The organism is Streptosporangium sp. NPDC006007 (assembly GCF_040614315.1).
Classification (GTDB): domain Bacteria; phylum Actinomycetota; class Actinomycetes; order Streptosporangiales; family Streptosporangiaceae; genus Streptosporangium.
The window spans coordinates 225,339-275,219 of sequence record NZ_JBEXUG010000002.1 but is presented as its reverse complement, the minus strand read 5'-3'; the positions used below and the strand labels follow the sequence as shown (position 1 = coordinate 275,219).

Sequence of the window (49,881 nt, the reverse complement as noted above, 5' to 3'; positions counted from 1 at the left end):
TGCCCGCAGACTCTCCGCCGGCCCCCCGGACGGTCTCCCCGGATTCTTCGCCGGACTCCGGAGACCTCGCGGAGCCCGGCGCCCAGGAGCCCGACGCCGGGGGGCACGGGTCGCAGCCGACCGGGCCGCCGTTGCGGCTGAGCCCCAAGGTGCTGCTGACCGACCCGATCCGGATGCTGCCCTCCCTCTTCCTGCCGCTGGCCGGTGTCCTGTTCATCGGCGGGTTCTCGCCCGGCTCCTTTGCCTGGGCGGCCTTCGGCGTCATCGGCTCCGTCGCCTACAGCGCGGTCCGCTGGGCCACCTTCACCTACCAGGTCACGGGCGACAGGCTGGAGCTCAGCCGGTCACTGATCAGCAGGTCGGTACGGACGGTCCCGCTGGAGCGGATCCGCGGTGTCGACGTCAGCAACCCGCCGCTGCACCGCCTGCTCGGCATCGCGGTGCTCAGGATCGACACCGGCGCGGGCGGTGAGGACAAGCAGGAGGGTGAGCTCGACGGCGTGACCGTCGCGGAGGCGGAGCGGCTCAAGGCCGTGCTGCTCTGGCACGCGCGCGCCCGGATGGCGCGGCGCGCCCAGGTGAGAGGGGCCGCGGCGGTGCCGGGGAAGGCCGGCCCCGCGATTTCGGCGACCGGCCAGGTCGCCGGGCTCCCGGCGGTCGCCGGTGGGCCCGCGGCGGCCGGGGGTTCCCCGACGGCCCGTCACGAGGTCGGCGAGACGAATCCGGAGCGGGTGTTCTTCGTGATACCGCGCGGGTGGCTCGCTTACGGCCCGCTGTCGGGGGCCTACCTGCTGACCCCGTTCGCGCTGGTGGCCGGTGCCGTGGGCCTGGCGTTCCAGTGGGGCAGGGAACTCAGGATCGACGGACGCGCCGTGGTGGGCGCGGGCGAGTGGCTCTGGGGTCATCCGCTCCTCCTCGCGGGCCTCCTGGCGCTGCTGGTGCTCGCCATGCCGGTCGCCGGTGCGATCATGTACGCGGTGTTCAACTGGGACTTCACCCTGCGCGGCAGGGAGGGGTACCTCGTCGCCGAGCGTGGCCTGATCACACGCCGGAGCGTGTCGCTGGAGCGGCGCAGGGTGCGCGGGTTCGAGCTGGTCGAGGGGGTGGCCGAGCGCTGGGCCGGGGTCGCCCGAGCCTGGGCGATCGTGACCGGCCTCGGCGACTCGCAGACCCGAGGTCAGCTGATGCCGGTGGTGCCGCGCGCCACCCTGCTGGACGTGGTGGGCGAGGCGGTCGGCCCGATCGCCACCGGCCTGCGGGCTCACCCGGTGGCGGCGCGCAGACGCAGGCTGTTTCGCGCGGTCTTCCCATGGCTGCTGGTCGGGGGATGCGCGCTGTTCGCCGCCCTGACGTGGTCCCGGCTCTGGTGGGGGCCGGTGGCGGTGGCTCTGCTGCTGGCGGTGCTGGGTGTCCCGCTCGGCCTGGACCGTTACCGCTCCCTGGGGCACACCTACGACGGGGAGCGTCTGTCGGTCCGGTCGGGTTCGCTGCGCCGCTCCCAGGCCGTGGTGGAGGAGCGGGCGGTGGTCGGCTGGAAACTGACCCAGACCCTGTTCCAGCGTCAGGCGGGCCTGCTGACCGTGACCGCCGGGGTGGGCGCTGGCAGCGGAGGGTACGACGCGGTCGACGTCGGGGCGGCGGCGGGGGTGGCCTTCGCCGCCGAGGTGACCCCCGGCTGGCTCGCTCCGTTCGTCGAATCCCCGTGAGTGCGGAGACCTCCGCCTCGGGTGGGGAGGGGAAAGCCGCGCGGTGACCGGCGGTCCTGCGGGGTGTCCCGTGGGGGTGGCGGTCAGATCGCCGGACGCCTGACCGGCGACATTCCGGCGGCTCCGGGCTCTCGCGGTCCGGGTTCACCGTGCGGCTCCAGGGACGGCGAGGCGGGGGCGACCGGCGTTCCGGTCTCACCCCGCCTCGCGGAGTGTCGTCAGTCCTGGCGGCGGGCGCCGAACATGATCTCGTCCCAGGTCGGTACGGACGCGCGCCGTCCCCGGGCCTTCTTCGCCGGCCGGGCCGGAGCCGGGGCCTGCTTGGGCGGTTCCGCCGGTTTGTCGGGCACCGGTTTGGCGGCCTCCGTCTCCTGCGCCGCGACGGCCGCGGGCGCCTCCTCCCTGGCCGGTTCCGGCTGGGCCGGCTCGTCCACGCTGACGCGCGCCGCGGGCACCGCTATCGGCGTTTCCTGGGCCGGTCCCGGCACGGGAGCGGGGGCCGGGGGTTGCTCGCGGGCGGGCTCCGGCTTCACCTTGGCCGGTTCGGCGGTGCTCGCGGCGGAGGGGGACTCGGAGACACGGGGGACCTCGGCCGTCTCCGCGACGGCCGGTGCGGGCGGGGCGCCGGCCTCGGTCTCCGCGGAGGAGGCGGCCGGTTCGGCGACCGGGGGAGCGGCGGGTCGGGGTTCTCCGGTCGCCTCGACGGGTCCTGCGGGCACGACGGGGGCGGGCACGGCTGACCTCGCGATCACGGCCGGTTCCGGCGCCCTGACCGGCTCTGGGGCCGAGGCCGGCCTCTCCGAGGCGCCGGACTCCGGGGTGGCCACGGGGCCGGCGGGGACGGGAGCCGGTTCTGAGACCCTGATCCGGGTGACGGGCTCGGCCGCCCTGGCCACCTCGGGGGTCCTGATCGGCTGTTCGTAGGGGACGGCGTCCGGGGCGCGCAGCGGTGGCACGGTGGACCTCGGCGGCTCATATCCGGCGGGGAGCGGCGGCATCGGAGGCTGGACGTAGGCCGCGGGCGGCGCGGGTGGCACGGCCTCCGCTTGGGCCGCAGGAGGCTCGGGTTCGACGTGGACGGTCCGGGGCTGGACCGGCTCGTGCCGCAGGACCGAGGGGAACGACACCGGGGGCTGGTTCAGCGGTTCCGGTGCCAGGGGCGGCACCGGCGCGAGCTTGGCCACCCGGGGCACGAACGGGGTGACCGTGGTGTCCTCGACCGGCTCGACGTACTCGCCGGCCGACAGGCGCATGGCCTCGTCGTCGTGTGGCGTGATGTGCCGCCGGCGCGGATCGAAGATCCACTCGGCGTTGCGGCTGTGACCGTTCCACACGAAACCGAGCTTGATCCGCCACAGGTTGTCGTCACGTTTCGCGGAGTCCCAGTCGATCTCGTCGGCGGGCACGCCGCGCCGGGTCAGTCGTTCGGCGACCAGGTCACCGAGGGTGGGACCGGGAGCGGAGTCGCCCGGCAGCCGCACGGCGCACCGCTGCGCCTGCTGAGCCATGTACTCACGTTCCTGGAGCACGGGGCCCTCGAACCATCGCACGCGCTCGACCGGGATACCCGCCGTGGCGGCGATCTCCTCCGCGGTCTCGCCGGCACGGATCCGGGCCTGGATCTCCTTGGGGCGCAACGGACTCTCCACTTCGATCTCGTACTGGCCGAGACGGGAGAAGTTGCCGCGGACGGCAGCACGGAGCCGGTCGTCGACGGGCAGCGTGAACCGGGTACCCCGGCCGGCCGTCGCCAGCACGAGATAGGTCCCGTCCTCACTCACCGCGACGAGTCGGAGCTCCTGCATGCGAGTCCCTTCGTCGTCGTGCTCAATCTTCCCCCGGACCCTTGAGTCTCTCGCGTGTGCCGGTTGCCTGCCAGCACCGTACCCGGCATGTCCGAACATCGCCTTCCTGGATGGGGCTCGCAGCGATGTGACGCCCGTCACATTTACTCCATCCATCTACTTATCGGGCACCGGTGCGGAGCAGTACGTTCGGAGTCCTCGACGGATTCTCCCCAATAACTCTGGGTGCCGTCGCGGACTTGGGACAAGAGCCGGGAGACGGTGACGGGGCCGGCCCGCTGGTCTCGGGGCGAAGTGCCGCCGGCGCGGTGTGCGGCGGCGGGCCTGGACGGCGGGAGAAGGTCATCTCCGGCGGACTCCCTTGGGTTGAGCGGCGCAGGGCGTCTGCGAATCTGCCCGCCGTACCCGCCGTCGTAACGGTGGGACACGCCGATGCGTCATTCTTCGAGGGAGGCTTTACGCACGCCTTTACCGGAAGCCTGTGAGACGGGGCCGATTCGGGGAACGGGCGGCGAGCGCCGGCCCGGCCGGGAAGCCTCCAAAAGTCCGGTGGATCGCGGGCCGCGCCCGGCCGCGAGGGCCTCCCCGTGGCACCCCTCAGCCCAGCACCGTGCCCAGATGGTCGTTGGCGAACACCCGTCCGGGGTCCAGCCGGTCGCGCAGTGCCCGGAAGTCCGCGAACCGGGGGTAGACGGTGGACAGGTAGGACGCGTCACGAGTGTGCAGCTTGCCCCAGTGCGGGCGTCCGCCGTACCCGATCATGATCTCCTCCACGCCCTCGAAGTACGCCGGGTTCGGGGTCGGCCGGTAGACGTGGCAGGCGATGTAGGCCGAGTCCCTGCCGTAGGCGGTGGACAGCCACGCGTCGCTGGGCGGGGTGACCCGCACCTCGATCGGAAACGTGATCTTCCAGCCCCGCCGTTCCATCAGGTCGCGGGTGTCCCGGAGGGCCTGGCCGAGGTGCTCGCGCGCGATGGCGTACTCCATCTCCAGAAACCGTACGTCCCGCACACTGGCGAAGATCTTGTAGGAGGTGTCGGTGTGGGTCGAGGCCGACAGCGCCGCCGCCGAGATCGCGTTCAGCCGGGGGATCGCGCCCGGGAGGCGCTCGCCGATCCCGCACACCGCGCCGAACAGGGTGTTCTCCAGGAATCTGTTGTCCAGCCAGCGCCGGAACGCGCTCGGTGGGTTGGCCGGCCCCGCGCTCCGGTTGTTGCGCTTGGTCAGGCAGGTGCCGGTGTGCGGCAGCCAGAAGAAGTCCAGGTGCTCGTTGTCCGAGGTGATCGTGTCGAGCGAGTCGAGGATCTCGGTCAGCCTCATCGGCTGCCGGGTGCTGCGCAGCAGGAACGACGGCTCCACCCGGAAGGTCACCGCGGTCACCACGCCGAGCGCGCCCAGCCCCACCCGGGCCGCGTCGAACAGGTCCCGCTCGCTCACTCCGTCGCGGATCCTCCCGGTGCCGTCGCCGGACACCGTGACGACCTCGCCGTCGGCGAGCACCAGCTCCAGCCCGAGCACCTGGTCGGCGAGCCCGCCGGCCTCCCTGCCGGTGCCGTGGGTGCCGGTCTGGATGGCCCCGGCCAGGGTCTGGGCGGTGATGTCGCCCATGTTCGCCAGGGCCAGGCCCATCCGGTCGAGTTCCTCGTTGAGCACGCCGAGCGGCGTCCCCGCCGCCGCCGTCACCCAGCCGTCGCCGACCTCGCGGATCCCGGTCAGCGCGTCCGGCCGGAGCAGCAGGCCGTCGGTCAGCGTGATCCCGGTGAAGGAGTGCCCGGTGCCGACCATGCGCACCCGCAGCCCCGCCGCGGCGGCGTCCCGCACGGCCCGCGCCGTCTCCGCCGTGGATGAGGGGGCGCGGACCTGCGCCGGGGTGATGGACTGGTTCCCGGCCCAGTTGCGGAAGGTGTCACGCATGCTTGCTCCCTGACTGTCGGCGTCACGAAGCGCGCATGGTTCGTCCGTGGGGCCGGTTCACACTCACTTCGCGGCAAATATGAACACTACTCATGATTGCTGCTGTGGGACAGGGGGCCGCAGCCAGGCGGAGCCGGCGACTCCGATGATCATGGCCAGCAGGGCGGAGGCGAACGGGAGGGCGTAGGCGTTGGAGGCGCCGAACGTGTCGGTGAGCCGCCCGCCGGCCCAGGCGCCGAGCGCCACGCCGAACCCGACCGAGGTGGAGAGCCACGACATGCCCTCGGTGAGCAGGCGGGCGGGGACCAGCTGCTCGATCAGCGTGTAGCCCGTGATGATCGTCGGAGAGATGGCCAGGCCGGCGAGGAACATCGCCGCCGCCATGATCCTGACGTCCCCGATCAGTGTGATCGGGGTCAGGCCGGCCGCGAACACCCCGAGGGCGCGGACGAACCGGCTGCGCAGGGAGATCCTCCACCGCTGCGCGCCGTACCAGAGCCCGGAGACCAGGCTTCCGCTCGCGATCGCGGCGAGCAGCAGCCCCGCGGCGGCCTTGGCCCCGCGCTCCTCGGCGAACGCCACGGTGATCAGGTCCAGTGAGCCGAACACCGTCCCCATCGCCAGGAAGACGCACGAGAGCAGTGCGATCCCCGGGATGGTGATCGGGCTGCCCGGGTGCCTGCCGTCCGGTTCGGTCGGCGGCTCGGTGCCGCGCTGCATCGCGAAGGCGAGGGTGCCCGCCAGCGTGCACACCAGGGCGACGATCAGGCCGGCGTACGGGTTGACCAAGGTGGCCAGGGCGGTGACCAGCGCCGGTCCGGCGACGAAGATCATCTCGTCGGCGACCGACTCGAAGGAGAAGGCGGCGTGCAGGTCGTCCGATCCCGTCAGCAGATGGGACCAGCGGGCCCGCACCAGTGAGCCGAGCGAGACCGCGCTCACCCCGACCAGGACGCCGGTGGCGAACAGCGTCCATATCGGCGCGCCGAATTCCCCGCAGAGCATCAGCCCCGTCAGTGCGGCGCCGTGCGTCAGGACGAGCGGGACGATTACCCTGGCCTGGCCGAACCTGTCCACCAGGCGTCCGGTCAGGGGGGCGGCGACGGCGTAGGAGACGCTGACGGTGGCCGCGACCGCGCCCGCCACGGCATAGGAGTCGGTGAGCGCCTGGACCAGCAGCACGATGCCGATGCCCAGCATCGACATCGGCATCCGCCCGAAGAACCCCGCGACGACGAATCCCTTGACGCCGGGCCTGCTGAACAGCCTCCGGTAAGGCCCGACCACTGGAAGTCCCCTTTCGCACGGTATGGGCGTGGATCGTATCGACGATTCCGTACCGGTCCGCCACTCGGCAAATCGTTTTTCATGCGACTTATTATGCAATGCCACACATCATGGTCACTTGGGGCTAACGTGGGCGCAGTGTGGCATCTTCCCAGGTTAGGGGTGTTCGTCACGATGCTGGCCGTGATCGCCTTCGTGGCCATCGGGGGCGCGGTGCTCATCGTCACCCGCCCCGCCGACTCCCCCACGGCCACCGTCGCCGATTCCGTCGCCGACCCCGGCGTCCGGGACCTGACGAGGCTCGTCCCGCAGGCCGAGCCGGTACGGGCCGACCCCACACCGGCCGGTACGGCGCCGGCGGAGCCGGCCCCCGAGACCTCGGCGTCCCCGGTCACCGGCGGCCCGGGAGTCACCCCCACCCCGCCCCGGCTGCTCGTGGTCTCCCAGACGACGCTGCCGGAGCGGACCAAGGAGGACATCTCCCGGCTCAGGCACGTCCAGAAGATCGACTCCTTCGACGGCGGGGCGGTCAGGGTGTCGGGGACCGGGCTCAACCTGCTCGCGGTCGATCCGGCGAGGTTCCGGGCCTGGGTCCCTGAGGCCGTCGCCGGCCATCCGGAGGTGTGGAGCGCGCTGGCCAGGGGGGAGTTCGTCGCCGACGGCTCGGCGGTGCGCCGCCTCGGGCTGGTCCTCGGCTCGCGGTACCAGGTCGACGGCGGCCCCCGGCTCCGGCTCGCGGCGTCGGCCTCGTTCGGCCTGCCCGGCGTCGACGGCCTGGTGGGCACCGAGACCGGGCGGCGGCTCGGCCTGCTGCCCGGTGTGGCACTGCTGGTGCACGGTCCCAAGGAGGCGACGGCCGCCCTGAGCGCCGGAGTGCGCAAGCTGCTGAGTTCGGGCGCGCAGGTGGTCACGGTGGGCGGGAGCCGTACCGCGAAGGCCACCGCGGACGGAACGGCGGCCGGGACCGGGGACGGGAGCGGCGCGGGGGAGAAGGCCGGAGACGGGGCGGGGGACACCGCGAAGGGCGGGAGCGCGACGGGGACGGCCGGTGGAGGGGAGGCGCGCCCGGCCCGGCGGGCCACGGTCGGGCGGCCCGGCAGCTATCTGGAGCTGTACCGCAGGTCGGCGGCCGTCTGCCCTGGTCTGTCGTGGACGGTGCTGGCCGCGATCGGGCAGGTGGAGAGCTCACACGGACGCGACAACGGGCCGTCGTCCGCGGGGGCCCTGGGGCCGATGCAGTTCATGCCCGCCACCTGGAAGGCCTACGGCGTCGACGGTGACGGTGACGGCGCCGCCGACATCTGGAGCGCCTACGACGCCGTCCCCTCGGCGGCCGGCTACCTGTGTGCCAACGGCGCGGGCCAGGGCGGGGCGAAGCTGGAGAAGGCCGTCTGGTTCTACAACCACTCCTGGTCGTACGTCGGCAAGGTCATGTCCATCGCCCGGGCCTACGCCTCGGCCTACCCCTGACGCCCGCCTGTGACGCCCGCCCCCGACGCGCGGCCCCTGGCGCCCGCGCGGCGGCTACCTGTGACGGCGGGGCGGGGCCGGGCAGCAGGTGGCCGCGCACGGGACCGGCTCGGGCTCGGCGAGCAGCTCGCCGACCATCGAGACGAACCGGGGGTGTGTGCCGGCGGTCGCGGCCCTGGCCAGCGGCAGGCCGATCCTCGCGGCCAGGTCCGCGGCCTCCACGTCGAGGTCGTAGACGACCTCCATGTGGTCGGAGACGAAACCGATCGGCACCAGCACCACCGCCGGGGCGTCGAGCCCGCGCAGGTGGTCGCAGACGTCGGGCTCCAGCCACGGGATGTGCGGCGGGCCGCTCCGGCTCTGCCAGACCAGGTCCCACTCCCGCCCGCCGCCGAGCCCGGCGGTGACCGCCGAGGCCGCCCGCAGCAGCTGCGCCCTGTAAGCCCCGCCGCGCGGCCCGGCCGTGTCGGCCATCGAGACCGGGATGCTGTGCGCGGTGAAGACGAGCCGCGCGGCGTCCCTGTGCTCGGCGGGCAGCCGCTCCAGGGCCTCTCGGGTGTGGTCGACCATGGCCGCGACGAAGCCGGGGTGGTCGAAGTAGTGACGGAGTTTGACGACCTCGGGGGCGCCCTCGACCGCGGCCCTGGCCAGCGCGATGTCGTCGATGTACTGCCGGCAGGCCGAGTAGGAGCTGTAGGCGGCGGTGACGAGGGCGGCCGCCCGGCGTACGCCGTCGGCGGCCATCCGGCGCAGCGTGTCCTCCAGGTAGGGGGGCCAGTTGCGGTTGCCCCAGTAGACCGGCAGGTCCACGGTCGGCTCGACGGCGGCGATCAGGTCGCGGCACTGCTGGTTGATCGGGCTGTGCCCCCCGAAGCGCTGGTAGTGCGCCTCGACCTCCAGCAACCGTTCGCGGGGGACCTCCCGGCCCCGCACCACGTTCTCCAGAAACGGCATCACGTCGTCCGGCTTCTCAGGTCCCCCGAACGAGACGACGAGCAGTGCGTCGTAAGTCCCCATGACACTCATCAAACCGCATGCCGGGACGTCCTCACGCCCGGTCACTGCGGCTCATTCGAAAAGCGGGCCTTTCCCGAATACGTGATCGGAGAAGACACGCGGGGTAGGTTCGGAGCGTGACGCCATTTAGCGACATCCGCGACTATGTCGGCTTACCGCGGGTGACATCCCTGCGGCTCTCCCCCGATGGCACTCGCCTGGTCGGCGTGGTCCAGGCACTGAACCCCGACGGCAAGTCCTACGGGACGTCCCTGTGGGAGATTCCCCTCGACGGCGGCGCGCCGTACCGGCTCACCAGGTCCGCGCGGGGTGAGGCCGGGGCGGAGTTCACCGCCGACGGTGATCTCCTGTTCTGCTCCCGCCGCCCCGACGCGACCGTCAAGGACCCCGACGACGACGTCTCCACGCTCTGGCTGCTCCCGGGAACCGGGGGCGAGGCCAGGCAGATCGCCTCCCGGCCCGGCGGGGTGACCGGGTTCGCCGTCGGCGGGCCGAGCGTGGTCTTCGGCTCCGACGTGCTTCCCGGTGACGAGGCCACCGAGGCCGAGCGGCGCGCGAACCGCAGGGACGGCGGGGTCGGCGCGATCCTGCACGAGAGCTACCCGGTCCGTCACTGGGACCACGACCTCGGCCCCGGTGAGGCCCGGCTGTTCGCCGGAACCCTCGGGGACGACCGGCTGACCCAGGTCAGGGACCTCACCCCGCAGCCGGGGCAGGCGCTGTTCCAATCCTCCTACGACGTCACGCCGGACGGCGCCACGGTCGTGACCAACTGGGCGGTTCAACTGCCCGCCGGCGAGCTCGGCTGGCGGCTGGTGGCGATCGACACGGCCGACGCCGGCACCCGGCGGATCCTGGGGGAGCCCGACGGTCACGACTTCGAGGGGCCGGTCAGGATCTCTCCCGACGGACGGCTGGTCGCGTGCGTGCGCACCAGCCACGCCGACACCGTCCGGATCCCCGAGGTCACCCTGTGGATCGCGGACCTGGCCACGGGCGAGGGGCACGCCGCCGGCGGCGAACTGTGGCCGGTGGACTTCGCCTGGGCGCCCGACTCCCGGTCGCTGTACCTGGCCGCCGACCACCGGGGCCGCCGCCCGATCTTCCACGTCCCGGCAGACGGCTCGGAGCCGGTCAGGCTCACCCCTGACGACGGTGCCTATCTGTCGCTCAACGTCGCACCCGACGGCGCCGTCTACGCGTTGCGCGGCGCGGTGGACCGTGCTCCCCGGCCGGTCCGCGTCACCGCCGCCGGCACGGTCGAGGAACTGGCCTCCCCGGCCCCCGAGTACGGACTTCCCGGAACCCTGACCGAGGTCACCGCGACCGCCGACGACGGCGCGGCGGTCCGGGCCTGGCTGGTGCTGCCGCGGGACGCCTCGGAGGAGAGCCCGGCCCCGCTCCTGCTCTGGGTTCACGGCGGTCCGCTGTCGAGCTGGAACGACTGGTCCTGGCGGTGGAACCCGTGGATCATGGCCCAGCACGGGTACGCCGTACTGCTGCCCGATCCGTGCCTGTCCACCGGGTACGGCCCCGAGATGATCCGGCGCGGCTGGGGTGACTGGGGGCCCCGCACCCACGCCGACCTGATGTCCGTCACGGACGCCGCGCTGGAGCTGCCCGAGATCGACGCGGCCAGGACCGCGGCCCTGGGCGGCTCGTTCGGCGGCTACATGGCCAACTGGATCGCCGGGCACACCGACCGGTTCAGGGCGATCGTCACCCACGCCTCGCTCTGGAACCTGGATCAGTTCGCCGGCACCACCGACGCGGCCATGTACTGGCAGCGCGAGTTCGGCGTCCCGGGAGGCGAGCTGTACCGCGCGCTCTCCCCGCACCTGTCGCTGGACGACATCCGCACGCCGATGCTGGTCGTTCACGGGGACCGGGACTACCGGGTACCCGTCGGCGAGGGGCTGCGGCTCTGGTGGGACCTGCGGCGTACGGGGGTGGAGTCGAAGTTCCTGTACTTCCCCGACGAGAACCACTGGGTGCTCAAACCCGGCAACGTCGTGGTCTGGTACGAGACCGTGCTCGCCTTCCTGGCCCAGCACGTCCTGGGTCAGGAGTGGAAACGGCCGGAGTCGCTGTCGTGAGGCCGGGTGGGCCGGGGCCGGGGGCCGGTGGGCGGACGGAGACGCGGGCGCGGATCCTCACGCGGGGCGCGCGAGCGAGCGGAGGGAGACGGCCGTGGAGAGCGTCGTGACCCTCGCCCGGCTGGCCGAGGAGATCTCCAGGGAGGCAGGGGAGATGCTCACGGCCAAACGGCCCGCCCGCCCCGAGGTGCTGGCGACCAAGTCCAGCCCCACCGACGTGGTGACCGCGCTCGACCGGGCGTCGGAGCGGCTGATCCGCGACCGGATCAGGGAGATCAGGCCCGGCGACGCGATCCTCGGCGAGGAGGGCGGTCTGACCGGTGACGGCAGGGTCCGCTGGATCGTGGACCCGATCGACGGGACGGTCAACTTCCTGTACGGCCTGCCCGAGTGGGCGGTCAGCATCGCGGTCGAGGTCGACGGCGAGGTCGTCGCGGGCGTGGTCAACGCGGTGCCCCGGGGCGAGGTGTTCACCGCGGCCAGGGGCGAGGGCGCCTGGCTGGCCGGGGAGCGGCTGCGCTGCAACACCGGGGTGCCGCTGGACCGGGCGCTGATCGCCACCGGGTTCGGCTACGGGACCGGCCGGCGGAAGGTCCAGGCCGAGGTGCTCGCCCACGTGCTGCCACGTGTCCGTGACATCCGCCGCGGCGGCTCGGCGGCCCTGGATCTGTGCTCGGTGGCGGCAGGGAGGGTGGACGGCTTCTACGAACGCGGCCCGGAGTACTGGGACTACGCGGCCGGCGGTCTCATCGCCGTCGAGGCCGGGGCGAGGATCGGCGGGTTGCGCGGCAGGCCGTACAGTCCCGAGCTGACGATCTGCGCGGCACCGGGGCTCTTCGCTGAACTGCACGAACTGCTGGTCCCGCTCGACCCCGAACGCGACGCCTGACCCGTGCGGGCGCCCGGCGCGGGGGGACACGCGGTGTGCGGCGGGCGCCCGCCGCACACCGGACCGTGGGCCGGATCGGAGGAGACCGGACGCGAAGGAGCCCCCCGGGGCGCCCCCGGGGGGCTCCTTCGCATCAGCGCTGGATGGGGATGCCGTTGTCTGTGGCCAGACGGTGGAGATCCTCGATCTCGGCGGTGAAGGTGTCGGCGAGGTAGTGATCGCCGGAGGACCGGGCCTCTTGCAGGTTCTTGTATGCCTGGTCGAGGCGGTGTTCGATCGTGGTGGTGAACTCGCCCATCTCACCTTCTTTCTCACGGGGGTTGAAGGCCGGGTCGGCAAGGGGCTGGCTTCGGGCTGTACCCACCGCCGCCGGGCGGCTAAACCTATATGTGCCTTACATCACGCATTGTGGTGATGGAGGTATGGCCTTACCGCCGTCTTACGAGGGTACGGCGACAATGAGTAGCTGTTCCGGCGGCTGTTCGCAGATCTTAAGGGGAGGTGCCAGAGGCCGTGCGAGTGCTTGTGGTGGAGGACGAGCGGGTGCTCGCGGACGCGATCGCGACGGGACTGCGGCGTGAGGCCATGGCGGTGGACGTCGCCTACGACGGTGCCGGCGCGCTGGAACGGACCGCCTACATCGACTACGACGTGATCGTCTTGGACCGGGACCTGCCCAAGGTCCACGGAGACGAGGTCTGCCGCCGCCTGGTGGCCGAGCGGACCGCCTCCCGGATCCTGATGCTCACCGCGTCCGGCGACGTCGACGACAAGGTGGAGGGGCTGGGGCTGGGCGCCGACGACTACCTGGCCAAGCCCTTCGTGTTCATCGAGCTGGTGGCCAGGGTGCGGGCGCTCGGCCGCCGCTCGGCCCCGGCGCTGCCGCCGGTGCTGGAACGTGCCGGGGTCCGCCTGGACCCGGGCAGGCGCCTGGTCACCAGGGACGGCGAGGAGATCGCGCTCACCAAGAAGGAGTTCGCGGTCCTGGAGGAGCTGATGCGCGCCGAGGGCGCGGTCGTCAGCCAGGAGGACCTGCTGGACAAGGCGTGGGACGAGAACATCGATCCGTTCACCAACGTGGTGCGCGTCACCATGATGACCCTGAGGAAGAAGCTGGGTGAGCCTCAGGTGATCGAGACGGTGCCCGGGGTCGGATACAAGTTGTGAGTACGCCGGCGGGCGGGGGAGAGGAACGGCGCGTGGGTTTTCCGACGGGAGAGCCCGGCCAGTCCGTGCCGACCCACCCGATGATCAGCCCGCACTCCGAGCGGCTCCCCCGCAACGGCGGCCGGCCGTCCCCGGCCTTTCCGGTGAAACTCCAGCCGCCGCCGCCCACCGGGCCGCCGGTCTGGGACGGGCCGCCGCCGCCCGGCGCGGTCTCTCCGCGGTCCACCCCCCTGGAGCGGATGGGGGCGATCGTCGGCCGGGTCGGCATCCGGTGGCGGCTCACCATCACCTACGGCGCGATGTTCTTCATGGCCGGGGTCCTCCTCCTGTTCGTGATCTACATCATGGTGGGCTGGGCGATCGACAAGGCGTGGCCGCCGCTCGACCTGGACGGCTTCCCGCCGTCCCTCGCGGCCGACCTCGAACAGCGGTGGAACGTCTACCTGCACCTCGCCATCGACAGGGCGCGCGAGGCCCTGCTCACCCGGTCGCTGCTCGCCCTGGCCGGGGTGGGCGTCCTGGCGACCATCATCGGCTACCTCGTCGCCGACCGCGCGCTCAAGCCGATCCAGCAGATGACCGTGACGGCCCGCAAGCTCTCCGGCAGCACCCTGGCCCACGAGCGGATCGACCTCAAGGGGCCCGACGACGAGCTCAAGGAGCTGGCCGACACCTTCGACGCCATGCTCACCAGGCTGAATGTGGCGTTCGACACACAACGGAGGTTCGTCGCCAACGCCTCGCACGAACTCCGCACCCCCCTGACGATCAACCGGACGGTTCTGGAGATCGCGCTGGGCGACCCGGAGGCGTCGGAGGATCTCAAGGCGCTGGGCCGTACCCTCCTTGAGGTCAACGCCCGCAACGAGCGTCTCATCGAGGGCCTGCTGCTGCTGGCCCGCAGTGAGCGCGAGCTGAGCGTGCGCAAGCCGGTGGAGATGAAGGACGTCGCCCAGGCCGCGGTCGAACAGCTCGCCCCGCGTGCCGAGGAGGCCGGCGTCACCGTGACCACGGAGCTCCAGAACGCCGGTACCGTAGGCGATCCGGTGCTCCTGGAGCGCTGCGTGGCCAACCTGGTGGAGAACGCCATCAAGCACAACCTGCCCGAGTCCGGCCGTCTGTGGGTGCGCACGGGAATGGTGGAGGGCGCACTGGTTGTTCAGGTGGCCAACACCGGACCGCACGTGCCCGCGTATGAGGTGGGCAGTCTGTTCGAGCCTTTCCGGCGGCTCAACGCCGACCGGGTCGACTCGTCCAAGGGGGCCGGTCTCGGGTTGTCGATCGTCCGTGCCGTCGTGCGCGCTCACGGGGGTAATGTGACCGCGGTCCCCAGGGACGGGGGAGGTCTCGTGGTGACGGTGAGACTTCAGTCGCGCTGATCCGGCGGGGGGCGTCTCGTTCACGCCGTACATGTGGTTGGATGTGCCGTCGAACACGGTGGTGCATGTCGCCAATGCTGTGGTTTACGCCATATTTGGCTAACCGTGGCCACTGGCGGTGGGTCCCTCACGTGTGGGGAGGTTCGACGACCATTCCGACGGGGTACCGAAGCAGGAATCTATCTGGCGGATCGGGCACAAGTTGAGCCTCTCGAACGTTACACACGCGCGAACGAGCGCAGACAGATTGACAAGCGCAGACAGATAGACGAGGGGGATGGAGCAGACCGATGGCTACCGACTACGACAGCCCACGCAAGACTGACGACGACCTCAACGAGGACAGTCTTCAAGAATTGCAGGCACGCCGTACCGACAAGTCCTCGGGCAGCATCGACATCGACGAGACGGATCTCGCCGAGTCGCTCGAACTGCCGGGCGCGGACCTGTCCAACGAGGAGCTCTCGCTCCGGGTGATTCCTCGTCAGGCCGACGAGTTCACCTGTGCGCGATGCTTCCTGGTGCATCACCGCAGCCAGTTGGCCGTTGAGAGGAACGGTCAGCAGATCTGCAAGGAGTGCGCGGCCTGACGATGTTCCGACGGCCTGTCCGATGTGTGTCCGTCCATCGACGGGTAGGGCTCCAGGGCAGCCTTGAGGAGGTTCCGCGACATGACGTCAGAGAACAGACAGACCGATGCCGAGCCGGGCGACTCCACGGCCGGGGAGTCGACCGGCGCACCGGATCGGGAGGGCGGCACGCCGGACAGGGAGGTGGCTGAGCTCGTCGGCAGGCTCGTGGAGTCCGATGACATGGGCGGTGCCGAGCGACGGCGGTTGCTCGGCCGTCTGACGGCGGCGCTGGCCAGAGGCTCCACAAAGGCCAAGGCCACGGGGGTGGGCCGGGGCCGGTGGCTGGCTGACGTGTTCACCGCCGTCGCGCCCCGCATCCCCATCCGTGATCTGGCGACCCTCTCCGAGCACCATCACGGGCTCACCTCCGAGGCTCTGGCCGACGACCTCGTACGGACCGCGGCCAAGGCCACCATGACCGTCGGCGCCATCGGCGGCGCCCTCGCGGCGGCGGAGTTCGCAGCCCCGCCCCTGCTCCTCTCCGCCCCCGCCCAGCTCGTGGCCGAGACCCTCGTGGTCGCCGCGATCGAGGTCAAGCTCCTCGCCGAACTGCACGAGGTGTACGGTGTGCGGGTGCCCGGTACCGGTACCCAGCGGGCCATGGTCTTCGTGGCGGCCTGGTCCAGACAGCGTGGTGTCGACCCGATGGCCCCCGCCTCGGTCACCCTCGCGCTCGGCGCGGCCACCAAGACGGCGCTGCGCAACCGTCTCATGCGTACTCTCGGACGTCACCTGAGCACCCTCGGCCCCTTCCTCACCGGAGCCGTGGCCGGCGGAGCCCTCAACCGGGTCGCGACGAGGAAGCTCGCCGGTGTTGTTCGGGATGATTTGAGAATTCATCGGGTACTTCCACCCGGTAAGTCATAGAAACGTCTGAATTGGGTAGTTGTTACCAGTAGACCGACTACCTGGAGGACTTTGTGCAGGGCCGCAGTTCATTTTTGATCGTCGCGAACCGCCTCCCCGTTGACCGCGCGGGTGACGACATGTGGCGGCGCAGCCCCGGCGGCCTGGTCACCGCGATCGCCCCCGTCCTCCAACGCAGAGAAGGTGCCTGGATCGGCTGGCACGGCGCCCCCGGCGAGTATCTCGACCCCTTCGAGCACGACGGCATGCAGCTCATCCCCGTACCTCTGTCGGAGTCGGAGGTCGAGCTCTACTACGAGGGCTTCTCCAACGCCACCCTCTGGCCGCTGTATCACGACGTGGTGGCCCCCCCGGCCTACTCACGCCTCACCTGGGAGGCCTACCGCGCGGTCAACGACCGGTTCGCCCGTGCCGCCGCCGAGGAGGCCGCGGAGAACGCGGTGGTCTGGATCCAGGACTACCAGCTCCAGCTCGTCCCGGCCATGCTGCGCAAACTCCGCCCGGACCTGCGCATCGGCTTCTTCCTGCACATTCCCTTCCCGCCGGTCGAGCTGTTCTCGCAGCTGCCCTGGCGCCGGGAGATAGTGGAGGGCCTGCTCGGCGCCGACCTGGTCGGCTTCCAGCGCCCCGGCGGCGCGTCGAACTTCATCCGGCTCTGCCGCCGCCTCCTCGGCCTTCAGCACCACAAGAACGAGATCCACGTGGGCGACCGGGTGGTGCGGGCCGCGGCGTTCCCCATATCGGTCGACTTCGGCGAGCTGGACTCCCTGGTCCGCGAACCGCACATCATCGAGCGCGCCAAGGAGATCCGCACCGAACTGGGAGACCCCGAGTGCATGCTGCTCGGCGTGGACCGGCTCGACTACACCAAGGGCATCGGCCAGCGGCTCAAGGCGTTCGGGGAACTGCTCTCGGAGGGCTCGATCAAACCCGGGGAGGCGGCGTTCGTGCAGATCGCGACGCCGAGCCGGGAGCGGGTCGAGGAGTACATGCGCCTGCGCGACTCGATCGAGCTCCAGGTCGGCCGGATCAACGGCGAGCAGGGCGAGTTCGGTCAGCAGCCCGTGCAGTACATGCACCAGTCCTACGGCAGGGAGGAGCTGGCCGCGCTCTACCTGGCGGCGGACGTGATGGTGGTGACCCCGCTGCGCGACGGGATGAACCTGGTCGCCAAGGAGTACATCGCCTGCCGCAACGACCTGCGCGGCGCGCTGGTGCTCAGCGAGTTCGCCGGGGCCGCCGACGAGCTGCGGCAGGCGTTCATGGTCAACCCCTACGACGTGGACGGACTCAAGCGCACCATGCTGGCCGCGATGCGGGCCACACCGCACGACCTGTCACGGCGGATGCGCTCGCTCCGCAGGCGGGTCGCGACCTACGACGTGGACCGCTGGGCGAAGGAGTTTCTCGCCGCACTCGAATCCTGACCCCCGTGGTACGGCACGCCCCACCGCCGGAAGGCGTCAGGAGGCGACCTCCCTGGCCGTGCCCTTGACGGCCTTCCACGCGTTGTAGCGCTTCCTGGCGGTGCGGGCGACCACGATCTGCGCGACCTGCATGCCCACCCCCATCACCACGGCGTAGCCGATCGCCTCACCCAGGCCGATGTCCAGCGACTCGCTGTCCGCCGGGGGCTTCCTGCCGGTGGTCTTCTCCCAGGCGAACCCGATGACCTTTCTGGCGCCCCAGGCCGTCACGAGTCCCACCAGGCCACCGATGGCCCGCCATGCCATGTCCTGCTTCTCGGTCTTGTCGGCCATGTGGCTCCCTCCCCTTCGCGCGCTCCACGCGGGTTTTGGCTCCGCAGGAGAAGACTAGTCTCCTCCGATCCGGCGGCACGTGACGCCATGCCCTGGGGTGACCCGCCGGCCGTCCCCGCCCGATCCACACGTGAATCTGTCCTTTCCGTCGGACGCTCCTGCCGTACGGTCGAAAGACGACGTGTGAGGGAGAAGAGCATGACTCCAGGCTGCGGCAACTGCAGTTGCTATCTCGACGACAGGGTGATCGCCCGGCCACCGGGGGAGCGCTGATACCGACCGTGCGCGGAGGGTCCGGCCGCGCAGCCGGGTCCTCCGCTCCGTGTCCGGCCGATAACCATGCGCATTCCAAGCCGGGGCGTGACAGTCTGGATGGTGTGATCTCCGATCGGGAACGTCTGACACAGCTGGTGCCGCGCATCCTGCTCCGCATAGCCGTCTGGAGCCTGTGTCTGATCATTATTGGCTGGGCGGTGTTCTACTTTGCGCAGTTCATCGCGACGTTACACATCGTGATCCTTCCGGTGGCCGTCGCACTGCTGCTGACCGCGTTGCTGTTCCCCATCACCCGCAGGCTCCGGGCGGTCGGCATACGTCCGATCTACGCCACCTGGATCACCATGCTGATCGCGTTCGCGGTGATGGGCGGCACCGGCTGGTTCATCGGGCTGCGGGCCAACGACGAGTTCCCCGGCCTGGTCGACCAGGTGAAGGCGACCTCCAAGACCGTGGAGCAGTGGTTCTACACCGGCCCGCTGCACCTGCAGCCGAACCAGCTCACCAAGTGGATCGACGAGATCGCCACGCAGGTCACCGCGCAGCGCAACCAGATCACCCAGACCGTGCTCACCGGCGCCACGGTGGCGCTGGAGGTGCTCGCCTCCCTGGTGCTGCTGCTTTTTGTCACCTTCTTCCTGCTCAAGGACGGCGATCGCATCTGGTCGTGGTTCCTGAGGGCGTTCGGCTCGGCCGCGCCCCGGGTCGACCGGGCCGGGCGGATCGCTTGGGTGACCCTCTCGCACTACGTGCAGGGCACCGTGGCGGTGGCCGCCGTGCACGGTGTGGTCATGGGCATCGTGCTCGCCGGGATGGGCGTGCCACTCTGGGCGCCGCTCGCCGTGCTGATCTTCCTGGCCAGCTTCATCCCCATCGTCGGAATCTTCTTCGCCGGCGGGGTCGCCACCGTGGTGACCCTCGGCGCGAAGGGCCCGATCTACGCCCTGATCTTCCTGGGCATCCTGCTCGTCGAGCAGCAGCTGGAGAACCACGTCCTCCAGCCGCTGATCGTCGGCAGGGCGCTGAGTTTCCACCCGCTGGCGATCATCCTGGTGCTGGCCGTGGGCGGTATCGTCGCGGGCATCGCCGGCGCCGCGGTGGCGGTGCCGGTCGCGGCTGTGATCTACCGGTCGCTGCCGGCGCTCATGAGCGATCCACCCGTGCCGGATACCGGGCCTCCGGACGCGGAGGTTCCGGAGGCGGGAGCTCCGCCGGCCGATTCGGCGGCGGGGCGGGTGGCGGGTTCGGAGGTGGGCGTGGAGGTGGGCGTGGAATCGCCGGAGAAGCCCGCCGGGTCAGGTGCCGCCGGATCCGCCGGACGGGGAGAGGGCTCCGGACGGGCGGGACGGGGGGACACCGCCGGAGCGGGCGGTCCCGCCGGTCCGCCGAATGAGGAATCCCCCCAGCACAGGGGGTAACGTTCTGCTCCGTGACCCGTTCCACGCTGACAACCCCTCCACCGGGAGCGGCACCGCCGGAGGCGCACCCGGACGCGCCCGCCCCCGGCACCCCGCTCGGCTCCCACTACAGCAACTGCTTCGGCTGCGGATCCCGGCATCCGACCGGTCTCCACCTGAACGCCGTCACCCCCGACGGGCTCACGGTGGTCGCCGAGTTCACCGTGGGGGAGGCGCACCAGGGCGCGCCGGGCCTCGCGCACGGCGGCCTGCTGGCCGCGGCGATGGACGAGATCATCGGTATGTCGATCTGGCTCTTCCAGCGTCCCTACGTCACCGGGCGGCTGGAGACCGACTATCTCGCGCCCGTTCCGGTCGGCACCACCCTGCACCTGCGTGCCTGGTGTACCGGAACCTCGGGCAGGAAGGCGTACCTTGAGGCTGAGGGGCGGATCGGCTCACCGGACGGTCTGGTCGCCGTGCGGGCCGCGGCGCTCTTCATCGAGGTGAGCATGGAGCACTTCGCCAAGCACGGAGATCTTCAGACCATTGTCGACGAACATCACGAGTACGAGGTGAACCCGTGACCAGCAAGGTCGAGGTGCTGATCCACCGGCTCGACGCCGGGCTGCCGATGCCGTCCTACGCCCACCCGGGCGACGCCGGCGCCGACCTCCACGCCGCCGAGGACGTCGAACTGCTGCCCGGCGAACGGGCCGTGGTCGGCACCGGTGTGGCGATCGCCCTGCCCGACGGATACGCCGCGTTCGTTCACCCGCGTTCCGGCCTGGCCACCAGGCACGGTGTGACGCTCGTGAACGCGCCGGGCACCGTGGACGCGGGTTACCGGGGCGAGATCAAAGTGACGTTGCTCAACACCGACGGCAAGGACGCGGTACGGCTGCGCAGAGGGGACCGCGTCGCGCAGCTCGTGATCCAGCGGGTGGAGCGCGCCGTTTTCTACGAGGTGGACCGGTTGCCCGGCTCGACGCGAGGCGTCGGCGGGTTCGGGTCCACCGGCCGCTGACAGGGAGCCGGCCGATGAGCCCCCGTGTAACGGCCGACGAGTCCGCCGCCGGAGCGGTCCGCGGCGCCGTCGTCACCGGTGAGGCGGGGCCGCGGAGAGCGACCAGTGAACCTTCAAGGAGCGTGAGGAAAGTGTTCGGACGTCGTCGTCGTGAGGAGTCTCCGGCCCCGGCCGGGGAGGTCGAGCAGGCCGAAAGGGGTGAGCGGGCCGAACCGGCCCGGACTCGTGAGGCGGGCCCGTGGGACTCCGATGAGCAGCACTCCCAGCGGGAACGGGTGGATCTCGGCGGGCTGCGCCTGCCGGTCGATCCGGGTTTCGAGGTACAGCTCAATCTGGCCGGTGACCAGATCGTGGGCGCGGTCGTCGTGTTCGAGGAGAGCGCCCTGCAGGTGCACGCGTTCGCGGCCCCCAAGCGCAGCGGGATCTGGGAAGAGGTCCGGGCCGAGCTCGCCGAGGGCGTGAAGGGCGCCGGCGGTACGGCGGAGGAGCAGCAAGGCCCCTTCGGGGTCGAGCTGGCCGCGCGGGTTCCGGCCGACGGGGTGGCCCAGCCGGTCCGCTACATCGGCGTCGACGGGCCGCGCTGGTTCCTCCGCGCGGTGATCAGCGGCCGTGCCGCGCTGGACGCCGAGGTCGCCGCCACGCTGGAGGACGTCGTCCGTGACATCGTGGTGGTCCGCGGTGACGAGCCGATGGCACCCAAGGAGCCGATCGAGCTGCGGCTTCCGCCGGAGGCCAGACAGGCCGTGGAGGAGCAGGCCGAGCAGGCCGAGCAGGCTGAGGTGCCCGACCTCAAGCCGTTCGAGCGTGGTCCGGAGATCGCCGAGCTTCGCTGACATGGGGGATCGCGTACGCTGATTCAACACGTATGTGAAGGAGAGGTCGTGGGTTCTCAGGAACCGCATAAACAAGGCGGATTTCGAGGCTTCTTCCGGCGGCTGACGACGAGTCAGGCCGAACTGGAGGCCAGCGAACTCCAGCAGGACCTCGATCGCCACGGCGCGACGCCCATCGCCTCGTGTGGCGGCCGGCGCCGATTCTGCGTCACCGGTACACTACGGACGGTGACGTTGCGCCCTCGCGGGGGTGCGCCCGCGCTCGAAGCGGAGCTCTACGACGGTTCGGATGTGATCGACCTGGTCTGGCTGGGGCGCCGGAGGATCGCCGGCATCGAGCCGGGCCGGATGCTGCTGGCCGAGGGGCTTGTCAGCCTCCAGGACGGGCGCAAGGTGATGTTCAATCCCAGATACGAGCTGCGCCCGGCGGGCGGTGCGTGAGCGATCGACGACCACGGAGCGGTGAGCGAGAAGATGAGCACCACCGAGGGGAACACCGCGCACGCCACGGTGGAGGCGGCGATGCGCAGTCAGCTCGCCAAGGCCTTCGGCGGCGTGCGGGGCGTCATCGAGGCCGCCGTGCCCACGATCGCCTTCACCGTGATGTGGATCGTCACCTCCGAGCTGAAGCCGTCACTGATCGTCAGCGTCTCCACCGCGGTGGCGCTGCTGATCGTCCGGCTGCTGCAACGGTCGACGCCGCAGTTCGTCGTCAACAGCCTGATCGGCATCGGCATCGGCGCGTTCTTCGCCTCCCGCACGGGTGAGGCGAAGGACGTCTTCCTGCCGGGCATCCTCTACAACGCCGGCTACGCCGTGGCGATGCTGCTGTCAATCGTCGTCAGGTGGCCGGTGGTGGGCTTCCTGATCGGGTCCGTCACCGGCGACCCCACGGCCTGGCGCGGGGATCCGGACATCGTGCGGCTCTGCTCCAGGCTCACCTGGATGCTGATGCTCCCATGCGTGATCCGGGTGGCCGTCCAGTTCCCCGTCTACGTCATCGGGGGGAACGACGCGGTCGCCGAGCTGGGCATCCTCAAGATCGTGATGGGCTGGCCGCTCCAGATCGCGGGCCTCGCCGCCATGGTGTGGCTGCTGGCCAGGGGCCGGACCCCGGTCAGGCCCGCCGTCCCCTGACCCGCCGCCGAGACGGTCCCCGGGTGCCGCCGCCTCCCTGACGAGTCCCTGAGGAACCCTCCGGCGCTCCGGGTCTTTCCCGGCCGCCCCCACACCACCGTCCGGCCCTCGCGGCGGGACGGTGGGAGGGCCGGGCCGGCGACTGCTCTTCGGGTGGGGGTCAGTGCGGGGACAGCAACCGCGCCAGCTCCTCCTCGACCTCCTGGTTGGCCACGAACATCAGCTCGTCCCCGGCCTCCAGCGGGTCGTCGTCGGTGGGGACCAGTACCCGGCCCTCACGCAGGATCGCGACCAGGGCGGTGTCGGTCGGCCAGGGCACCGAGCCGGCGCGCTGCCCGACGACCGGCGCGTCCTCGGGCAGGGTGAGCTCGACCAGGTTGGCCTGCCCCTGGCGGAAGGTCATCAGACGGACCAGGTCGCCGACGCTCACCGCCTCCTCCACCAGCGCGCTCAGCAGGCGCGGGGTCGAGACGGCCACGTCCACGCCCCACGACTCGTTGAACAGCCACTCGTTCTTGGGGTGGTTGATCCTGGCGACCACGCGTGGAACGCCGTACTCGGTCTTGGCGAGCAGCGACACGACGAGGTTCACCTTGTCGTCGCCGCTCGCGGCGACGACCACGTGGCAGTCGGCCAGGCCCGCCTCGTCCAGCGAGGAGATCTCGCAGGCGTCGGCGAGCAGCCACTCGGCCCGCGGCACGGTATCGATCTTGATGGCCCTGGGGTCGACGTCGACCAGGAGGACCTCGTGACCGTTCTCCAGGAGTTCGGCGGCGATGGACCGGCCGACGGCTCCCGCACCCGCGATGGTGACGCGCATCAGTGCCTCTCCTCCGGAGCCCCGGAGAGCACCTTGTTGATGCGTTCCATGTCGCTCTCGACCGCCATGACGTGCAGGATGTCGCCCTCCTGCACCACGGAGTCGTTCCGGGGCAGCAGGGTCTCGCCCATCCGGTTGAGGAACGCCAGGCGGGTGCCCGCGGCCTCCTCCAGGTCCCTGGTCCTGACGCCGATCCAGCCGGGGTGGTAGGCCACCTCGGCCAGCACGACGGCTCCGGTCGGATCGCGCCAGAGCGGCTCGGCCCCCTCGGGAAGAACCCGGCGCAGGATCTGGTCGGCGGTCCAGCGGACCGTGGCCACGGTGGGGATGCCCAGCCGCTGGTAGACCTCGGCTCGCCGGGAGTCGTAGATACGGGCCACCACGTTGTCCACGCCGAACGTCTCGCGGGCGACCCGGGCGGAGATGATGTTGGAGTTGTCGCCGCTGCTCACCGCCACATAGGCGCCGGCGGACTCGATACCGGCCTCTTCCAGGACATCGCGGTCAAAGCCAATGCCGGTCACCCGGCGGCCCCGGAAGCCGGCCCGCAATCGGCGGAACGCCTGCGGATCCCGGTCGATGATCGCGACCGAGTGGCCGCTGTCCTCCAGAATGTGCGCCAGAGTCGAACCCACCCGGCCACATCCCATGATCACGATATGCATGCTCCCCCGCCGGTCGCGTTGAGGCGGATCTTGTTCCCGAACGTACTTAGCCAGTATGAACCGTTTCGGGAGTGCCGCGTCAGCGGAGCGTATAGATGGGCACTAGCATCGGCAGACGTGTCAAAGGTCACGGACCTCGTCAAGCGCCTCTTCATCGGGCGTGCGCTGCGTAGCACGCAGTTACATGAGCAGTTGCTCTCCAAACGCATCGCGCTGCCCGTTTTCGCAAGCGACGCGCTCTCCTCGGTGGCCTACGCGCCGCAGGAGATCCTGGTCATCCTCTCCATCGCGGGCCTGTCGTTCTACGGCTTCGCCCCCTGGGTCGCCGCCGGCGTCGTCGTGGTGATGCTCACCGTCGTGGCGTCCTACCGGCAGAACGTGCACGCCTACCCCAGTGGCGGCGGCGACTACGAGGTGGCCACCGTCAACCTGGGGCAGAACGCCGGCCTCACCGTGGCCAGCGCGCTCATGGTCGACTACGTTCTCACCGTCGCCGTGTCGGTGGCCAACGGCGTCGACTACGTGGGCGCCACCATCCCCTACGTCGCCGAGCACAAACCGCTGGTCGCGATCGTCATCGTCGCCGTGCTGACAGTGGTCAACCTCCGCGGCATCCGCGAGTCCGGCGCGGCGTTCGCCATCCCCACCTACGCCTTCATGATCTCGGTCATCGGCCTGGTCGCATGGGGAGGCTTCCGGTTGCTCGTCCTCGGCGACGAGCTGCGCGCGCCCACCGCCGACTACCAGATCGTCGCCGAGCAGACCAACCTGACCTCCTTCGCCGCGGCCTTCCTGATCCTGCGGGCCTTCTCCTCCGGCTGCGCCGCGCTCACCGGTGTCGAGGCGATCAGCAACGGCGTGCCCGCCTTCCGCAAGCCCAAGAGCAAGAACGCCGCGACCACGCTGCTGATGATGGGCCTGATCGCGGTGACCATGTTCGTCGGCATCATCGCGCTCGGCCTGGCCTCCGGCGTCAAGCTCGCCGACCCCGCCGTCGTCGCCCACGACATGCTCATCGACGGCCGGCCCGCCGGCCCCGACTACTACCAGCAGCCGATCATCGCCCAGGTCGCCGACGCCGTCTTCGGCGACGGGTCGGTGTTCTTCTTCGCCATCGCCGCGGTCACCGCGCTGATCCTGTTCCTCGCGGCCAACACCGCCTTCAACGGCTTCCCGGTGCTCGGCTCCATCCTGGCCCAGGACCGCTTCCTGCCCCGGCAGCTGCACACCCGGGGCGACCGGCTGGCCTTCTCCAACGGCATCGTCATCCTGGCCGCCGGCGCCTGCCTGCTGCTCTGGGGGTTCGAGGCCGACGTCAGCCGGCTGCTCAACCTCTACATCGTCGGCGTCTTCGTGTCGTTCACGCTGAGCCAGATCGGCATGGTCCGGCACTGGAGCCGGCACCTGAGAACCGAGACCGACCCCAAGGTCCGGGCTCAGATGCGGCGTTCGCGGGTCATCAACTTCTTCGGCGGCATCATGACCGGGGTCGTGCTGGTGGTCGTGCTGCTCACCAAGTTCACCCACGGCGCGTGGATCGTCTGCGTGGCCATGCCGGTGCTGTTCCTGACCATGAAGGGCATCCACCGCCACTACGAGAACGTGGCGGGTGAACTCGCCGTGGCCGAGGACATCCAGGTGGACGAGACGATGCTGCCCGCCCGCAACCACGCGATCGTCCTGGTCTCCAAGATCCACAAGCCGACCCTGCGCGCCCTCGCCTACGCCCGCGCCACCCGGCCCTCCACACTGGAGGCCGTCACCGTGGGGGTGGAGGGTGAGGAGGCGAGGCTGCTGCAGGAGGAGTGGGAGCGACGGGGCATCCCGGTGCCGTTGAAGATGCTCGACTCCCCCTACCGCGAGATCACCCGGCCGATCCTCGACTACGTCAAGTCGCTGCGCCGCCGCTCACCCCGCGACGTGGTGACCGTCTACATTCCGGAGTACGTCGTCGGCCGCTGGTGGGAGCACCTGCTGCACAACCAGAGCGCGCTCAGGCTCAAGGGCCGCCTGCTCTTCCAGCCCGGTGTCATGGTCACCAGCGTGCCCTGGCAGCTCCACTCCTCGGACCGTCTCAAGGGCCGTCCGGAGCCCTTCGCCCCCGGCGCGGTCCGCCGTCCACGCTCCGAGGCGGCCGGGCAGGACGTGGCTCAGGACCAGGACGCCAAGGCTTAACCTTTCGTATGTACCCCTGACTGCGGGGAGGCTTGACCGACGACGAACCTTGGGGGCATGGCGATGGCGATCGAACTGACTGTGGGGCCCGTCGCACACGGTGGCTGGTGCGTCGCCCGTCATGACGGCCGGGTGGTCTTCGTACGGCACGCGCTCCCCGGTGAGCGCGTCCTCGCCAGGGTCACCGAGGAGACCACCCGGTTCCTCAGGGCCGACGCGGTCGAGATCCTCGACGCCTCCCCGGACCGGGTGACCCCACCCTGCCCGTTCGCCGGTCCAGGCCGCTGCGGGGGCTGCGACTGGCAGCACGCCTCCCTCGACGCCCAGCGCCTGCTGAAGACCGACGTGATCGCCGAGCAGCTCAAGCGGCTGGCCGGGATCGAGTGGAAGGGCGTCGTGGAGGAGGTCCCCGGCGCCCCCGACGGGCTGGGCTGGCGCACCCGCGTCCAGTTCGCCGTCAACCGGGACGGCGTCCTCGGCCTGCGCCGTCACCGCTCCCACGACATCGAGCCGGTGGACGCCTGCCTGATCGCCCACCCCGAGGTGGAGAACGTCGGCGCCGAGGTCATGAACTGGCGCAACGCCTCCTCGGTGGAGGTCATCGCCTCCAACACCGGGGACCAGGCCGTCGTGGTCGCGCCCAAGCCCCGCCGTACGGTGGCGGTGCCCGATCTCGACGCGAGCGTGGCCGTCTTCGTGAACGAGGGCAAGGGGCACACCCGTGTGGTCCACGGCCGCAACCACCTCGTGGAGCGCGTCGGCGACCGGAACTTCCAGGTCACCGGGAGCGGCTTCTGGCAGGTCCATCCCGGGGCCGCGGCCACCCTGCTCGACGCGGTCCTGGAGTTCGCCGCCCCGCGGCCGGGGGAGTGGGCGCTCGACCTCTACTGCGGTGTCGGCCTGTTCGCCGCGGGTCTGGCCGAGGCGGTCGGACCCGAGGGCGCGGTGTTCGGCGTCGAGTCCGAGTCCCCGGCCGTGCGCGACGCCGAGCGCAACCTCCGTGACCTCCCACAGGCCCGCTTCGCCCGGGGCCGGGTGGAGAGCGCCCTGGACCACTTCGGCATCGAGCGCGCGGACCTGGTCGTCGTCGACCCGCCCCGCGCCGGTCTCGGCCGTGAGGTCGTCGACCGTATCGCCACCCTGGAGGCGAGCCGGATCGTCTACGTCTCCTGCGACCCGGCCACCCTCGCCCGCGACCTCGCCTGGTTCGGCGACCGGGGCTACCGCCTCGCCGACCTGCGGGCCTTCGACGCCTTCCCGATGACCCACCACGTGGAGTGCGTGACCCTGCTGGTCAAGGACGCGGTCTAGTCCCTGACCAGCAGGTATGTACACCATGGTGTTTCATCAAACCCCAGGGCACCCCAGGTAAATTCAAGATCTTTGCGCACCAGGTGCGCACGATCATGAAAACGCCTCCGGCCGTATATGGTTCACTCGCCACCGGCCGCCACGGATTCTCACTCCGCAGCGGCTGGTTCGCCCTCAGAGTCCCGGGTAGCGCAGCGCAGCACTAGCTCGCCGGGAGGGCTGCGCAGGCGTTCTGAGGCACCCACGGCCGCCCTCACGGCCCGCAGGAAGCGGTAGTCACCTTTCCCTCCGGCTCGGACAACCGGCCATCAGTGATCAGCGTCTACTTTCCGCCTCGACATCCTCACCAGGAGTCACTTTGCGGAGAATGCTCCCCCTCGCCCTACTCGTCCTCGCGGCTGGATGCTCCGGCACGAAGGCCGACGCGCCAGCCGCCTCGGTCACCGTCCCCTTGGAGCAGCCCAGTTCGGCGGCCTCGGCCACGCCGACGCCGAGCGAAACGGTTCTGACCCCGCAGGAGATGGGGTACCTCAAGGCCCTCGGCAACAAGCCCGATGTCTCCGGGATGATCACCTTCAATCCCGGAGACATCGAGGAAGGACATGCAATCTGCGGGCAGTCCTCCGAGAGCGACGATGAGGACGGCTGGAGCGAGGGCGCCTTTAGCGGCCCGCCGACCGTTGACGCGATCATCGAGAACGAATGGGATGGTGCCGACTACCAGGCAGCGGTCGAGCACCTGTGCCCGAAGTACCTGTCTGTCCTGCGGAAGGCCAAAGGCGGATTCACGGACGGCACATACGAGGTCGGTAAGGACATCAAGGCCGGGACCTACCGGACCACGCCGGGACGGATCACCGACTGCTATTGGGAGCGCTCAACAGCCGGCGGGGCCACCATCGCCAACGACTTTGTGAAGAACGCGCCCGGAGGGGTGACGGTGACGCTGATGAGACGAGGTGAGGGGTTCACGAGTGAGGGGTGCGGCAACTGGATGCGGGGATAGCCCAAACGCAAGGAGAGCCCCGGCCGCTGGGACGGCCGGGGCTCTCTGCTGTCGAAGGGGTCATCCCCACATGCGTGGATGGCGGGCTCAGTCCACCGGGTATCGGTAGCGCAGGTCCCACTGGTAGGTCGGCATGACGTAGAGCGTCACTTTGACTGGTCGGTCGTCGCTGGTCCATCCAGTGTGCGTGATCTCATAGACCCGCTGATCCTCGGTCATCTGGAGGAACGTCGCCTCCTGTGGAGTCGGCGGCCGGACGATGATGCGCTCCTCAATCTCCGCCTGGGCGTGGCCGAGTTCGGCTAGGCGGCTGGAGATGCCACCAACGCCAGAGTCCCTCTCGGCGATCGGCGTGCCATCGGCGATGGCACGTGGAATGTAGCTCGTCGCAATCTGGATAGGAACCTCTCGGGTCCCCTCGGAGGGGATCGCCCGCATGTGACGGGCGCGCACGATAACGCTGTCCGTCTCGGGGTCCACACCGAGAATCTCCGCAACGTGCGTCGGCGGCTGGCCAGGACTGACGGTGTTGTCCGAGCGGAGGGTGTAGCCCAGCTCTGCCAACTCGGTGGCTAAGGCACCTCCTGAGCCGCCGCGCTCGCGGTGCTCCCGACTGTGCCTGACGGCAGCGTGACGAGGAAGCGGCGGGAGCTCGTAGACGAAGGTCCCCATGCCTCGATGGACACGCAAAAGCCCCTCTGCGACGAGGACTCTCAGCGCCCGATTGATCGTTACCCGGTTGGCCCTGAGCTGCACGGCCAGCTCCTCCTCACGGGGCAATCGACTGCCGCGTCGGTAAGTCCCGTCATGGATGCGGGCTCGGATGACGCTGGCGATCTCGCGGTACTGACTGGCAGCGGACATGGCGTCGATCCTATCTATCACCGCACTACGTACTTCATTCTCGTTGACCCAACCTCGAACGGGTAGTATGAAGTACGTAGCACATAGTTCATCTCCAATAGGGAACTCCTTTAGGGGATGGCTTATTCCCGTATGCCTGATTTGGAGGCGCCCCGTGCCTAGTCCCACCCCTGAGCCCCTAATGCATCCGGAGGAGGTGGCCAAGATCTACAGGGTCGATCCCAAGACCGTGAGGCGGTGGGCGAGGAGCGGTCGGATCGCTGCCACCCGCACGCCTGGCGGCCAGTGGAGGATCTACGCCTCCGCCGTGCTCCGCCGCTGCGGCCCCTGAAAGCAATGTGGGCCCGTCCGGTCTCTGACCACCGGAACGGACCCGTGATCCCACCCCGCAAGGAGAAGAATCATGCTCCACACTACTCGGTGCCGCCCGTGGTGCACCGACCACTTCGACGGCTACTGCCTTGCCACTGCGTCCACCCCGGCCGGTGACCTGCTGCTCGGTTTCACTGACGGCGGCCCGCGTGTGTTTCTGTGGCAGCTGCGGGACGTGGACCTCACGCTCGCCGACGCCGCGCGGCTTCACGAAGCGCTGGGGGAGCTGCTCGCCGCTGCCCCGCAGGGTGAGCTGGTCGGGGGCGTCCGATGAGCCAGTGGCCCTCCGGCGCCAACACCGGCCGCCCGACCCGGCCGATCTACACCTGCACCTGCGGCGCTCAGTCCTCCAGCCCCATCACCCACACCCACGGCAGCACCCGGTGAGCCCCGAGCAGATCGCTGAGACGCTGGCCACTCTCAACCAAGCCCTCAGCGAGTGCCGCCCCACGGTCTCCACCAGCAGCTGCACGGCGCCCAACTGCGCCGCCTGCAAGAAGGGCGGTGTGCGGTGACCGAGCTCCCCCCGCCGCCCGCCCCGGACCACGACGGCGACCGCTTCACCATCGCCCTCTTCGTGGACGTCAAGGCGGTCCTGGAGCGGCACGGCTACCAGCTGCCCACCGACCAGGCCGCGCGGGACCAGGCGATCACCGAAACCCTTGCCGTCCTCGGATTCCTCGGCAAAGCCTTCGAAGGCCACCCCCCGGCCGACCCCGCCACCGCCCAGTGGAACGAGGCCATCGACTGGCTACTCAACTCCAGGCACACCGCCGACGAGGACATCCAGGCCGCGTTCTGGGCGCTCGCCGACGGCCGGTGCACCGTCGAGGAAGCCGACCGGGGCTACCTCGCCGACTACACCCCCCTGACGGACCTGCCCCAGGAAGAGGCGTGATGGCCGAGACCCCCTGCCCCTCCTGGTGCACCACCGACGGTGAGCACCATTGGCACCGCGCCCTGGTCGCCGCCCTCGACAGCGACACCATGGTGTCCATCACCACCGCCACCGCAGGCGGAGACGCCCAGGTGCGCTTCAGCGTCTGGCACGGCGACGAGCTCGCGGCCCCCGCGACGTACCTCACCCCTCCCGCCGCCCGATCCCTCGGCCGGGCCCTGGTGGCCCGCGGCCGGGACGTCGAGCTGGGCGAGGCGCTCATCGCCGCCGCCGACCTGATCGGCGGTGAGTGATGACGCCCGCCGAGCGGCTCGCCGCCACCCTCACCGCCCTCAACGCCCTGGACTCGGCGATGACCGAGTCCGCCGACACCACCGACGAGGAGGAGTCGTGACCCCCTACCTGATCGTCGGCGGCATCCTCCTCGTCCTGGCCGTGCTCGCCGCGGCGTCCCGCAGCGACGACGGGGAGTGCTGATGACCCCCGCCGAGCAGCTGGCCGCCGACGTGGCCCGCCTCGACCGGCTCACCCCGGCCGAGCTGCTCCTGGAGACCGGCCTCGCCGAGCTCGCCGCCGCCCGGGAGCAGGAGACGCCCCAGGACCTCGCCTACCGGGCCGAGCTGGAGAAGCGCGCCCACACAAAGGAGACCGAGACGGACACCATCTGCCGCCGCGTCGGGTGCCCGTGCTGCCCGACCGCCGCGTACTGCCAGAGCAACGCCGTCGCCTCCTCGACGATCCGATTCCCCGGCGCGCGCCCCGCGACCAGCCGCGTATGCGCGCGGTGCGCCGAGGACCTCCAGGACCTCCAGGCGTAGCGCACTGTGCGGGTGCCCGCCCGGCCGAAGGGTCGGGCGGGTGCCCGGAGCAGACGCTCCACCACTGAGATCCACCAGTCCGGCCAGCAGGCACACCGGGTGCGAGCCCCGGGCGGACACGCACCACCCACCCAGACCACCAAGGAGAAATCGAGATGACCGTCGACGACCTGCGCGCTGTCCTGGCCGACCTGCCCGGCGACATGCATGTGTACATCGCCAAGGACGACGCCAACGAGCCGGACTCCTACAGCGCCCTGTGGAGCACCGACACCGACCTCTACGAGGAGGACGGCATCCAGTACGACTCCGAGGCCGACGTCCCGGAGGGCGTGGACGTCGAGACGTGCCTGTTCCTGGGGTCGCTGAGCTGAGCTGAGGTTGCGGATCGCGCCCGCCCCGCGCGGGCGCGTGTCCGGAGCAGCAGCTCCACCACCTCGGCACCCACAAGGGAGAACCGCATGAACAAGACCCAGCTCATCGACGCCGTCGCCCAGGCGATCGGCGACCGCCCGGCCGCCGTCCACGCCGTGAACACCGTCCTGGAGTCCATCCAGGACGCCGTGGCCCGCGGGGAGAAGGTCTCGATCACCGGCTTCGGGGCGTTCGAGGCCGTGGACCGGTCGGCGCGGACCGCGAAGAACCCGGTCACGGGCGCGGAGATCCACGTCCCGGCGAAGCGGGCGCCGAAGTTCAGGCCGGGCTCCGGGTTCAAGGACCTCGTCCACCAGGGCGGCCGGGCCGCCGTCTCGGCCTGATGAGCGAGACCTGCCCCACCTGCCAGGGCAAAGGCAAGACCTGGGGCCTGCCCTGCCGGGAGTGCGACGGCGACGCCAACGTCCCCCAGCAGAAGCCGAAGCCCTCCCCGAAGGGCTGAGCCCCGGACCGGGCGGAGGCCGGCGATTCCAGCGCCGACCTCCGCCCTCAATCCCGCACCCCACCGAACAGCCAGCAACCGACCAGCACCAGCAGGAGAAGGACTGTGAAGAACAACCGTACGGAGCGGCGGCACGTCGGCCGCCTGCTGACCAAGGGCCGCCGCATCCCTCCGGCCGCCGCCCGGCCCCGCCCCGTACCGGTCCCCGAGGGGCCCGCCTCGCCCGGCACGAGCATCCGGGCCGACCGGGTCATCCGCGGCGCCGCCATCACCATCCTGCTCGCCGTCGCCGGAGCCGCGGCCTACGTGTCGTACCACCACTTCTACGGCCTGGCCATCGCGCTCGGAGAACGAGCGGACATGGCGATCCTGTACCCGGCGATGTCGGACGGCGTGATCGTCATGGCCTCCCTGGTGATGGTCTACTGCTCCCGCCGCGGCATCCCCGTACCACTCGGCGCCTGGGCCGCGCTCACCCTCGGCTGCGCGGTCACCCTGGTGGCGAACGTGGCACACGGCTGGTCCGGCGGACACGGATCGCGCCTGCTCAGCGCCCTCGCACCGGTGGCATTCGTCGGCGCCTACGAGCTGCTGATGTGGCTGGTGCGCACCGCCCGCCGCGCCGCCGCGGTGACCCAGGAGACGCCCGCCCAGCAGCTCGCCGCCGAGCATGTGTGCCAGCCCGAGACCGTCGTCGAGACCGTGACCGTAGTGGAACGGCTGCTGCCGATCGACCGGTTCGAGGCGGCACGACTCGCCTACGAAGACAGCCTCAAGCCGGGCGGCAAGCGCCTGGGCTGGCGACCCCTGTCGAACCGGTGGGGCATCGAGGTCGGCGAGGCCAAAGAGATCATCGCCGAGGTGGATCGGGAGCGTCAGGAGCAGGCCGCCGCCGAGGCCGAGCAGGGGACCGAACGCCCCGCTCCGCGGACTCCTCCTGTGCCACCGGACGACGCTGCGCTTGATCACATGTTCCCGCCCGTACTCACCGAGCAGAAGGCCGGCGAGCCTCCCGCGGGCACTGGCGAGTGGCTCATGCGCAAGGTCCTGGAGGAGTCGGCGCAGGCGCGGGTCAACGGCTCCCAGGTCGGCGGCGAGGCGTGATGAGTGCCACCGCCGCGCTCGCCGAGCGCACCGGGAAGGGCGACTTCCACCGGCTCGGTGCGCCCCGCCCCGGCACGACGGATGCCCCGCATCTGGGCACCGGCGCCTACGCCCTGGATCAGTCCTGGCACATCGGCTGGCTTTTCGTGTCCGCGCTGATCATCGCCGGGGGTGGGTCATGACCACGCTGACCGTGCTGCCGGCCCTGGTGGCGCTCGCCCTGCTCATGATCCGCCCGCTCGATGCGCAGGCCCGCACCCCAGCCGAGTTGCGCGCCGCCGTCCAGCACGCCGGATGGGCCCGGACCGGCGCCCGCACCGTCCAGGTCGCCGCCGTCGTGCTGCTCCTTCTGCTGGCCGTGGTGTGCCGGATCTGCTGGCACACCGCCTGGGCGGTCGGCACGGTCGTGGCCGCGCTCGCCGTCGGCGTGGCCGCGCTCGGCGCCGGCCCGCAGCTCGGCCAGGCGGGAGGCCGGGCATGAGCCGCCCCTTCCGTATCGTCCGCGATGGCGAGGAGACGCCGATGCTCGAAGTAAAGGCGCCGGTCGAGGAGTTCGACGCCGAGCAGCTCACCGAGCCGCGCGAGATCCAGACCGATCAGCCCGTCGACCGGCCCGACGATCCGGCCGAACTGGTGCCGGCGTACACCGGCACCATCACCGGCCGCCACGACAACCCGCTGAGGCCGATCCTTCCGGCGTGGGCGCGCTCGCGCCGTGACCTGGAGGCCATCACCCGCTGGTGGGCCGGTCGCCTGACCCACCAGGTGCTGTATCACCTGGTGCGCGTGCCGACGTACGCGGCCCGGGTGCTGATGTGGGCGCCGATCGGCGCGGCCCGCCTGATCCGCCGGGGCTGGCGGTGGGTGGTCGACGCCGAGCAGGGACAGCTGCGCGCCCGGCAGGCCAAGGCCGGTGACGTGCACACCTTCATGCAGGTCAAGACCAGCCAGAGGGAGCAGATCCGGTTGCGGGCGCTCGTGGCCGGCGGTGTGCTGCTCGGCGGGGCGCTGGCGGTACGGCTCGGCGTCTACCTGGTGCCGGTCGGCTGGCAGGTCGCCGCCGGGGCCGCCCTGGTGGCCGTGCTGGCCCGGTTCGGCCGGCCTGCGGACCGGCCGCTCGTGCAGGGGGCGACGGTGACCACCACGCGATACCGGCGGCTGACGGCGGAGATCGTACGCGAGGCCCTGTGCGCGCCCGGCGTGAACGCCGCGAAGAACCCTGCGGACATCAAGTTCCCGACCGACATCCACCGGGATGGGCCCGGCCAGCTGGCTCGGGTCAACCTGCCGCCGGGCGTCGTCGCCGGGAAGATCGTCGCCGAGCGTAAGGCCCTGTCGTCGGCTCTACGCCTGCCGGTCGACCAGGTGTGGCCGAGCGTCGGCCCTGATCATGAGGGACAGCTGGACCTGTGGGTCGGCTACGAGCCGGCGTCCAAGATGAAGCCGCCGAAGTGGTCGCTCGCCGCCGCCGACGCCCGTACCAGCGTGTTCGAGCCGATCCCGTTCGGCGCCGACCAGCGGCAGCGGCCTGTGTCGGCGTCGCTGTTCCAGCGGAACTGGCTGATCGGCGGTGTGCCGGGGTCCGGCAAGTCGTTCTTCGCGCGGGCGCTCGCGCTCGGCGCCGCACTGGACGTGAACACCGAATTCAAGATCGCCGAGTTCAAGGGGACCGGTGACTTCACCGACTTCTACGAGGCCGGCCTGTGCTCGGAGTACTACTGCGGTGTCGACGACGAGGCGCTGGAGGGCGGGGCGCGCATCATCGCCTGGGGCCTCGCGGAGGCCGAGAAGCGCGGTAAGCGGATCAAGAAGTTCCGGGAGAAGGGTCTGGCCCCCGAGGGCAAGGTCACGCCGGAGCTCGCCGCGATGCCCGGCTCCGGCCTGCACCCGGTTGTCATCATCATCGACGAGGCGCACGAACTGCTGCCCGACGCCGAGGTCGCCGACGCCGCCGAGCGGCTCATTCGCCGCGGCCGGGCGCTGAACCTCATCGTCATCCTGGCCACGCAGATCCCCGACGCCAAGAGCGTCCCGCCGAACATCACCCGCTGCGTGACCATGCGGGCCTGCCTGGCGGTCCGCGGCCACCAGGAGAACGACATGATCCTGGGCACCGGCTCCTACCGGGCGGGCATCACCGGCACGTCGTTCCGGCCGGAGATCGACGCCGGATGGGCCATGGTCACCGGTCTGCGTGAGCCGATCGCGGTCCGCGCCCAGTACCCGACTCCGGAGACCGCGAGGGGGATCTTGGCCCGCGCGGCGGAGTTGCGCGGCGGCAGGGCGCCCTGGGCCGAGGAGGAAGAGCAGCCGCGCCTGGACATCCTCATCGACGTTGTCCGGGTGTGGCCGGCCGACCGCAGCGGGGTGCCGTGGCAGCGTCTGGCCGACCTGCTGGCCGAGCACCGGCCGGAGGCGTACGGCGACGTGACGGCCGAGTCGGTGAGCTCGCTGCTGCGCGGCCTGGGAGTGCCGAGCGAGAACGTCAAGACGGCCGACGGCCGGGTGCCCAAGGGCTGCAAGCGGACAGCTGTGAACGCCGCGCTGGAGCGGCGGCAGATCGCCGGAGGGTAGCGCGCCCGGCCCCCTCACACCCCCTCCAGCGGGGGGCTGAGCGCCGTCTGCGGGGATGCCCGCTACCCGCTACCTTCACAGGTTTTCCCAGGTCAGGCCGGTAGCGGCGTGAGGTAGCGGTGCCGCTACCTCAGCCGGGGCCGCTACCTCGAAATGAAGATCACACAGCGGAGGTTGCGGGCCCTCTCCCGGCACGGCTGGGAGGGGTCCCGGAGCAGCCGCTCCCTCCAATCCCTCATGCCCTGAAGGAGATCGACATGGCCAGCAAGATGACCCCCGCCCAGATCGCCGCGATGAAGGCCAAGGCCGAGACGGCGAACACGCTCAACACGCTCGCGACGGCGGCGATCGGCGGAGGCGTCACCCGCGCCGCGAAGGAGCGGGCCGACGCCGAGCTGGTGCGGGCGGTCGGCAAGCGCAAGGCCGCCTCGCTGAAGGAGGACGCCCTCCAGCGGGCCGGTGCCCGCCCGAAGGGGCTGCGGCGCTTCTTCGGCTGACCCACCACATCCACGACGAGATCGAGAGGAAACGGACGAGATGGGACTGTTCGGCACCGAGGCGTTCCGGCGGCTCCGCGAGCTGCGCGAGTCGTACGACGGCCCGATCGACCAGGACGGCAACCCCGCCCCCACCGGGCGGGCGGCCGAGATCCTGGCCGCGCTCCGCGAGACCACGCGGGGTGAGCGCGATGTGTGAGCCCGCTCCCCGCGTCGTCTACGTCCACCCCGCCATCACCGGCGCGGGCCTGGTGGCCACCGTGGTGCTCGGCTCCGGCATGGGCCTGTACGCGGTGGCCGGCGGTAGCACCGTCACCGCCTGGGCGCTGCTCGGCCTGACCGGCTACTCGGCGATCACCACGATCGCGCTGCTGGCCCGCCGCGCCTCCCCGGTCCGCCAGACCACGCCGCCGATGCCCGCCCGGACGCCCGCGAGGACCACCACGGCGCGCGTCCTGGCCTCCCGCACCACCCCCGCCCTCCCCGCCGCCGACCGGCTCGCCGTGGACGCCGCGGAGACCACCACCGCCCCGGCGCACCTGAGCGCCTGACCACACGAGAGGAAGACCGAGATGGCGAAGGCGAAGAAGTACACGGTCGTCGACGACGCCGGCCGCCCGGTGGCCGAGGCCGGTCGCCTGGACGCGGCCCTGTGGGCACGCAGCATCCGCCGCTCCGGCACCCCGCTGGAGGTGGAGCGCACCGACCTCTGTGCGGCGTGCGGGCTGCACCGGTGCGGCGGCGGCCCCTGCGCGGAGAGGTAGGGCGGACGCCCCGGGTGCTCGCCCGGCCTCACGGTCGGGCGGGACGCCCAGGGCGCCCACCCCGGGCCCCCGAGAGGAGATCGACATCGACATGGGTCTGTTCAGCAGCAAGGACCGGAGCAAGGACGAAGCGCGCGAGGAGCTGAAGACCGCGCGCGAGGAGCTCCACGCCATGACGCCGCGGGACACGGAGGACGCCGAGTACTGGGAGAAGAACGGCCGGGTCCTGGCGGCCGAGAAGAACGTGCCCTGGTACCGGCGGTAGCGCACTGTGCGGGTGCCCGCCCGGCCACCAGGCCGGGCGGGTGCCCGGAGCAGACGCTCCACCACCCGAGACAAGGAGATCACCATGATCCGAACCGTTGGACGCGAGCTCGGCCTGACCACCGTGCGGTGCACGGTCCTGACGGCACTCGCCGCCGCCGCGTTCACCGCGGCCCTGTTCGCTGGCCTGCCCGCCTTGTACGGGGTCGCCGGGGTGGTCGCGTTCGTCGCCGGGAGCACCTGGGGACGCGAGGTCTGCTGCGACGCCTGCCACACCTCGCTGGAGGGCTGACCAATGGGACACAGACGGCCGACCTACCTGGAGCGCAGCGAGAGGGGCCAGTGCTTCTCCGGAGGCTGCACGCGCCGACCGGTCCGGATGATCACTTTCCGGGGCGATCTCGTCTGGGCCTGCGACAGCCACGAGCACGCGGACGGCCTCTACTCCTGACCCACCACATCCACAACAAGATCGAATCGAGAGGACCCGAGATGGGACTGTTCGGCAAAAAGCAGCACAAGCAGGACAAGCAGCCCGCACCCCCGGTCCGCCGCGACCGGGTCATGAAGCTGATCAAGCTCGGCATGGACCAAACCGACGCCGGAGACAGGGACCTCGACAGCCGCGACTTCGAGGCCGCCCGGGACGCCTTCAACGCCTTGATCTTGCAGAGCACCCAGGCTGAGGTCATCGCCGCATACGACGCGCTCAAGCGCCACGGCTACTAGAAAGGGCACCGAATCATGGCGAAAGAACCGAAGACCAGGCCGAGGATCACGCAGACCGCGCAGAAGATCGTCACCGTCACCGGCCCGGTGAAGATCCGCGGCAGCCACGCCTACGACGCCGCCGGCAACCGCGTCGCCCGGGTCGGCATCGACCAGGACGACGACGAGTAGTCGCGAGGAGGTCGGCCCCGGCGCCCGAGGGTGCCGGGGCCGCTCTTTCCCTACCGGTGTCGGAAAACGATCGTCTGCCGTCGCGTGTGATCGTTTCGCGTCCTGCGAGGTCGAAAACGACGGAAACCCGTGACGGAAATCTATGACGGCAAAGGAGCCTTTCCCATCATGCTCATCGGCTACGGGCGGGTCAGCACCCGCGACCAGCACTCCGAAAGCCAGCACGATCGCCTGACCGCCGCCGGATGCCAGCGCATCTACATCGACAAGGCCAGCGGGACGCTCTCCAGCCGTCCGGAGTTCGACCGCGCCCTCGACGCCCTGCGCGAGGGCGACGTCTTCGTCTTCACCAAGCTCGACCGGATCGGCCGGTCGGTGAAGATGCTCAAGGACACCGCCGACCGCGTCCAGGCCGTCGGCGCCGGCCTGCGCGCCCTCGACCAGAGCGTCGACACCACCACGCCCGAGGGCCGCCTGTTCTTCCACATCCTCGCCGCGTTCGCCGAGTGGGAGCGGGACATGATCGTGGCCCGCACCATGGACGGCCTGGAGGCAGCTCGCGCCCGCGGCCGATCCGGCGGCCGGAAGCCGAAGCTGAAGCCCTACCAGGTCGAGCGGGCCCGCGCGATGTACGCCGAGGTGGGCGAGGACGGGAAGCGGCGGTGGACGGTGCAGCAGATCGCCGACGATCTGGGCGTGAAGCGCACCACCTTGAACGGCTACCTGACCCAGGCCACCCGATAACGCCGATTATGGGGGCATCCCCGTGATCTTGTGTTCTCTAAGAAAAGGAGTGGCATTGATGATCATCACCGGTCTGGCGACCCGGCCGGGCACGACCACCCCCAGCGGTGACACCGCCGCCGTCCACCGCCAGGCCGACGGCACCGTGGCCGTGTCCGTGGTCGACGGAATCGGCCACAGCCCTCGTGTGGCCGCGGTGGCGCACATGCTCGCCGAGGTGGCCGCCCGCGCCGCCGCCCGCCGCGGACCTCTGGCCGGGCTGCTCACCGCCACCGAGCTGGTGGCCGACCCCGGCGCCGCCGACGAGCCGGAGCCGGACGCCGTCGCCGTGGTGGCCGTCGCGGAGCCGGGCGACGACCGGGTCCGGGTCGCCTGGGTGGGCGACGCCCGCGCCTACGCCCTGGAGGACGGCCGGCTCCGGCCCCTCACGGTCGATCACACCCTCGCCGAGCAGCTGGCCATGTGCGGCTACGCCGGCGAGATCACCCGGCGCGCGGCCCAATGGGTGCGCACCACCGTGGCCACCGCTGCGGTGGCCACGGTCGCGGAGGCTTGGACCGACGCCCCGCTGGTGCTGCTCACCAGCGACGGCGTCCACGACCGGGTGCCGCACGACGAGGTGGAGGCACTGGTGCGCGAGCACGCCGACGACCCACAGGCCCTGGCCGATGCCCTCGTGGCCGCCGCCCGGCCCGACGAGGACGGCTACCGCGACGACGCCACCGCAGTCGTCCTCAAGCGGCCGACCCGCTGACAGCCGGCGGGCTGTCACCGGCCCGCCGTACGCTCACCCCACACCCACCCCCAGGAGGACCACATGACCCTTGTCTGTGTCGGCTGCGGCCGGGCCGAGAACCACACGGCCAGCTGTGAGGGCGGCGGCTACGCCCTCCGCGGGCAGCTGGCCGCCGAACGCGACGCGGAGTGGATCCACAACCGCGAGCACCTGATCGCGCGCGCCGACTGCGAGTTCTGCTAGCCGGACACGCAAACAGGCCCGCCGCTCCTTCGAGCGGCGGGCCTTCTTGCTGCGCGGGGGGTCGTCAGCCGACCCATCCCCGGTGGTGCCAGACCTCCGGCGGCCCGCCCGGGTCGGGCTCATACACCGCGCGCGACATCTCACCCGGCACGATCATGCACGCGCCCTTGTCGTCCGCCCCGGGGTCCGGATCGGGGAACTCCATCCCATCCAACGGCCCGCCCACCAACGTCACCTGTCGCCCAGTCATAACGCCCAGCATGACGCGCCCGAGGAGGCGGGGCTACCGGGTCACAGCAGATCCCCGTGCCCGCCCCGGTAGCCGGGCGTCCTGCTGGGCGGGTCCGACCGCACGGCGTTGGGCACCGCCGCGGTGATCCCCAGCGCGGCCAGGCCGACGGTGACCCCCTCGCCGGGCGTGACGATGCCGTCGCCCATCGCGGTGACCAGCGCAGCCGCACCGGCGGACACGGCGGACACGATCGCTTTCGCGTAAGAGCCGATCTTCATGGTTTTCCTCCTCGGTTGGGGTTGGGTTTCTGAAACCCAGGAACATCTGGGCAGGTCATCGGGCCGCTGATCGGCCCGGCCCATCAGGTAGGCGAGGACCGCTCCCTCGATCACGGCGAGGCATAGCGGTGCAGGATCGCCTTGAAGGCTGAGGAGGTCTCCAAGGTCACCGTGCCCGTGCTGGCGTGGCGGATCGTCACCCGGCCGCGGTGAAGAGCCGACAGCTTGAAGTGGCCGCCAAGGTTGGCCTCCACCCGTCCGTCGACGTCGGCGCGGACCGTCATGAGGCGGCCCGTCGGCCAGGCGATGTCCACCGAGCTGCCGTCGGCGAGGTGCCGGGTTAGGCCGACCTCGACCGGCTCGCCGGGCGTCAGGCCGCGCAGCGCGACGTGCGCGACGACGTCGGCCCACACATCCCTCGTCGGCGCGATGCTCTGGCCGCCGGCCGGGTGCCAGCCCGCGGTGTCCCTCCACTCGGCCGTCCACCACGGCTGATAGTCCTGGGCCGACGGGACGACGATCTCGTCCTCCAGGCCCAGCGATACGACTTCGGGCATCTCTTCCTCCTCGGGTGGTTCGACGGGCGGGATGGTGGACGGCCGGGGCGCTCCGGCGCGCACCCAGGCGTACAGCGGGCCGCCGGGACAGCTCGTGGAGTAGCCGTCCCGGTGGCCCTTGATCTCGTCCCCGGCGTCGCCGTGCTCGCGCAGGTACTCGATCGCGTCGGCCACGGCGTGCAGCAGCGCATCGTTCGGCACCGTGAAACCCGAGGACCCGACGAGCGCGAGCACCGCGTAATGCCCGCTGTTGAGGTTCGCGCCGTTCGCGGCCGGCAGCACATGCGGGCCGCGCCCCATCAGCACCCGCCCATGCGGGCAGGCGATCATCGAGTAGCCGATGTCGAGGTAGACCTCGCCGCGGCCACCGGACATGTGCATCCGCTGAATGCCCGCCACGAGCTCCAGGCACTTGCGATGGTTACCGGGCTCGGCGATGTCGGCCGGTACGGGGCCGCCGGTGTAGTGGACCTTCACCCCCCGCGTGCCGCCGACCCTCGTGTACGTCCTGCTGGGCGGCCTGGCCCCCCACGCCCTCCGGCTGACCGGCCTCACCGGGTCACCTCATCCACGCCCACAGCGGGCATACGTCACCTCTTCCACGTCGAAGACAGCTCAGGCGGTTCCCGCCAATGACAGGTAGGTGGTCGGCGTGCCGTAGGTGGCCGGGTTGAAACTGGCGGGCAGGCTGGTGGCGCCCACGTAGAAGGCTCGCCGCTTCGTGACGCCCACCCCGCCGGAGAACCACGCCGCGTTGGCGTCGTTGGCGGCGGCCAGGTAGGGCATCACCACACCCGACATGCCGCCGAAGAGCAGCAGAAGGTAGGCCATCCTGCTGGCCCCCTGGGCCGCGATGGTCCCGCCGACGAGAGCCGCGCCGCGCCACCCGGCGACTGTCCAGAGACTGGAGTCGTCCGGGGTGACGCCCAATGGCTGACCGTTGTCGTCGTAGAGCCCCATCTGATTCGGCGTCGCGGACGATGCGTAGGTGCCTCCCGCACGCACCGCCGCATAGATGGCCGCGACCGGGACGCCTGCGGGGATCTCGAATCGCGCTCCGAAAATCGTGTTGTTGGACGCGGTGGAGCCGAACTGGAAATTTTCAGGGTCACCGGTACACGCCTTCAGGCCGTACGCGGACAGCGGGTAGACCGGGCCGCCCCCCGACGATCCGCCCCCGCTGGGCGTCGCCCACTTCAGGCCGGAGGTCTGCGCGGCGTCCGCGGTGAGCACCTGGCCGTCCGCGCCGGCCGGGAGCCGGGCGACCACGCCGGATCCGGTGGCCGCGAACACGTCACCCTTCGCGGTGAGGAGACTCTGCTGGACGGCGCCGATGAGGCGGGAGTCGTTCCCGGCGGCCACCGTGCCGGCACCGGTGCCGACCGGCAGCCGGGCCGCCGCGACCGTGCCCGTGGTGATGTCCTCACCCGCGTGGGCATGCCCCTGCGCGGCGTAGGCGGCGTTGCCCTCGGCCGGAGTGAGGTACTGCGGGTGCGGGTCGGAGGCTCCTGTGTGCGCACTCACCGCGGCGGCGGCCGTACCCGCCGGGTCGTACACCCCGGCGTGGGTGTGGCCGGCGGTGGCCGCGCCGATCGCGCCCGGGGTGGGCAGGGCCGGGGTGCCGTGGGTGTGGTCGCCGCGGCTGTAGGCGGTGGCCGCCCCGGCCGCGGCGGCCTGCCCGTAAGAGGTCTCGCTGGTGACCGTGCCGGACGGGGTGCCGCCTCCGCCCCCACCGCCGTGGGAGGCCACGTACGCCTCACTGGCCGCCGGGGACGCATCGGCAAGGATCAGCGGCCCGGACAGGGCACCGCCGGTCAGCGGCAGATAGCCGACCAGCTGCTCCGGCGCGGAGCCTGGCAGGGTGACCCGCAGCGCCCCGGCCCACGCCGGGCCGGTCGCCGGGACGCTGATGTAGTACGACGCCGAGACGCCGGTCTGCACGCGCTCGGTCACCTGGTAGAGCGTCGGCCCGCGCGCGCTGGTGATGTCCGCAGACGGGGTGAGGGAGACGCTCCACGACCCGTCCGCCGCGACCGGCACGCTGACGACCCCGAGGACCTCGGTCGTCCCCGCGAACCCCGGCGTCGCGCGCCCGGCCTGGTCGACCAGCGTCACAACCACGCTCGCACCGCGCGGATGCATACCCGCCGCAGTGGTGACGGTGCCGGTCACGGTCGTCATGGATCCTCCTCGGGCACAGTGATGGGCACCAGGCCCGCCTCGGTGATCTGCCTGGTCAGCCGGGCGACCTGGTACTGGAGGCGGGTGATCTGCCGCTGCATGCGCGTGATCTCGGCCTGCATGCGGGCCTGCACGCCGATGTCGAACTCGGTCGCCCTGCGATAGGCGCCGTCCTCGGCCGCCAGGCGGGCCAGGCGCGCGTCTTCCTCGGTCTTGTCCAGGCGGGCGAGTCTCGCCTGGCGGGCGGTGTAAGCCATGCTGACGATGCCGAAGCCGCCGCCGATCACGGCCACCGCAATGGCCGGGTCCATCGCGCCTACTTCGAGATCCAGTGGCCGCCGAAGCGGGGCCCGCCCTTGGTGGTGTTGGTGTTCAGCGCACCGCCCGAGTTCTGCCAGACATACAGCTCGACGTAGTCGCTCACGGCCAGGTAGATCCGGCCGCTGGTGGTGAGACCGGTGAACCCGGCGGCCAGACCGGGGATCGAGCTGGGATAGGTCTCGGTGGCACCGTTCACCAGGATGGTGAGCTCGCGTTTGCCCGTCCCATTGGAGACGAACGCCACCGCGCCGCTGACCAGGTAGTAGCCCGCCGTCTGCGAGGTGTACCTGGAGTTGTTCACGGATGTGCTGTGGCCGCCATCCCGGTCGATGATCTCGGTGTCCATCGGCATCACGGCCTGGGTGCTGGTGGCGGGGCTGATGATGCCCGAGTGCGTGAGTTCCCATAGGGGCGGCGACAGCATGAAGTTCAGTGCATCCCGCAGCTCGTTCATCTTCGCCGCGGTGACGACCTCCCCGACGACCCATGTCCGCGGGGAGGGGACGGTGGTCATCTACAGGCCTCCGATCTGGCGGCACGGCTCGCACATGGCCGTGTGCTCGCCCTGTTCGTAGCGGGGGATGTCCTCGGCGCACGGCCAGTTCGCCAGTGCCGACGGCAATGTGCCCAGGTTGACCTCGATCCGCTGCCGGGCCGTCGGCCACACGACCGCGCAGGTCTTCCCGGTCGCGCCGTTCGCGCACCCGGTGCACCAGAACCGGGTCTCAGCGCGCGGCAGGGCGTGGCTGGACCCGCACCGCCACGGGCAGTCAGCGATCCACCGCGCGCAGTCCACCCGCGCCCAGGCCGTCCCCGACTCCGGCGCGTCCCCCTCCGGCCGGGGCACGAACGGCACGCCCAGCCGGTCGCGGTTCGCATCCAGGTAGTCCAGATACTCCTCCAGGCTGGAGACGCCGAACAGTTCGTTGGCGTACTGGATCACGCTCCGCCGCGCCGGCATAGGCATGGGCATCACCATCCGAGGACCCCCGGTCCATCCAGGACGCCGTAGGTGGCGTCGTCGAGTCGGAAGAAGAACGGGTCGGCCGGCGCCAAGTTGAGCGTCGTCTTCCACTCGCCGGCGGCGGAGTCCACCCGGTGGCTCACGCCGATGACCTCGAAGGAGCCGGTGAGGAGCACGCCGCCGACTGGGCGCCGGCTGACGGTCACGATGTCGCCGCACTCGACCCCGAGCGCGGTCGGCCAGGCGGCCGGATTGCTGGCCGGGTCCAGGGTGATCGTGGAGACGCGCGCCCCGGGCTCCTTGTACCGCAGAAGCAGGTAGTTGGCGTGGTCGACAACGGCCAGGGCGTCGTCGACGTGGGTGGTCGCATCCCGGCCCCGCTCCCCGCGCTGGGTGATGCTCGCGGCGTCCGAGACGCTGACCTTGCGGCCGTAGTGCGCCTGGGTCACCGTGATCGAGTTCGCGACCTGGGCGGGGTCTCGGTCGAAGACGACGTCGCCGAGGTAGGGCACCTCGCCCAGGTCGGGCCGGTCCCCGAGAAGGTACTGCGGGCCCCGGTTGTAGCGGAGCGTCTTGGAGGTGAAGCACAGGTATCCGTGGCCGTCTTCGTACAGGCCGCCGCCGTCGCTTGAGGCGATCTCCTCCACGCTCGTCGCGACCGCCTGGCCCTCGATCGTTGAGGCCGGGACCATCGTGGACCCGGAGGTGTAGGAGATGCTCCGGGCGATGCCCGCTCCGCCGATCGCGAGTAGCTTGTTGATCCGCTGGTCGGCGGAGTCGTACCGGTTGCCGCCGTACGCTGACCAGTAGTGCGCGACAATCCGTCCGTACGGCAGCCGCCGCGGATACACCGCGACGTGCGCGAAGCTCCCGTTGAGCATGCGGCCCACAAAGACCTCGTCCTGCTGGCCGCACAGGCTGATCCAGGCGACCGCCGAGTCCAACGGCGTGGTGCGGTTGGCGGCGGACACGGTGTTGACGTACAGCCGCCATCCGGTTGTGTCGAAGACCAGGCAGAAGTGCGTGAAGAGGCCGGTCAGGACCTGCAGGCCGCTGACGGTGTTGGTCCGGACGTGGGTCGTTGGGTCGTAGTCGGCGACCGCGACGCACTGCGTGGCTTGGTCCACGTAGAGGCTGATCACCGCGCCTGCCCCGTTCTTCATGGCGATCAGGCCCAGATTGCTCGCGGGCTGCGAGGCGCTCGCGTCCAGGCGGGCCCAGAACTCCACCGTCCACCCCGGCGAGATCGGTGGCAGCGCCGGACCGGGGCCGTACCGCAGCGAGTACCCGTTCACGGTCTGCAGCGAGGTGAGACCGCGGTTCTGCCACGCGGTGTTGTTCGGCGAGCCGATGAGCAGCCCAGAGTCCACCCCGAACTGTGCGACCGCGCTGCCTGCACCGTACTTACTGACGAGCTGGACGAACGGCTCGGCGTTGCCCGGGGCCAGGTTACTGCCGGTCGGTGCCCCCTCCAGGTCGTTGAGCGGCCAATAGCCGTACGGCGCATCCAGCAGGATCTCCCCGGCCGCGACGTTCGGCAGCTCGGTGGTGAGCGTCGCCCAGGGCCCCTGGGCGGTCGCGTTGACCTCGCCCCAGTGCGGATCCCGCCAGCTCTGGGGCCAGCGCTCGACCAGGTTGTGGAAGACGCCGTAGGTGCGGCCCTGCCAGGTCGCGGTGACCCGGGCCGGGGTCATGTCGGTGATGTTCGGCCAGTACGGGCTCGACGTGTTGGCCGGGTTCAGGGCGGCGTCGTCGTTCCGCAGCCGCAGGTTGGTCTCCCCGGCCTGCAGGGCGCCGAGCTCGTACTGCCGCCCCCGGCTGGTGTCGAAGGCCAGCAAACGCCTCGGGAGGGTGGTCCAGGCGATCTGGTCGCGGGGCGTGCCGGCTCCGCTGCCGAACCCGACCTCCAGCGTCGTGATGGGCCAGTTCGGATTCGGCTGGGAGGGGGCCGCTGCGGCGGTGAGGATGGTCACGCCCACCGCAACGATGTTCGCGCTGGCCGACGTGGTGTAGGTGACCGAGACGCTGCCCGTGGTGGTCTGATAGCGCGGCAACAGCCGCGTGTCGCTGGTGAGGTCGACGCCGTTCGTCCCGCTGACCGCGCTCGCGCTCGTCCATCCGGCCGTCGCGCTCGTCAGGGTCGCGGTCGCGTTGTCCGAGCCGCCGGCCACGATGGCGAGCGCCTGCGACGGCGGAGCGGCCAGGGTGAGGGAGGCGCTGGTACCCGAGGCGGTCGCGGTCTTCTTGTCCGCCACGGTCAGGTAGTTGCCGAGGCCAGAGTGCTCCATCACGTTGATCGACATGCCGGTCACGTAGTCGGTCGGGCTCACGTACACCCGGGAGGCCGCGCGGGCGTTGGGGGCCGCCCAGATCGCCACCCCACCGCCGGGGCCGCTGACCCTCGCCAGGGGCACCCACCAGTTGTGCACGTCGTCTCCGACCGACACGGTGGGGATGGTCTGCGCGCCCGCGCCGGTGTGCCAGACCACGGTCGCGATCAGCCAGTTCCCCGGGGTGTTGGCGACCGCGACCTGGCGCGTACTGATCGTGGGGTCGGGGATGACGAACCCTGCGGCCAGGTCGTAGCTGTCGGTCCACTGCGCGACCAGGGTCATCCGCGGGTCCCGGTGAGAGACAGGCCGTTGCTGGTATTGCGCCGGTTGTGCTGCAGCGCCTGCCGCTGCACAACTTGGAACAGGTCCCGCTCGGCCCACACTGACCCGGCGACGTGCACGTGGATGACCTGCTGCACGACGGCGCCACGACCCGAGAGAGGAACGCTGGGCGCCCGCATCACCGGACGAGGCGCTACAGCCGAGCGGCCGATCCGGGCGGCTGCGCGCGCCGTGGACTGGTCGAGGACGCCGAGGTTAGCGTCCATCCCCGCGGCGAGGCCGGCCACGGTCATGGCGCCCGCGTGCCGGATCGCCGGAAGCCGCGACGGGGACTTGAGATGAAGAGCCTTCTTGATCGACTTGGCCATGTGCTTGGCGAGCTTGTCCATGCTCTTGTCCAAGGACTTGATCTCGCCTTCGAGGCCGGTCAGGAACCCGCGACCGGCCATCTTGCCCGCGTCATAGAGCATGTCCGCACTGTTGCGCCCGAGGGAACGGGACGTCTTGTCGACCTGAGCTTGGACGGCGTTGATGTCTTTGAACGTCCCCTTGTCGGCCGACAAGAGCATCTGGCCGTACTTCAAGCCGTCCTCGGGCCCCATGTCCATGACCTGCCGCAGCAGGGATTTCGACAGGCCGCGCTTGCCGAGGGCCTTGAGCACGCCGGCGTACTGCGTCAGGCCGCTGAGCTTCATCTGCAGGCCCTGGCGGATCTGCGCGCCGCTCGTGGGGCCGTCCAGGCTGGACAGCCCAGCGAAGCTCCGCGCGTTCGAGGTTATCTGGGAGGCGTACTGCTTCCCGGCCGCGAGCGCCTTGGTCGCCGCGTCCCGCCGTACGGACAGCGCCTCCAGGCGGCTGCTGTTGCGGTCGAGATAGTGGATCAGCCGGTTGTCCAGTGTGGTGCGCTTCCCGGCGAAGAGCTTGGCCACGGCCTTCTCCAAGCGCCGATCCATGCTGGCGATCTCCGACTTGCTGCCGGTCATCGCCTTGAAGAACTCCTTGCCCAAGGTCAGCCCGATGTTCCGCCAGGCGGTCGTGGAGACCTCGACGCCCCCGACGTGTGTGACGTTCTTCTTGGCCCGGCCGCCTCGCGCGTAGCCGACCATCCCGCCCTCGGCGAATTTGTCCGCGTTGATCGCCTCGATCAACCCCAAATGCTTCTTCGTACTCCTGGCGTTGATGACGTACTCGTTCTTCGACAGCCATGCCGGGATGGAGTCGGAGGTCTCCGTCCCGGGCCCATCCACCGGGCCGCCCTCGGCGCGAGCCGTACGGGGTGCGGCGTTGGCCTGCTGACCGATCTGCTTGAAAAAGGTGGTGATCGTCAGCGTCTTGGAATTGAGGCTGTCCAGCCTCCCCTTGGTGGCCGCCAGTGCGCTGTCGGCTTGGCCGGTCTTCGCCTTGATGACCACGACCTTGCCGTTCGGCAGGACTTTGACCCTGTTCCCGAACCGGTCAACGATGGTCGTGCCCGCCTTCGTGCGGGAGATCGTGCCGCCCATGCTGGTCACGAATCCAGCCAGCGCGGCCTGTCCCGCCCGGTTCCCCGCGGCCAGCCGGACCAGCGACGGCAGTTGCTGCCGGATCGCCGAATCGGTCAGGCTCACCGACTTCTTCGCGGCGACCTGCGCCGACACCCACGTCCCGAGCGGGCCGAGCTGAGCCTCCAAGGCCTTGCTGCGCTCCAGCGTGGTGGCCTTGGAGTTCTTCAGCACCTTGTTGCTGGCCGCGAGCGCATCCTTCATGCGGTTGGTGGCCGACAGGACGTTGAGCGCCGGGTTGAAGAAGGCATCCAACGCCGTTGCGGCGGCGTTGACCTGGTCTTTCAAGGTGAGCGCCTGATTGCCCGCGTCGGCCCACGCCTGTGCCACCACGGCGGTGGGATTGCGGGCCATCTCGACGGCCTGCCGGTAGCGGTCGAACTTCGCCGCTGCGCTGGCCACGACGCGGCCGTTTTCGGTGATGCCTCGGCTCATATCGACGCCGACCGCATCAGCCAGGCTGACGGCCTGGGTGGTGGTGATGCCGTACTGCTTCGCGAGAGCGGCGGCGCCCAGAGTGACGCTGCGGATCTTCCTGTCGTTGTCGCTCTTGGCCTGGTTGACCCACTCCTGGGTCAGCGACTTGGCGACCTCAGCTCCCTGGTACATCTGGGCGTTCATGAGCGTCACGTTGCCGGTGAGAGTCTGCGCGGCGGTGGCAGCCCGGTTGGTCGCGGGAGCGAGCTGCGCGTCCAGGGCACGGTTGGCCGCTCGATAGCCCTCGATGTTGTTGCCCACCGCGCGGTTCGCGACGGTGATGGACTCCACCAGCCGGTCCGTGTTCGACTTCGCGTTCAGCGCCTTCAGCCCGAAATACGCGATGGCCAGTCCGGCGGCCATGTAGATGTTCGGTCCGGCGGCGGCGGCTACGTTGAGGAGCTTCGTGGCCTTGCTCGCCCCA

The 49,881-nt window shown here is 70.7% G+C and carries 60 protein-coding genes (1 of these 60 cut by a window edge); 42 read left to right on the top strand and 18 right to left on the bottom strand.

The genetic code is table 11. The features are described 5' to 3' along the window. Nucleotides 1-1,706 (top strand): PH domain-containing protein (locus tag ABZ194_RS02810; RefSeq protein ID WP_355591377.1); only part of this gene is annotated, 1,706 nt, incomplete at its 5' end. 218 nt (nucleotides 1,707-1,924) lie between these two features. Here ABZ194_RS02810 and sepH read toward each other — a convergent pair. The 3 genes from sepH to ABZ194_RS02795 all read right to left on the bottom strand — a co-directional run bounded on the left by sepH (nucleotide 1,925) and on the right by ABZ194_RS02795 (nucleotide 6,712). After that, nucleotides 1,925-3,511 (bottom strand): septation protein SepH, encoded by a 1,587-nt coding sequence (gene sepH / locus ABZ194_RS02805; protein ID WP_355591374.1) that lies wholly within the window; start codon nucleotides 3,509-3,511, stop codon nucleotides 1,925-1,927. A gap of 597 nt (nucleotides 3,512-4,108) precedes the next feature. After that, nucleotides 4,109-5,425, bottom strand: coding sequence for a D-arabinono-1,4-lactone oxidase (locus ABZ194_RS02800; protein ID WP_355591371.1), 1,317 nt, complete (start codon nucleotides 5,423-5,425; stop codon nucleotides 4,109-4,111). Between the two features lie 90 nt (nucleotides 5,426-5,515). Further along, nucleotides 5,516-6,712, bottom strand: a complete 1,197-nt coding sequence (locus ABZ194_RS02795; protein WP_355591368.1) for an MFS transporter — start codon at nucleotides 6,710-6,712, stop codon at nucleotides 5,516-5,518. Between the two features lie 162 nt (nucleotides 6,713-6,874). On the opposite strand from ABZ194_RS02795, the gene ABZ194_RS02790 reads away from it, so the two are divergent. Further along, entirely contained in the window at nucleotides 6,875-8,182 is a 1,308-nt protein-coding gene (locus ABZ194_RS02790) for a lytic murein transglycosylase (RefSeq protein WP_355591365.1), read from the top strand. Between the two features lie 54 nt (nucleotides 8,183-8,236). Here ABZ194_RS02790 and ABZ194_RS02785 read toward each other — a convergent pair whose 3' ends face one another. Beyond that, nucleotides 8,237-9,199, bottom strand: coding sequence for a ferrochelatase (locus ABZ194_RS02785; protein WP_355591362.1), 963 nt, complete (start codon nucleotides 9,197-9,199; stop codon nucleotides 8,237-8,239). Between the two features lie 116 nt (nucleotides 9,200-9,315). On the opposite strand from ABZ194_RS02785, the gene ABZ194_RS02780 reads away from it, so the two are divergent. Then, a complete protein-coding gene (locus tag ABZ194_RS02780) occupies nucleotides 9,316-11,295 on the top strand; it encodes a S9 family peptidase (protein ID WP_355591359.1) in 1,980 nt (659 codons plus the stop codon). 94 nt (nucleotides 11,296-11,389) lie between these two features. Further along, nucleotides 11,390-12,184 carry an inositol monophosphatase family protein gene (locus ABZ194_RS02775; RefSeq protein WP_355591356.1) on the top strand — a complete coding sequence of 265 codons (795 nt, stop codon included), beginning with the start codon at nucleotides 11,390-11,392 and terminating at the stop codon, nucleotides 12,182-12,184. Nucleotides 12,185-12,317: 133 nt separating this feature from the next. Here the strand turns inward: ABZ194_RS02775 and ABZ194_RS02770 are convergent, their stop codons facing one another. Then, a complete protein-coding gene (locus ABZ194_RS02770) occupies nucleotides 12,318-12,482 on the bottom strand; it encodes a hypothetical protein (RefSeq protein ID WP_355591353.1) in 165 nt (54 codons plus the stop codon). Between the two features lie 215 nt (nucleotides 12,483-12,697). Between ABZ194_RS02770 and ABZ194_RS02765 the strand changes: the two genes are divergently transcribed. The 5 genes from ABZ194_RS02765 (at nucleotide 12,698) to ABZ194_RS02745 (ending at nucleotide 17,656) form a co-directional block, all read left to right on the top strand. Then, nucleotides 12,698-13,351, top strand: a complete 654-nt coding sequence (locus ABZ194_RS02765) for a response regulator transcription factor (RefSeq protein ID WP_355591350.1) — start codon at nucleotides 12,698-12,700, stop codon at nucleotides 13,349-13,351. 32 nt (nucleotides 13,352-13,383) lie between these two features. Beyond that, nucleotides 13,384-14,730, top strand: a complete 1,347-nt coding sequence (locus ABZ194_RS02760) for an ATP-binding protein (RefSeq protein WP_355591347.1) — start codon at nucleotides 13,384-13,386, stop codon at nucleotides 14,728-14,730. Nucleotides 14,731-15,020: 290 nt separating this feature from the next. Next, a complete protein-coding gene (locus ABZ194_RS02755) occupies nucleotides 15,021-15,320 on the top strand; it encodes a DUF4193 domain-containing protein (RefSeq protein WP_271222331.1) in 300 nt (99 codons plus the stop codon). An 81-nt stretch (nucleotides 15,321-15,401) separates the two neighbouring features. Next, nucleotides 15,402-16,229 (top strand): hypothetical protein, encoded by an 828-nt coding sequence (locus tag ABZ194_RS02750; RefSeq protein WP_355591342.1) that lies wholly within the window; start codon nucleotides 15,402-15,404, stop codon nucleotides 16,227-16,229. 53 nt (nucleotides 16,230-16,282) lie between these two features. After that, nucleotides 16,283-17,656, top strand: a complete 1,374-nt coding sequence (locus ABZ194_RS02745; RefSeq protein WP_355591339.1) for a trehalose-6-phosphate synthase — start codon at nucleotides 16,283-16,285, stop codon at nucleotides 17,654-17,656. Nucleotides 17,657-17,692: 36 nt separating this feature from the next. Here ABZ194_RS02745 and ABZ194_RS02740 read toward each other — a convergent pair whose 3' ends face one another. Next, complete coding sequence (locus ABZ194_RS02740; RefSeq protein WP_355591336.1) at nucleotides 17,693-17,989, bottom strand: DUF4235 domain-containing protein; 297 nt, start codon at nucleotides 17,987-17,989, stop codon at nucleotides 17,693-17,695. 377 nt (nucleotides 17,990-18,366) lie between these two features. Here ABZ194_RS02740 and ABZ194_RS02735 point away from each other — a divergent pair, with 377 nt between their 5' ends. The 6 genes from ABZ194_RS02735 to ABZ194_RS02710 all read left to right on the top strand — a co-directional run bounded on the left by ABZ194_RS02735 (nucleotide 18,367) and on the right by ABZ194_RS02710 (nucleotide 22,659). Continuing rightward, the gene (locus tag ABZ194_RS02735; protein ID WP_355591333.1) at nucleotides 18,367-19,683 is read left to right on the top strand and encodes an AI-2E family transporter; all 1,317 of its coding nucleotides are present in this window, start codon (nucleotides 18,367-18,369) and stop codon (nucleotides 19,681-19,683) included. An 11-nt stretch (nucleotides 19,684-19,694) separates the two neighbouring features. After that, entirely contained in the window at nucleotides 19,695-20,249 is a 555-nt protein-coding gene (locus ABZ194_RS02730; protein WP_355591330.1) for a PaaI family thioesterase, read from the top strand. Next, nucleotides 20,246-20,689 carry a dUTP diphosphatase gene (gene dut, locus ABZ194_RS02725; RefSeq protein ID WP_355591327.1) on the top strand — a complete coding sequence of 148 codons (444 nt, stop codon included), beginning with the start codon at nucleotides 20,246-20,248 and terminating at the stop codon, nucleotides 20,687-20,689. Before ABZ194_RS02730 ends, dut begins: the two co-directional genes overlap by 4 nt. A 131-nt stretch (nucleotides 20,690-20,820) precedes the next feature. After that, nucleotides 20,821-21,522, top strand: a complete 702-nt coding sequence (locus ABZ194_RS02720) for a DUF3710 domain-containing protein (RefSeq protein WP_355591324.1) — start codon at nucleotides 20,821-20,823, stop codon at nucleotides 21,520-21,522. A 48-nt stretch (nucleotides 21,523-21,570) separates the two neighbouring features. Beyond that, nucleotides 21,571-21,963: an OB-fold nucleic acid binding domain-containing protein gene (locus ABZ194_RS02715; RefSeq protein ID WP_355591321.1), complete on the top strand. Its 393-nt coding sequence runs from the start codon at nucleotides 21,571-21,573 to the stop codon at nucleotides 21,961-21,963. 33 nt (nucleotides 21,964-21,996) lie between these two features. Beyond that, nucleotides 21,997-22,659 carry a DUF3159 domain-containing protein gene (locus ABZ194_RS02710; RefSeq protein WP_355591489.1) on the top strand — a complete coding sequence of 221 codons (663 nt, stop codon included), beginning with the start codon at nucleotides 21,997-21,999 and terminating at the stop codon, nucleotides 22,657-22,659. Nucleotides 22,660-22,819: 160 nt separating this feature from the next. Here the strand turns inward: ABZ194_RS02710 and ABZ194_RS02705 are convergent, their stop codons facing one another. Next, nucleotides 22,820-23,479 carry a TrkA family potassium uptake protein gene (locus ABZ194_RS02705; RefSeq protein ID WP_355591318.1) on the bottom strand — a complete coding sequence of 220 codons (660 nt, stop codon included), beginning with the start codon at nucleotides 23,477-23,479 and terminating at the stop codon, nucleotides 22,820-22,822. Continuing rightward, nucleotides 23,479-24,144: a TrkA family potassium uptake protein gene (locus ABZ194_RS02700; protein ID WP_355591315.1), complete on the bottom strand. Its 666-nt coding sequence runs from the start codon at nucleotides 24,142-24,144 to the stop codon at nucleotides 23,479-23,481. The genes ABZ194_RS02705 and ABZ194_RS02700 overlap by 1 nt, the downstream gene beginning before the upstream one ends. A gap of 117 nt (nucleotides 24,145-24,261) precedes the next feature. Here ABZ194_RS02700 and ABZ194_RS02695 point away from each other — a divergent pair, with 117 nt between their 5' ends. The 3 genes from ABZ194_RS02695 (at nucleotide 24,262) to ABZ194_RS02685 (ending at nucleotide 28,636) form a co-directional block, all read left to right on the top strand. Next, nucleotides 24,262-26,319, top strand: a complete 2,058-nt coding sequence (locus ABZ194_RS02695) for an APC family permease (protein ID WP_355591312.1) — start codon at nucleotides 24,262-24,264, stop codon at nucleotides 26,317-26,319. A 63-nt stretch (nucleotides 26,320-26,382) separates the two neighbouring features. After that, entirely contained in the window at nucleotides 26,383-27,630 is a 1,248-nt protein-coding gene (locus ABZ194_RS02690; RefSeq protein ID WP_355591486.1) for a class I SAM-dependent RNA methyltransferase, read from the top strand. Between the two features lie 451 nt (nucleotides 27,631-28,081). After that, entirely contained in the window at nucleotides 28,082-28,636 is a 555-nt protein-coding gene (locus ABZ194_RS02685) for a hypothetical protein (RefSeq protein ID WP_355591309.1), read from the top strand. 87 nt (nucleotides 28,637-28,723) lie between these two features. Here ABZ194_RS02685 and ABZ194_RS02680 read toward each other — a convergent pair whose 3' ends face one another. Continuing rightward, nucleotides 28,724-29,500, bottom strand: a complete 777-nt coding sequence (locus ABZ194_RS02680; protein ID WP_355591306.1) for a GntR family transcriptional regulator — start codon at nucleotides 29,498-29,500, stop codon at nucleotides 28,724-28,726. Between the two features lie 181 nt (nucleotides 29,501-29,681). On the opposite strand from ABZ194_RS02680, the gene ABZ194_RS02675 reads away from it, so the two are divergent. From ABZ194_RS02675 to ABZ194_RS02560, 24 genes are all read left to right on the top strand, one after another. After that, nucleotides 29,682-29,831, top strand: a complete 150-nt coding sequence (locus tag ABZ194_RS02675; protein WP_355591303.1) for a helix-turn-helix domain-containing protein — start codon at nucleotides 29,682-29,684, stop codon at nucleotides 29,829-29,831. Between the two features lie 72 nt (nucleotides 29,832-29,903). Next, on the top strand, nucleotides 29,904-30,146 hold the full coding sequence (locus tag ABZ194_RS02670; RefSeq protein ID WP_355591300.1) for a hypothetical protein: 243 nt from the start codon (nucleotides 29,904-29,906) through the stop codon (nucleotides 30,144-30,146). Nucleotides 30,147-30,255: 109 nt separating this feature from the next. Beyond that, nucleotides 30,256-30,387, top strand: coding sequence for a hypothetical protein (locus ABZ194_RS02665; RefSeq protein ID WP_355591297.1), 132 nt, complete (start codon nucleotides 30,256-30,258; stop codon nucleotides 30,385-30,387). Further along, nucleotides 30,384-30,770 carry a hypothetical protein gene (locus ABZ194_RS02660; RefSeq protein WP_355591294.1) on the top strand — a complete coding sequence of 129 codons (387 nt, stop codon included), beginning with the start codon at nucleotides 30,384-30,386 and terminating at the stop codon, nucleotides 30,768-30,770. The genes ABZ194_RS02665 and ABZ194_RS02660 overlap by 4 nt, the downstream gene beginning before the upstream one ends. Further along, entirely contained in the window at nucleotides 30,770-31,063 is a 294-nt protein-coding gene (locus ABZ194_RS02655) for a hypothetical protein (protein ID WP_355591291.1), read from the top strand. The genes ABZ194_RS02660 and ABZ194_RS02655 overlap by 1 nt, the downstream gene beginning before the upstream one ends. Nucleotides 31,064-31,246: 183 nt before the next feature. Then, complete coding sequence (locus tag ABZ194_RS02650; RefSeq protein WP_355591288.1) at nucleotides 31,247-31,588, top strand: hypothetical protein; 342 nt, start codon at nucleotides 31,247-31,249, stop codon at nucleotides 31,586-31,588. A gap of 155 nt (nucleotides 31,589-31,743) precedes the next feature. Beyond that, on the top strand, nucleotides 31,744-31,962 hold the full coding sequence (locus ABZ194_RS02645; protein ID WP_355591285.1) for a hypothetical protein: 219 nt from the start codon (nucleotides 31,744-31,746) through the stop codon (nucleotides 31,960-31,962). 87 nt (nucleotides 31,963-32,049) lie between these two features. Next, complete coding sequence (locus tag ABZ194_RS02640) at nucleotides 32,050-32,346, top strand: HU family DNA-binding protein (protein ID WP_355591282.1); 297 nt, start codon at nucleotides 32,050-32,052, stop codon at nucleotides 32,344-32,346. Nucleotides 32,347-32,570: 224 nt separating this feature from the next. Further along, the gene (locus ABZ194_RS02635; protein WP_355591279.1) at nucleotides 32,571-33,569 is read left to right on the top strand and encodes a DUF2637 domain-containing protein; all 999 of its coding nucleotides are present in this window, start codon (nucleotides 32,571-32,573) and stop codon (nucleotides 33,567-33,569) included. After that, nucleotides 33,569-33,751, top strand: a complete 183-nt coding sequence (locus tag ABZ194_RS02630; protein ID WP_355591276.1) for a hypothetical protein — start codon at nucleotides 33,569-33,571, stop codon at nucleotides 33,749-33,751. Before ABZ194_RS02635 ends, ABZ194_RS02630 begins: the two co-directional genes overlap by 1 nt. Then, nucleotides 33,748-34,050 carry a hypothetical protein gene (locus tag ABZ194_RS02625; protein WP_355591273.1) on the top strand — a complete coding sequence of 101 codons (303 nt, stop codon included), beginning with the start codon at nucleotides 33,748-33,750 and terminating at the stop codon, nucleotides 34,048-34,050. The genes ABZ194_RS02630 and ABZ194_RS02625 overlap by 4 nt, the downstream gene beginning before the upstream one ends. Beyond that, nucleotides 34,047-36,143, top strand: coding sequence for a hypothetical protein (locus tag ABZ194_RS02620; protein ID WP_355591270.1), 2,097 nt, complete (start codon nucleotides 34,047-34,049; stop codon nucleotides 36,141-36,143). Before ABZ194_RS02625 ends, ABZ194_RS02620 begins: the two co-directional genes overlap by 4 nt. Before the next feature lie 257 nt (nucleotides 36,144-36,400). Then, the gene (locus ABZ194_RS02615; protein ID WP_355591267.1) at nucleotides 36,401-36,640 is read left to right on the top strand and encodes a hypothetical protein; all 240 of its coding nucleotides are present in this window, start codon (nucleotides 36,401-36,403) and stop codon (nucleotides 36,638-36,640) included. Between the two features lie 40 nt (nucleotides 36,641-36,680). Then, the gene (locus tag ABZ194_RS02610; protein ID WP_355591264.1) at nucleotides 36,681-36,839 is read left to right on the top strand and encodes a hypothetical protein; all 159 of its coding nucleotides are present in this window, start codon (nucleotides 36,681-36,683) and stop codon (nucleotides 36,837-36,839) included. Continuing rightward, complete coding sequence (locus tag ABZ194_RS02605; protein ID WP_355591261.1) at nucleotides 36,823-37,191, top strand: hypothetical protein; 369 nt, start codon at nucleotides 36,823-36,825, stop codon at nucleotides 37,189-37,191. The genes ABZ194_RS02610 and ABZ194_RS02605 overlap by 17 nt, the downstream gene beginning before the upstream one ends. A gap of 21 nt (nucleotides 37,192-37,212) precedes the next feature. Then, on the top strand, nucleotides 37,213-37,404 hold the full coding sequence (locus ABZ194_RS02600) for a hypothetical protein (protein ID WP_355591258.1): 192 nt from the start codon (nucleotides 37,213-37,215) through the stop codon (nucleotides 37,402-37,404). Nucleotides 37,405-37,495: 91 nt separating this feature from the next. Further along, nucleotides 37,496-37,669 (top strand): hypothetical protein, encoded by a 174-nt coding sequence (locus ABZ194_RS02595; RefSeq protein ID WP_355591255.1) that lies wholly within the window; start codon nucleotides 37,496-37,498, stop codon nucleotides 37,667-37,669. Nucleotides 37,670-37,753: 84 nt separating this feature from the next. Continuing rightward, nucleotides 37,754-37,960, top strand: a complete 207-nt coding sequence (locus ABZ194_RS02590) for a hypothetical protein (RefSeq protein WP_355591252.1) — start codon at nucleotides 37,754-37,756, stop codon at nucleotides 37,958-37,960. 3 nt (nucleotides 37,961-37,963) lie between these two features. Then, the gene (locus ABZ194_RS02585; RefSeq protein ID WP_355591249.1) at nucleotides 37,964-38,119 is read left to right on the top strand and encodes a hypothetical protein; all 156 of its coding nucleotides are present in this window, start codon (nucleotides 37,964-37,966) and stop codon (nucleotides 38,117-38,119) included. Nucleotides 38,120-38,160: 41 nt separating this feature from the next. Then, the gene (locus ABZ194_RS02580; RefSeq protein ID WP_355591246.1) at nucleotides 38,161-38,397 is read left to right on the top strand and encodes a hypothetical protein; all 237 of its coding nucleotides are present in this window, start codon (nucleotides 38,161-38,163) and stop codon (nucleotides 38,395-38,397) included. Nucleotides 38,398-38,412: 15 nt separating this feature from the next. After that, nucleotides 38,413-38,568 (top strand): hypothetical protein, encoded by a 156-nt coding sequence (locus ABZ194_RS02575; RefSeq protein ID WP_355591243.1) that lies wholly within the window; start codon nucleotides 38,413-38,415, stop codon nucleotides 38,566-38,568. 129 nt (nucleotides 38,569-38,697) lie between these two features. Then, nucleotides 38,698-39,312 carry a recombinase family protein gene (locus tag ABZ194_RS02570; RefSeq protein WP_355591240.1) on the top strand — a complete coding sequence of 205 codons (615 nt, stop codon included), beginning with the start codon at nucleotides 38,698-38,700 and terminating at the stop codon, nucleotides 39,310-39,312. 58 nt (nucleotides 39,313-39,370) lie between these two features. Beyond that, entirely contained in the window at nucleotides 39,371-40,066 is a 696-nt protein-coding gene (locus ABZ194_RS02565) for a SpoIIE family protein phosphatase (RefSeq protein ID WP_355591237.1), read from the top strand. A 63-nt stretch (nucleotides 40,067-40,129) separates the two neighbouring features. Then, nucleotides 40,130-40,291 (top strand): hypothetical protein, encoded by a 162-nt coding sequence (locus ABZ194_RS02560; protein WP_355591234.1) that lies wholly within the window; start codon nucleotides 40,130-40,132, stop codon nucleotides 40,289-40,291. Between the two features lie 64 nt (nucleotides 40,292-40,355). Here ABZ194_RS02560 and ABZ194_RS02555 read toward each other — a convergent pair whose 3' ends face one another. From ABZ194_RS02555 to ABZ194_RS02515, 9 genes are all read right to left on the bottom strand, one after another. Continuing rightward, nucleotides 40,356-40,541 (bottom strand): hypothetical protein, encoded by a 186-nt coding sequence (locus tag ABZ194_RS02555; RefSeq protein WP_355591231.1) that lies wholly within the window; start codon nucleotides 40,539-40,541, stop codon nucleotides 40,356-40,358. Between the two features lie 41 nt (nucleotides 40,542-40,582). Further along, entirely contained in the window at nucleotides 40,583-40,801 is a 219-nt protein-coding gene (locus ABZ194_RS02550) for a hypothetical protein (protein WP_355591228.1), read from the bottom strand. Between the two features lie 110 nt (nucleotides 40,802-40,911). Continuing rightward, entirely contained in the window at nucleotides 40,912-41,913 is a 1,002-nt protein-coding gene (locus ABZ194_RS02545) for a peptidoglycan recognition family protein (RefSeq protein ID WP_355591225.1), read from the bottom strand. 60 nt (nucleotides 41,914-41,973) lie between these two features. Then, nucleotides 41,974-43,539, bottom strand: a complete 1,566-nt coding sequence (locus ABZ194_RS02540) for a hypothetical protein (RefSeq protein WP_355591222.1) — start codon at nucleotides 43,537-43,539, stop codon at nucleotides 41,974-41,976. Beyond that, nucleotides 43,536-43,850, bottom strand: a complete 315-nt coding sequence (locus ABZ194_RS02535; RefSeq protein WP_355591219.1) for a hypothetical protein — start codon at nucleotides 43,848-43,850, stop codon at nucleotides 43,536-43,538. Before ABZ194_RS02535 ends, ABZ194_RS02540 begins: the two co-directional genes overlap by 4 nt. 5 nt (nucleotides 43,851-43,855) lie before the next feature. After that, entirely contained in the window at nucleotides 43,856-44,374 is a 519-nt protein-coding gene (locus ABZ194_RS02530) for a hypothetical protein (RefSeq protein WP_355591216.1), read from the bottom strand. After that, nucleotides 44,375-44,827: a hypothetical protein gene (locus tag ABZ194_RS02525; RefSeq protein ID WP_355591212.1), complete on the bottom strand. Its 453-nt coding sequence runs from the start codon at nucleotides 44,825-44,827 to the stop codon at nucleotides 44,375-44,377. A gap of 5 nt (nucleotides 44,828-44,832) precedes the next feature. Beyond that, nucleotides 44,833-47,439 (bottom strand): LamG-like jellyroll fold domain-containing protein, encoded by a 2,607-nt coding sequence (locus ABZ194_RS02520; protein WP_355591209.1) that lies wholly within the window; start codon nucleotides 47,437-47,439, stop codon nucleotides 44,833-44,835. Then, nucleotides 47,436-49,881, bottom strand: partial view of a hypothetical protein gene (locus ABZ194_RS02515; RefSeq protein ID WP_355591206.1) — the 3' portion only. The gene runs 1,073 nt beyond the window's last position; the window shows 2,446 of its 3,519 coding nt (coding positions 1,074-3,519); its start codon lies beyond the right edge, outside the window; the stop codon is at nucleotides 47,436-47,438. Before ABZ194_RS02515 ends, ABZ194_RS02520 begins: the two co-directional genes overlap by 4 nt.

What these genes read in the sequence shown, in the direction of transcription:
- sepH (WP_355591374.1), bottom strand. Translation starts at nt 3,511, where the DNA reads ATGCAGGAGCTCCGACTCGTCGCGGTGAGTGAGGACGGGACCTATCTC.
- ABZ194_RS02800 (WP_355591371.1), bottom strand. Translation starts at nt 5,425, where the DNA reads ATGCGTGACACCTTCCGCAACTGGGCCGGGAACCAGTCCATCACCCCG.
- ABZ194_RS02785 (WP_355591362.1), bottom strand. Translation starts at nt 9,199, where the DNA reads ATGGGGACTTACGACGCACTGCTCGTCGTCTCGTTCGGGGGACCTGAG.
- ABZ194_RS02770 (WP_355591353.1), bottom strand. Translation starts at nt 12,482, where the DNA reads ATGGGCGAGTTCACCACCACGATCGAACACCGCCTCGACCAGGCATAC.
- ABZ194_RS02755 (WP_271222331.1), top strand. Translation starts at nt 15,021, where the DNA reads ATGGCTACCGACTACGACAGCCCACGCAAGACTGACGACGACCTCAAC.
- ABZ194_RS02750 (WP_355591342.1), top strand. Translation starts at nt 15,402, where the DNA reads ATGACGTCAGAGAACAGACAGACCGATGCCGAGCCGGGCGACTCCACG.
- ABZ194_RS02740 (WP_355591336.1), bottom strand. Translation starts at nt 17,989, where the DNA reads ATGGCCGACAAGACCGAGAAGCAGGACATGGCATGGCGGGCCATCGGT.
- ABZ194_RS02710 (WP_355591489.1), top strand. Translation starts at nt 21,997, where the DNA reads ATGAGCACCACCGAGGGGAACACCGCGCACGCCACGGTGGAGGCGGCG.
- ABZ194_RS02705 (WP_355591318.1), bottom strand. Translation starts at nt 23,479, where the DNA reads ATGCGCGTCACCATCGCGGGTGCGGGAGCCGTCGGCCGGTCCATCGCC.
- ABZ194_RS02700 (WP_355591315.1), bottom strand. Translation starts at nt 24,144, where the DNA reads ATGCATATCGTGATCATGGGATGTGGCCGGGTGGGTTCGACTCTGGCG.
- ABZ194_RS02690 (WP_355591486.1), top strand. Translation starts at nt 26,383, where the DNA reads ATGGCGATCGAACTGACTGTGGGGCCCGTCGCACACGGTGGCTGGTGC.
- ABZ194_RS02680 (WP_355591306.1), bottom strand. Translation starts at nt 29,500, where the DNA reads ATGTCCGCTGCCAGTCAGTACCGCGAGATCGCCAGCGTCATCCGAGCC.
- ABZ194_RS02675 (WP_355591303.1), top strand. Translation starts at nt 29,682, where the DNA reads ATGCATCCGGAGGAGGTGGCCAAGATCTACAGGGTCGATCCCAAGACC.
- ABZ194_RS02670 (WP_355591300.1), top strand. Translation starts at nt 29,904, where the DNA reads ATGCTCCACACTACTCGGTGCCGCCCGTGGTGCACCGACCACTTCGAC.
- ABZ194_RS02655 (WP_355591291.1), top strand. Translation starts at nt 30,770, where the DNA reads ATGGCCGAGACCCCCTGCCCCTCCTGGTGCACCACCGACGGTGAGCAC.
- ABZ194_RS02650 (WP_355591288.1), top strand. Translation starts at nt 31,247, where the DNA reads ATGACCCCCGCCGAGCAGCTGGCCGCCGACGTGGCCCGCCTCGACCGG.
- ABZ194_RS02645 (WP_355591285.1), top strand. Translation starts at nt 31,744, where the DNA reads ATGACCGTCGACGACCTGCGCGCTGTCCTGGCCGACCTGCCCGGCGAC.
- ABZ194_RS02640 (WP_355591282.1), top strand. Translation starts at nt 32,050, where the DNA reads ATGAACAAGACCCAGCTCATCGACGCCGTCGCCCAGGCGATCGGCGAC.
- ABZ194_RS02630 (WP_355591276.1), top strand. Translation starts at nt 33,569, where the DNA reads ATGAGTGCCACCGCCGCGCTCGCCGAGCGCACCGGGAAGGGCGACTTC.
- ABZ194_RS02625 (WP_355591273.1), top strand. Translation starts at nt 33,748, where the DNA reads ATGACCACGCTGACCGTGCTGCCGGCCCTGGTGGCGCTCGCCCTGCTC.
- ABZ194_RS02620 (WP_355591270.1), top strand. Translation starts at nt 34,047, where the DNA reads ATGAGCCGCCCCTTCCGTATCGTCCGCGATGGCGAGGAGACGCCGATG.
- ABZ194_RS02615 (WP_355591267.1), top strand. Translation starts at nt 36,401, where the DNA reads ATGGCCAGCAAGATGACCCCCGCCCAGATCGCCGCGATGAAGGCCAAG.
- ABZ194_RS02610 (WP_355591264.1), top strand. Translation starts at nt 36,681, where the DNA reads ATGGGACTGTTCGGCACCGAGGCGTTCCGGCGGCTCCGCGAGCTGCGC.
- ABZ194_RS02600 (WP_355591258.1), top strand. Translation starts at nt 37,213, where the DNA reads ATGGCGAAGGCGAAGAAGTACACGGTCGTCGACGACGCCGGCCGCCCG.
- ABZ194_RS02595 (WP_355591255.1), top strand. Translation starts at nt 37,496, where the DNA reads ATGGGTCTGTTCAGCAGCAAGGACCGGAGCAAGGACGAAGCGCGCGAG.
- ABZ194_RS02590 (WP_355591252.1), top strand. Translation starts at nt 37,754, where the DNA reads ATGATCCGAACCGTTGGACGCGAGCTCGGCCTGACCACCGTGCGGTGC.
- ABZ194_RS02585 (WP_355591249.1), top strand. Translation starts at nt 37,964, where the DNA reads ATGGGACACAGACGGCCGACCTACCTGGAGCGCAGCGAGAGGGGCCAG.
- ABZ194_RS02580 (WP_355591246.1), top strand. Translation starts at nt 38,161, where the DNA reads ATGGGACTGTTCGGCAAAAAGCAGCACAAGCAGGACAAGCAGCCCGCA.
- ABZ194_RS02575 (WP_355591243.1), top strand. Translation starts at nt 38,413, where the DNA reads ATGGCGAAAGAACCGAAGACCAGGCCGAGGATCACGCAGACCGCGCAG.
- ABZ194_RS02565 (WP_355591237.1), top strand. Translation starts at nt 39,371, where the DNA reads ATGATCATCACCGGTCTGGCGACCCGGCCGGGCACGACCACCCCCAGC.
- ABZ194_RS02560 (WP_355591234.1), top strand. Translation starts at nt 40,130, where the DNA reads ATGACCCTTGTCTGTGTCGGCTGCGGCCGGGCCGAGAACCACACGGCC.
- ABZ194_RS02555 (WP_355591231.1), bottom strand. Translation starts at nt 40,541, where the DNA reads ATGACTGGGCGACAGGTGACGTTGGTGGGCGGGCCGTTGGATGGGATG.
- ABZ194_RS02550 (WP_355591228.1), bottom strand. Translation starts at nt 40,801, where the DNA reads ATGAAGATCGGCTCTTACGCGAAAGCGATCGTGTCCGCCGTGTCCGCC.
- ABZ194_RS02540 (WP_355591222.1), bottom strand. Translation starts at nt 43,539, where the DNA reads ATGACGACCGTGACCGGCACCGTCACCACTGCGGCGGGTATGCATCCG.
- ABZ194_RS02535 (WP_355591219.1), bottom strand. Translation starts at nt 43,850, where the DNA reads ATGGACCCGGCCATTGCGGTGGCCGTGATCGGCGGCGGCTTCGGCATC.
- ABZ194_RS02530 (WP_355591216.1), bottom strand. Translation starts at nt 44,374, where the DNA reads ATGACCACCGTCCCCTCCCCGCGGACATGGGTCGTCGGGGAGGTCGTC.
- ABZ194_RS02525 (WP_355591212.1), bottom strand. Translation starts at nt 44,827, where the DNA reads ATGCCTATGCCGGCGCGGCGGAGCGTGATCCAGTACGCCAACGAACTG.
- ABZ194_RS02520 (WP_355591209.1), bottom strand. Translation starts at nt 47,439, where the DNA reads ATGACCCTGGTCGCGCAGTGGACCGACAGCTACGACCTGGCCGCAGGG.